The organism is Pontibacter pamirensis, assembly GCF_010015475.1.
In the GTDB taxonomy this organism is placed as follows: Bacteria; Bacteroidota; Bacteroidia; order Cytophagales; family Hymenobacteraceae; genus Pontibacter; species Pontibacter pamirensis.
Genome location: NZ_SSNI01000047.1, coordinates 1 through 44,319, shown reverse-complemented (window position 1 = coordinate 44,319; position 44,319 = coordinate 1). Strand labels below are relative to the sequence as shown.

29 protein-coding genes are annotated in these 44,319 nt (G+C 43.5%); 8 read left to right on the top strand and 21 right to left on the bottom strand.

The window, feature by feature from the left end; all coding sequences use genetic code 11:
- Positions 1–101: 101 nt before the first annotated feature.
- The 14 genes from E1919_RS27725 to E1919_RS23670 form a co-directional block, all read right to left on the bottom strand.
- Complete coding sequence (locus tag E1919_RS27725) at positions 102–227, bottom strand: type I restriction-modification system subunit M N-terminal domain-containing protein (protein WP_237144827.1); 126 nt, start codon at positions 225–227, stop codon at positions 102–104.
- 5 nt (positions 228–232) lie between these two features.
- Positions 233–3,478 (bottom strand): type I restriction-modification system endonuclease, encoded by a 3,246-nt coding sequence (hsdR, locus tag E1919_RS23725; RefSeq protein WP_162055898.1) that lies wholly within the window; start codon positions 3,476–3,478, stop codon positions 233–235.
- Positions 3,479–3,651: 173 nt separating this feature from the next.
- Positions 3,652–4,569 (bottom strand): hypothetical protein, encoded by a 918-nt coding sequence (locus E1919_RS23720; RefSeq protein ID WP_162055897.1) that lies wholly within the window; start codon positions 4,567–4,569, stop codon positions 3,652–3,654.
- Positions 4,570–4,687: 118 nt separating this feature from the next.
- Entirely contained in the window at positions 4,688–7,717 is a 3,030-nt protein-coding gene (locus E1919_RS23715) for a helicase-related protein (RefSeq protein WP_162055896.1), read from the bottom strand.
- A gap of 4 nt (positions 7,718–7,721) precedes the next feature.
- Positions 7,722–9,704: a phospholipase D-like domain-containing protein gene (locus tag E1919_RS23710; RefSeq protein ID WP_162055895.1), complete on the bottom strand. Its 1,983-nt coding sequence runs from the start codon at positions 9,702–9,704 to the stop codon at positions 7,722–7,724.
- On the bottom strand, positions 9,704–10,909 hold the full coding sequence (locus E1919_RS23705) for a hypothetical protein (RefSeq protein WP_162055894.1): 1,206 nt from the start codon (positions 10,907–10,909) through the stop codon (positions 9,704–9,706). Before E1919_RS23705 ends, E1919_RS23710 begins: the two co-directional genes overlap by 1 nt.
- A gap of 346 nt (positions 10,910–11,255) precedes the next feature.
- A complete protein-coding gene (locus E1919_RS28195) occupies positions 11,256–11,465 on the bottom strand; it encodes an SH3 domain-containing protein (RefSeq protein ID WP_394351820.1) in 210 nt (69 codons plus the stop codon).
- The gene (locus tag E1919_RS27720) at positions 11,453–11,683 is read right to left on the bottom strand and encodes a hypothetical protein (RefSeq protein WP_237144826.1); all 231 of its coding nucleotides are present in this window, start codon (positions 11,681–11,683) and stop codon (positions 11,453–11,455) included. The genes E1919_RS28195 and E1919_RS27720 overlap by 13 nt, the downstream gene beginning before the upstream one ends.
- 121 nt (positions 11,684–11,804) lie before the next feature.
- On the bottom strand, positions 11,805–12,308 hold the full coding sequence (locus tag E1919_RS23695; RefSeq protein WP_162055892.1) for a hypothetical protein: 504 nt from the start codon (positions 12,306–12,308) through the stop codon (positions 11,805–11,807).
- Position 12,309: 1 nt separating this feature from the next.
- A complete protein-coding gene (locus E1919_RS23690) occupies positions 12,310–13,950 on the bottom strand; it encodes a hypothetical protein (protein WP_162055891.1) in 1,641 nt (546 codons plus the stop codon).
- Entirely contained in the window at positions 13,943–14,923 is a 981-nt protein-coding gene (locus E1919_RS23685) for a DUF4407 domain-containing protein (RefSeq protein WP_162055890.1), read from the bottom strand. Before E1919_RS23685 ends, E1919_RS23690 begins: the two co-directional genes overlap by 8 nt.
- Positions 14,924–14,929: 6 nt before the next feature.
- Positions 14,930–16,243, bottom strand: a complete 1,314-nt coding sequence (locus E1919_RS23680; RefSeq protein WP_162055889.1) for a DUF4407 domain-containing protein — start codon at positions 16,241–16,243, stop codon at positions 14,930–14,932.
- An 8-nt stretch (positions 16,244–16,251) separates the two neighbouring features.
- Positions 16,252–16,809 (bottom strand): hypothetical protein, encoded by a 558-nt coding sequence (locus E1919_RS23675; protein ID WP_162055888.1) that lies wholly within the window; start codon positions 16,807–16,809, stop codon positions 16,252–16,254.
- Positions 16,810–17,228: 419 nt separating this feature from the next.
- Positions 17,229–22,064, bottom strand: coding sequence for a RecQ family ATP-dependent DNA helicase (locus E1919_RS23670; RefSeq protein WP_162055887.1), 4,836 nt, complete (start codon positions 22,062–22,064; stop codon positions 17,229–17,231).
- 212 nt (positions 22,065–22,276) lie between these two features.
- On the opposite strand from E1919_RS23670, the gene E1919_RS23665 reads away from it, so the two are divergent.
- From E1919_RS23665 to E1919_RS23655, 3 genes are all read left to right on the top strand, one after another.
- Positions 22,277–22,894 carry a hypothetical protein gene (locus tag E1919_RS23665; protein WP_162055886.1) on the top strand — a complete coding sequence of 206 codons (618 nt, stop codon included), beginning with the start codon at positions 22,277–22,279 and terminating at the stop codon, positions 22,892–22,894.
- A gap of 455 nt (positions 22,895–23,349) precedes the next feature.
- Positions 23,350–23,856 carry an SMP-30/gluconolactonase/LRE family protein gene (locus tag E1919_RS23660; protein ID WP_162055885.1) on the top strand — a complete coding sequence of 169 codons (507 nt, stop codon included), beginning with the start codon at positions 23,350–23,352 and terminating at the stop codon, positions 23,854–23,856.
- A gap of 48 nt (positions 23,857–23,904) precedes the next feature.
- The gene (locus tag E1919_RS23655; RefSeq protein ID WP_237144828.1) at positions 23,905–24,402 is read left to right on the top strand and encodes an SMP-30/gluconolactonase/LRE family protein; all 498 of its coding nucleotides are present in this window, start codon (positions 23,905–23,907) and stop codon (positions 24,400–24,402) included.
- 49 nt (positions 24,403–24,451) lie between these two features.
- On the opposite strand, the gene E1919_RS27715 is transcribed toward E1919_RS23655, so the two are convergent.
- From E1919_RS27715 to E1919_RS23625, 6 genes are all read right to left on the bottom strand, one after another.
- On the bottom strand, positions 24,452–26,410 hold the full coding sequence (locus E1919_RS27715) for an ATP-binding protein (protein WP_237144825.1): 1,959 nt from the start codon (positions 26,408–26,410) through the stop codon (positions 24,452–24,454).
- Between the two features lie 42 nt (positions 26,411–26,452).
- Complete coding sequence (locus E1919_RS23645) at positions 26,453–26,686, bottom strand: hypothetical protein (RefSeq protein ID WP_162055883.1); 234 nt, start codon at positions 26,684–26,686, stop codon at positions 26,453–26,455.
- A 681-nt stretch (positions 26,687–27,367) separates the two neighbouring features.
- Positions 27,368–29,620, bottom strand: coding sequence for an ATP-binding protein (locus E1919_RS23640; protein ID WP_237144824.1), 2,253 nt, complete (start codon positions 29,618–29,620; stop codon positions 27,368–27,370).
- A 441-nt stretch (positions 29,621–30,061) separates the two neighbouring features.
- A complete protein-coding gene (locus E1919_RS23635; RefSeq protein ID WP_162055882.1) occupies positions 30,062–31,159 on the bottom strand; it encodes an alpha/beta hydrolase in 1,098 nt (365 codons plus the stop codon).
- A gap of 181 nt (positions 31,160–31,340) precedes the next feature.
- Positions 31,341–31,718 (bottom strand): cupin domain-containing protein, encoded by a 378-nt coding sequence (locus E1919_RS23630; RefSeq protein ID WP_162055881.1) that lies wholly within the window; start codon positions 31,716–31,718, stop codon positions 31,341–31,343.
- Between the two features lie 770 nt (positions 31,719–32,488).
- Entirely contained in the window at positions 32,489–34,954 is a 2,466-nt protein-coding gene (locus E1919_RS23625; RefSeq protein ID WP_237144823.1) for an ATP-binding protein, read from the bottom strand.
- A 1,293-nt stretch (positions 34,955–36,247) separates the two neighbouring features.
- On the opposite strand from E1919_RS23625, the gene E1919_RS23620 reads away from it, so the two are divergent.
- From E1919_RS23620 to E1919_RS23600, 5 genes are all read left to right on the top strand, one after another.
- Complete coding sequence (locus tag E1919_RS23620; protein ID WP_162055880.1) at positions 36,248–37,513, top strand: L-lactate MFS transporter; 1,266 nt, start codon at positions 36,248–36,250, stop codon at positions 37,511–37,513.
- A gap of 463 nt (positions 37,514–37,976) precedes the next feature.
- Positions 37,977–38,120 carry a hypothetical protein gene (locus E1919_RS23615; RefSeq protein WP_162055879.1) on the top strand — a complete coding sequence of 48 codons (144 nt, stop codon included), beginning with the start codon at positions 37,977–37,979 and terminating at the stop codon, positions 38,118–38,120.
- Between the two features lie 473 nt (positions 38,121–38,593).
- A complete protein-coding gene (locus E1919_RS23610) occupies positions 38,594–41,122 on the top strand; it encodes a glycoside hydrolase family 9 protein (protein WP_162055878.1) in 2,529 nt (842 codons plus the stop codon).
- A 592-nt stretch (positions 41,123–41,714) separates the two neighbouring features.
- Positions 41,715–42,617 carry an NAD-dependent epimerase/dehydratase family protein gene (locus E1919_RS23605; RefSeq protein ID WP_162055877.1) on the top strand — a complete coding sequence of 301 codons (903 nt, stop codon included), beginning with the start codon at positions 41,715–41,717 and terminating at the stop codon, positions 42,615–42,617.
- 187 nt (positions 42,618–42,804) lie between these two features.
- Positions 42,805–43,581 carry an SDR family NAD(P)-dependent oxidoreductase gene (locus E1919_RS23600; protein WP_162055876.1) on the top strand — a complete coding sequence of 259 codons (777 nt, stop codon included), beginning with the start codon at positions 42,805–42,807 and terminating at the stop codon, positions 43,579–43,581.
- Positions 43,582–43,920: 339 nt separating this feature from the next.
- Here the strand turns inward: E1919_RS23600 and E1919_RS23595 are convergent.
- The coding region (locus tag E1919_RS23595) for a transposase (RefSeq protein WP_162055875.1) at positions 43,921–44,319 on the bottom strand (399 nt) is incomplete at its 5' end.

Here is a 44,319-nt window from a genome sequence, read left to right as displayed (position 1 = left end):
GGATTACCTGACCACGGACAACCTGTTTTATGCCACTAAAAGGGCGCTGGCCGCCGTGGGGAAGAATTTGTTTATTAGCTTCTCTGACTATAGGATGTAGTTTAATGTAATTTTGTCTCAGTACTTATATAAGTCAGTTCGTTCAGGTACTGGTGGTACGTAACTCCGTCGTCGCGCAATACATTACACAGGTTCCAGAGTTTGTTTGCTATTTCTTCTGCACTCATCTCGCTTAAGCAGTTTGTATGTATAAATTATCGTTGATCGTGTTTATCACTTCTGTTAAATGGTGCTCGAATATCTTGTCGAGCTTCTGAAATCCCCCGGAGTCTTTGAAAGGTTCTTTATTCAGGTCTTCTACCTGCAACACCGTTTCGGCTAATAGCTGGCTCTCGAAGCGGATTATCCAGTTCAGCTGCGTTTTATTCCATTGGCGCATAGCGCGCACCTTGCTTACGGCACGCTTAATACGTTCTTCGCGGCTTTCCAGTGTGCTGCCAATTGCCAGCGTCCGGATAAAGGCGATGATGTCTGCGGCTATATCCTGGTTCTTCACTTCCTTCCACGCTTCTTTTAAAGACTTATCATCAAAGCCTTTCAGCCCCAGCTCCAGGTAGAGGTTCTTCAGCGACTCTCTGTTCAGCTCTTTCGGGTTGGTACAGATGATGTTAAGGGCAGCTATCTCATTCTGCTTTTCTTTGATAAACTGGGAAAAGCTCTCCAGGTAATCGGCAGGCTTCTGGCCTTTGCCGTAACCCTTTTCTATTTTGATAAAGGCGTCTACATGCTCTGAAACATATTGCACTGGAAGCGGAGGCTTCAGCTCATCCAGGAACTTCCATAAACCAGACAGCTGAATGACGTCTTGCACACTTTTCTGCACCGACTGCTCCAGTAGCTGTACAATCATCTCATCTATATCAGCACCTCCGGACTTATATTTAAACTGTGACTCCTGGTGGTCATCCATTTTGTGCTTCTTGCGCTGCAGCTTGGCAATAATTTGTTCCAGCTGCTTCTTTGCCCGCTCATTTGTGTCAATCTCGTGCAGCTCATCAGCCAGCTGCTCAAATGTCACCTTGGGGTCTACTACCACTGGTTTCATCTGGGTGTAGTCCTGCAGCGTCTCGTACAGTCGTACAGCGTCAAAAATACGGAAAGTTTCCTTCTGAATTTCATCGCAGCGGCGGGTAGCACGGCCCAGCATCTGCTCATACAGAATGCGAGACTTCACCTTCCTCAGAAACACGATGTTACAGATGGAAGGCACGTCTATACCTGTGGTAAGTAAGTCCACGGTCACAGCAATGTTCGGATATTTCTCGTTTTTATACCTTTTCACCTGCTCCGCCGGGTCGTAAGATTTGCCTGTTATTTTCTGTATGGCATCATCCGGTGTTTCTATCTCCAGCTTTCGGAATTCCTCTTTCAGCAGGGCTACCACCAGATCAGCATGTTCGTCAGTTGCAGCGAAAATCAATGTTTTTTCTTCACTGTTAGGGTCTAGCTCCTTTACCAGCTGCTGTACAACAGTGCGGTTAAAGCTTTCTGTCACCACCAGCTTATTAAAGCCAGCAACATCAATCTTCAGCTCGTCTTCCAGCTCTTCTAGTTCAATGATGGAGTTGCTTTCTTTGTCATATGCTTTTGGTTTCTCGCCTTTCTTCCAGGTAATGCCTTCCTCACCCAGCTTTGTCTTGATGAGGTAAGGCGGGTCATGGTCGATAAGGAACCCATCTATCACCGCCTCACGGTAGGAGTAGGTGTATACCGCCGTGCCGAAAATTGCTTTAGTATGCAGGGCAGGGGTAGCGGTAAGCCCCACAGCATAAGCATCAAAGTAATCAAGCACCATCCTGTACTTACTGATGTAATCCTGCTGGTCCTTAAAGTTCAGGTCTTCCTCATCCAGCTGCTTGTCCAGCAGGTATCCCCGGTGCGCCTCGTCGATGATGATGCAGTCATACTGGTCTACCGAAGGCAGGTTCTCATCAGAATCATTATAGAACAGGCGCTTTACCATACCTTGCACAGTGGCAAAGTGCAGGCGCGTGTCTGTGCCCGGCATCAGGTGCTTCATCTCCATTACCTCATACACCTCTGCAAAGGTATTCAAGTCCACTACTTTATTATCTTTAAAAGAATTAAGTGCCTGCGTTCCCAGTAAGCTACGGTCTACCAGAAACAGAATTCGTTTAAAGCGGTTGGTTTGTATTAAATGATAGCACAAACCAATAACGGTTCTTGTTTTACCTGTTCCGGTAGCCATAGCAATCAAAGCCCTTCGCTCGTCCGGTTGATTGATTAACTTTTGCTCAACGGCTTTGATGGCTTTTATCTGATACTCGCGCAAAGCAAGCCCGCTTTTGCTCATCAGGAAGTCCAGCGATGTAGTGTTCAGCTTTTCGTTCGCAGCGGCTATGTCTCTTTCCCATAGGTTTACCAGACCCTCCGGAGAATACCAGCCCTGCAAAGGCTTCGCGTTGTTGTGCTCCTTGCGCACGTCCAGAAACCATACGCCGCTCTTCGTCTTGATTTGCTCCAGGTATGGTCGGCCATTAGTCGAAAAGAGGAAGGGCACTTTATAGTTACCCCATTGCCCCATCAGCATAGCTTCATGGTCTTCCTCTACCAGCTCTGCATAAAATTTTGACTGACCAAGGTTGGTGGAGATATCCTGCGCATACTTCTTAGCTTCTACAATGCCATATAGCTCCAGCCCAACAAAGAGAGCATAATCAGCCCATTTGGGTCCGGCAGGCCATTCCGCTATGGCTATGTTCCTGCCGCGGTGTGGCAGGGTTTTGTGCTTTTTAAAATTGAGTGTAGATGTATCTACTTCCCAGCCTGCTTTTCGCAGCTGTTCATCTATCAGTTCGCGCGTCTCCGCTTCTGACATCTCTATCTTGCTGGCAGCTTTTACCGAGCGCTGCTGAATTTCCTTCTGCTTTTCTTCCGGTAAGCCTTGGGTGTTGCGCTCTTGTAAAAGTTTATTAAACCGCGCCTCCAGTTCTTTGTAGTTGCTTTCTAATTTGTTTAGAGCATGCCTTGTATCCAGGTTGGCAGGCACTTGAAACTTTACACCTGAGATATCCTGATTTAGACTGGAGTAGGTTTCATAGAACCACTTGCTTAGCTTAAAAGCAAGGAACAAGCTGTGCTTTGCATCCTCTACAGTAGCTTTGTTCTGATGAACCGCAACATTACCCTTGTTTTTAATGTGGAAGAAAAGGTCTTTAATGTTGGAAGGCAGCACGTTTTCAAACTCCAGAACTTTCAGCCTGTAGTGCTGCGAGTCTTCGAGAGGAAACTCTAAAGCATGTTCCTTGAAGAGTTTTTCTGTTAGACGCTCTGCAAATAACCTAATCTTGAACAGACTAGCCACCGGGTCCTGGTGCAAGTAAAACTCTGCGGACTGCCCGATGTTAAACAGAATCGGGAATTCTTCTTCTAAGAAAGAGAAGTTGGATGGCGTCATATAAAGTTTGTTTCAGGCAAAGTAGTCTTGTAAGAGCAAAATTAATAAAGATACTGATTTTTGTTATAATAGGAAATGTAGTATATAAAATAACCCGGGTTATAACATAAAAGTCCTCATAAATAGATTTTATGAGGACTTTTATGTTATGGGTAATGACACCTAAGTTGAATTTAGGAATAATAGACTTTTTTTACTTCTTTGAATTCAATGTAAGTTTCGTTGATTCTGTTCAAAATTAGCCTACACTGTTCCTCCGAAAGAATTTTAAAATTATGGGCAAAATCGTTCCTTATAAATTTAAAAATCGTTCTTAATTCACCCCTATAGCACTTTATTGCTGCGGAAAAAAAGCCGTGATTTTGCTTGATCAAGTCTTTTATGTGAAAATCGATTAGCTGCTGACCAAAAAGTGTTTCATTATGAAAACCTTTGATTGTTGTTTCAAGTAACAAAGATGCCTCTCTAACTGCTGTGTCATACCGCCTTATCTTAATGAAGGGCTCGACTAAATCCTTAAATTCATCACAATAGATAAAATCATTTGCTAATTCAGAAAGTTTTGTAAGCCCTTTTGAAGTGAGAGTAATAGTATTTGATATAATTGCAAATTCATTGAATTCCCATTCATCATCGTCACTGGGTCGCAAGGGTTTGTAATATATAAGTTCCTTTGATTTACCTTTTTCATCCATGGAGTGTAGAATTATGTTGCCTTCTTCATCTTCCTGCAAGTTCCTACCTAATTCACTTTTAAATCTTTCGAACTTAATCATATCAAACTCAAATTCTGAGACAGCGTCAACCCCAACAATATATCCCTTATTTTTTAGTTCAATCAAGTCTTCATGCCAAACTGCAGAATGATAATGCTTGTAGTCAAAGCAGTCGGTAAGTTGTTCTGGGTTTTGATTAAGTAACAACTTACATTTATCAATATCATCTATCTGATAGAATTCAGTTCCAAAGGGAAAGTTGCCAATAGTTTTTAAAGCTACTTTCCACCCAGCCCCAGTTGGATAAATTGGCCAATCAGCATGAATGCCAATTATTCCGCTATACCCTAATAATCCAGGAAAATTATCGAACATATGTTATTTGGAGTTTAAAATTCTGCGAGAAAAAAAATTTATGTTCCCTTTCAAATAGTAAGTACTGATTTTATTATATCAAACTTGTATAAGATGACAGTATAAATTACAGTCATAATTAGAAGCTACCTACATCATATTTAGATGTTAATCTTTCTGTGATGGCTTCTGGTATATCCAAACTGGTGAAAATGTCATCAATTTTCACATTGCTTTCATGATATACATCAGCTTCAATATCATTAAATGTCCTGATAAACTTATTAATATTCTCAAGTAGTTTTATTACTTGGTTTACCTCCACAGATTGGCTTAGGTAAGGGTAGAAAACATGAATCTTGTTTTCAAAATTAACCTTCTTCTGCTCATTCAGCTTTCGATAACTGAGTGAATTAATTCTGTCTATTCTTCCGGTTCTTTGTTCCATATCGCTGGGGTTCCATGCAATCCCGTAATGGTAAACATTTTGGCAGTAGGTGTGTAGGTCTTCTCCTTCTTTAAATATGTCAGTGGTCACGAGCACATAAGGATAACCCGGGGTTCTGAATTGAGTGGCAACTATGCTTCTGTCTCTTTTTGCTTGTCCGCTAATACCTAACACAGGTGTTAAACCTCTCAATGTACTGGATACCTTTTTATCATCCCTTTCCTGAAAGCTTGTACCTATGAGCAGGTCATAATCCTGAAGGACTGTTTTAATTTCCTTCAACACAAAGTGAAAAGGTGCGTCTTCCTCCGTTATGAGCTCTCGCAATGCTTTATGGAAATCTCCTCCAGCTGCATCTGCAACAAAAGCGGGTAGTAAACCAGAGCCATTTCTAAAAATGCTTTTCAGAATGCTACCAAGCACTTCAAGGTCATTTATCAGCGAACTCACATCATGTTGCTTTACTCTTTTGCGCATCCAGTCGTTAAATTCTACTTTACATTCCTGTAAAAGTAAACTTGTCAAAAAAGTGTCTTTAGAAAGCTCTTCAAGTCCTCTCTTATCTACCTGAATAGGGGAGGGTGCCAAAATCCCATTCGTAATAATAAAGTTTTTATAAGCCTCCTGGAAGCGCTCAAAAGTTTGACTTTTCTTGCTCTCCTCCTTTACATGAACTCCCTGCAATACAATGGAGAGTTCATTAGGGTCATATGCTATTAGTTTGTAATAGTTAATCAGTAGGAGCAGATTCAGTTCGAACCAATTTTCACGGTAAAGTTTCTGGCGAAAGTTAAATCCAGATCGCCCTTTTCTAAAGTAGCTGTTGAAGAAATTACCCGCCGTTTCAGCCTCATCATTGAACTCCTCGTCGTCTTCACCCTCCACTGCACTCGCTTCATATCCTTTTTGCCAGTTTGTATAGCTACCTTCAAGAGCATTCACAAAGAGGTGTACCAGCTTTTTGGGTATGGCTGAGCTTCCTTTGTCAATAAACCAGATGATTGTTTTTTTTAAGGAGCTGTCAAAATCTAAGTTGTCAAAAGTAAAGTTTAGCCATTCCAGACTTTGTTGTTCCGTCGTTTTCTTTGTTAGGAGTAGGTGCTTGATTTTCTTGTTCTTTTGAAGAACTGAAAAGAAGTCAGGTAATTTTTCGCTTATGTACCTTTCACTGTACCTGTCTTTAAGTTTCCTAACTTCAGATGTGTTGTACTTTGAGAATCTGCCATCCAGTTTAAGGTAACAGTCCAGGACTACTTCTTTTTCAAAACGCAGGGTCAGTCTTTTTTCCAGTTCATGCGCAGTAGCAACTCTTCTTACAAAAATCAAAGATTTTTCCTGTCGCTTAAGCTGTCTGATTACTTCATCTTCCAGTTTGCTTTGTTTTGGATGGGGCGGAATATCCTTGAAAGTAGTATTATAAGACTCAAGCAGCTGTTTGATGATATTGAAATCTTGGCTTATTTTTTCACTTCTTTTGGATGTGTACTCATACTCTTTACCTACGATAATATCTTCCCCGTTTTCATCCAACCTTTCAGGCTTTATTGATTTATCTAAATCAAGCCTGTAGCTCTCGAAGCCCGCCAACATGCCAATTTCGAAAGAAGCGTTATGCTTTTGGTTCAGATGTTTTATCGACTTGTATTGTAACAGTTGCCAGAACACGCTGTTAAAGTCATCTTCAATACTAAGGGGTTCGGCAACTTCAGACTTGTTTACATTTCCCTGTCTGTGTTCATAGCGGCACTGATTTCGGGAAATGGTAGCATCTGAGATACTGTATTCCATATTCCCACGTATCAGAAAGGACTTTAGCTTCTGCTCTACATCCTTCGGGGTATAAGCATTTCCTAAAACATGCTGGCATGTGAAGCAGGAGAACTGGTTCTTGATTTCCAGCAGGCTACGATCCTTAGGCGTTGCGGATAGGCACACTACTTTTTCTGCCAACGGAAACTTGATTTTGGTCTTTAACGAAGGAAACTGGTTCAGTAACTTCTCATCCTTTACCGCACCAAGAAACCTTGCTGTTACTTCGTTTCTGATAGCGTTATCGTGCTCTTCAGTTCCTAATCCGTGCTTGTAGTTATGTGCTTCATCAATAATCAAACAGTTGATTTTTTCTGATTTAATATTTAGTAAGTAGGCAATAAGTTTTCTCAGGTCTGATTCATGTTCTTTTTTATTAAAGAAGCCAAATGATTTCGCATCTGAGAGCACCTTCGCACAAAAGGCATCGCCATTGAATAAACCATTACATAAGTACCTGAAAAATTCATACTTCCTGGTGGATGATAAGCTGCTAAATGACGTCATTCTAAAAATAGAAATAGCATCATGGCTACTTATACAGCAGAGCCTGTCTTTAACTAGTTCTGCTTCTGTAAGGTAATGTTTCAGGAAAGAGTTTTCTGGTAAATAATTGCTGTTGAAGAAGTTCTTTGCTTCTTTCTGCCACTTCTGCTGCAGGTTTTTTTTGGGTACAATAATTAAGTCTCTGTGCTTCTCAGGATCCTTGGTGAAGTGTCTGAAAAGCGAAGCAATTCCCAGGGCAATATATGTTTTTCCTAAACCTACTTCATCAGCTATGTAGATGATGTTATTGTTCTCTTGAGAGAGGTAGTCGTAAGCCTTTTCAATAACATTTAACTGCCTGAAGGCGATTTCATCTGCAATGGATTCGTTTGTCTTTAGCTGAAGAATCTCTGCATATTTGCTCATTTGATTAATCATAATTCTTCACAAGTTGATCCACCACCCACTTCTGTTTTGCATCTAAACCTGGTATCTTTTCTGCTGCTTTTTTGGCCTGCTGTTGTAAGGTTTTGCTTTGTCGAAGGACTGCCTGCTTAAAAGGCTCCCACTCATTCTTGAGGTCACTCTTGTACTGCCACTTAGAAGCTTTTTGGTAGAAGTTATGGATGAGGATTTGTAACACCATCCAATAAAAGCTCTTGTACTTTTTGCCCTCCTCCACCTGAGTTTTAAGTTCTTCATAGTAGTAGGGGAGGGTATCAATATTTTCACTGAGCAGGTAATACTTTAGCCTATCAAATTGAAGTTTTCTTTCTGCCTGCTTTAGGAAATGAGAAAGAAACAGGTGCCGCTCCAGTTTAACCAGCGCATTGAAATTAGCAGCCATTTCATTTAATAAGGAGATTTGTTCCAGCCGTTCTTCATCAACCACACCAGATTCATCGGTTGACTTTTCTGCTAGCTGTCTAGTAAGGCCTTCAGTCTTCATGTCATCAGACAAGTAGCTCCAATATTTGATAATGGTGGCAGCATCAAGCTTAAAGTCCAAAGGCTTGCTTTCGATGTTAAGCTGGTGTGGGTAGTAGTAGTGTGTGACTTCTTTTGTATCGGTAATCTGAAGAACTTCTATCAGTGAGTTTTTTGTGAGTAGCCTCACATCTGCCTCACTTAATGTATAGGAATGCTTCCTATTCTGTACGGCTTCCTGGTTTAGTATTGATTTAAAGAAGCATGTTTGTTTAATGCTTTTAGGAGCATTAACAATCATTGTTCTGTCTCTCCAGTTGATAGTAAACTCAATTTCTGGAGCTTGTCTATCTAGCTCACAATCCACCTGATTCTCCAGCTCATTTTTTACAATGAATCTAAAATTATCAGGGTCAAGATTAATGTATTCTTTCAGCAGCTTTGGTTCCTCTTTCTTTGACTCATACAGTATGGCTGCTTCTATGTTGGCTTCGTTATTATCAGCATGATATTGATTCCAGGCAGGCTTTGTGAAGTTAACTGAGCCGATAACTGTGTACACTCTTTTGCTGCCATAGAAGCGGTAGATCTTGGAGTGGTTGTTTCTGACCTCTTTGTTCAATTCATTGTCACTCCAGCTACTCCACAGGTAGTTCTTCTCCAAATAAGAAACAAAAACCTCTCTCTCAATGCTGATTTCGCTGTCCTTGAGCATCGGGAGCAAGCCCTTTATTTTAGAAACGCCTTTGCTGACCATGTAATCGAACAGATTGGTATTCGGACTGTAAAAAGGAGATATTACTTCTACTTCAGAGATTGTATCCTGAGAGAATATATTACTTTCAATAAAGTCTTTAAAAGAGCTATTTAAGCTATGGAAATAGGTTTCGGTTACAGTAACATACCTGAGGAACTCATGGATTTCCTTTTCAGCATCTGAAAATGTTTTGCTATCAGATAGCTTCGCGGTATTATGGATGATTTCCTGAATAATGTTTTTCGTTGTTTTATTAGGAAACTGCTTGTTTGCCGGAATCTCCATAATAGAGAAGCACTCGTGATTGTCACACCATCCTGAAGGAGTTAAATTACCTGAACCTGTCAGTAATATAAGCTTCCTTGCTTTCTTCTGGTCTTCAACTAAAATGAAGATTTGCTTTGGATGGAAATTGGTGATTTTACCTCTTTTACAAGGTGTTTTGATACAGTTTATGGTATAGCCAAGAGATGGAGCCTCCGTGTTGTTCTTTGCAAAGTAATCACAGTAGACAGTAACAGGAGGGACTATATTTTCTTTCAAGCATGTGCGCCACATGATTTTATTAAAAATAGCCTCGTCCCCAAAGTTCTTGCCCGGCACAAATAGAGGCATGACATAATTCTCAAAAAACTTAGGGTCAAAGTTGAAGGTGTAGAACAAGGCCGCTACTACTTTTCTATCACCAATTTGTTCCTTTATCTTTTCCTTTAAAACATGATGATTCATCAGTTATTCAGTTGCTTATAAAGTGAAACATAGGTGTTTAGGAAATAATGATTATCATTTTGCAGAGCAGGGTTGTAGTTCCTGGAGAAGGAGGCACCTTCAAAATGATTGACCTCAATGCCTGCGGCTGTTTGTTGTAGCCAGGGAGCAGAGCTTCTTCTTAGTGAAACCTCCTCATTGCGTCTGGTTAAACCTTCCGCTAGCTCCCAGTTAGAATCATTCTGCAGAAGAGAAGCAAGTTGTTTGGTAGTATCATCAAATAAAGCGGTGTCTACTTCTGTTCGGCAGGAATGAATAAACGCGTCCTTTTCTATTTCTTCCTTCTTCCAGAATGACTGTGTTTGTAAATACCTGAAAACTCTGTTGAGTGGACTTAATACTTTTTCTGTATTGTATATCAGTTGTAAAGCATATTGGAGCTTATCGCTGCTGGTGTGACTACGAAGAGCCTGCAGTAAATCATAAAACGAAAGATTCAGCAGTTCTTTGTTAGAGGAGAATATCTGAAAGAGCTCTTTATTGCACGTGTCATCCAGCAGTTTCGTGGTAAAAAGTTCTTTTTCTGTTTGCTCAGGTTTCTCTAGTAGATCATAATAGAAGTGAAGCTTCTCTTTTGAAATAACGGAAGCCTGCTCTTTCTCTTTCTTTTTTAGTAAAGTAGCTTGATTGATAAAATCTTTATTCCCCTCGATTTTTGCTTCGAAGATTTCTTTAAAAGAGCTGTCTAAGGTAAAATGCATGTCACTGAATGGGCGTGTATACTTACCCCAGATTCCATAGGCTTTTTGATTGGATAGAATTTGATCAGAAGGATTGTTTGATACCCTTAGCTCTTTGTTTGCGTTTTCATAAACCCTTCTTACTTTATCTATTCCATTGAAGCCTTCTTCTTTGTTACGTTCATATCGAGTGTAGGCCATCAATTGCTCTAACCGGATAAAGAACAAGTCAAAGGATGCATCCTCCATAGCAAACTTTTCCTTGAGGTAATGCGCAATGCATAGAATTTGAAAATCCTTCACACTGCTCGACACCGTGGATATATGCGGTATCATTGTTCTGCCAGCAGCTTGCCATAACACCTGAAATCCCAGAGGATCTCTTGAGCCTTTGACAGTATAATTTGGATCTTGTTCTGTAAGAAAGTACATAAAGTAAAATGAAATGGTAAACTGAATTAACTCAATCCTCCACGTAATCGTCACCGTTTCCGTCACATCAAAAGCATCCGCTCAAAGTCATGTGCGGCATCGATATTCGTCATAATTGGACCTCACGTACCGGCTAGTCGTAACGTTTTAAGCGGTTGATCAGATCAAGGAACGAAAAGTCAATGTCAGGAATCTTCAAAAAATCTAAGCCTGTTGCCAATGTGACAAGAAGTAAATTTTCTTTGGCTTTTGTGATGGCTTGAAGCGAGTAGCTGTTGGAGCCAAGTAGTTGTAGTGTGTCAGTAACAGAATAGATAGTTGCTTGCGAAGCACCCTCTAAATATATGGTCTCTCAAGTTTATTTAATGTGAAGACCTAAACCTTTTATCGTCACAATAATCTACTGCAAAATAGAAAGGTATTTTCTGCTAACATACCCGGTTTTATTATTAACAGAACCATTCTCAAGTGCGGTATAACTTATTTTTACCCATGATGAAGACTGTTGGATACCTGTCAATATTTCCCCTCTGGTAACTTTTCCTACGATTATATAATTAGACCCGGGGCCACTTCTGACGTTTAACAGGTCAGCTTTTACAGCATACATTCTCTCTTCCGCGGTAAAGCTACCAGAGGAAGAAGAGGAGCCATTTGAGTAAATGTAATTTCTTGTGGTGCTGGAATAAGAGCTATTCCTGGAAGAACTCCCGCCACCACACACGCCACAGGAGCCACCACTATTACAGTGTTTACAATATTCGCAGGTTTTACAGGCTCTGCAATTAGCTGAACCCGTACATCGGCCACCATGTTTTTCCTTTTCATGAGAGCTTGCGAAGTTAAAGTTGATGCTTGTAAATAGTACAAGCGTTAGAGATAAAATCCGAATGTAGCTAAGCATATAAAAATTTGATCGAGCCGAAGTTTGTTCTAAAATTCAGAAAACTTACCTAAACATTGGTATCGTAGGGTAAGGGATGAAAAAGTCTAAAAGGAAGGGGACTGATGCTTTGATACCCAATGACAACAGCAGCATTAGTCCAGAGAAGAAGACAGCCTTCTCAATATTGTTATTTGCTACTTCAAGCCTAATCCTAGACTTATCTGTTATCATGTGGAAAAGACCAGAAGACAAAAAATAAACAATGAACAGGATGAGCAGGATGATTCCTAAAAAGAGGCTCATGTACAGAAAGGCATTCTGATAAAACGCTGGTCCTGCATATTGTTTAGTCAGCACTGCAAACAAGGCATTAGCAGCTACCGGTAGTTCAGCCAGTATAAAGCCTGCTGCAACAAAATAACTTGTTTTAATGATGCTGAGCGAAACGGGTGAAGTTCCTACAGGTATGTGCTTTTTGTACTGCAGGTTTATGAAACCGTTTAAAAGATAGGCTGCCAGAAAGCAATAAAGAATCGCGATCCCTACAATGGTAAAAGGTGTTATCATCTTATCTAGAAATTAAGTTTGCTGACCAATACCGCATATCAGAAATTTCCCTCGGAAGTTCTCCAGGTCTTGCATTGGGTGCGGTTGTTTCCCAAACAATATAGCGTTTGCCGTTAATTATTTTGCTCTGTCCTTTGTATGGCAGGTTTATACCTATAATGGAATGGCTGTACATTTCACTGCCTAGCATGGCCACGTCGTAGTTATAGTGCTGAAGAACAGTAAATATCATCAAGGTTCTTGTGTCGCAGTCTCCTTTTAGAGTGGCCATAAATTCAACAGGGTTGCGGATTCCGTACTTGATATACCCATCACACTCCCCCCCGTTGTTTAAATAATTCTGTGTAAAGCCATCGTTGTATTGCCTTACGTCACAACCCTTGTCTAAAAGCAGGACATAGGGAATATCCTGTATGCAGCTTACCACCATTTCAGCAAATTCATACTCGTCCAGCTGACGGGCTGCTCTCAATGAGTCGAAAGCAGTATAAATCATATTCAACTTACCCTTATCGAACTGGTGAAAATCCTGTACCAGTTGGTCATAAGCTGAGGTTGAGACAAAGCTGGATGAGTAGTTGTTTCTGTAGGCAGTGGAGGCCCTGAAGTCCCTGACCAACACACTGAGTTTAGCAGCGTAATTGTTGTTCCTGTAGTCCACCCATTTTCTATTATGTGAAATAACGGTATCTAAAGGACTCTGTGGAGCCGGCTCTAAGGTGGTTTGTTCATCAGAAGTATCGGCAACAGTATCCACAACGGGTGCCGGGTTGGGGCTGCCACCATTATTGAAAGCAGTAAACAGTCCATAAAGGAGCAGGAACAAAAAGCCCAGTGCTATAAACCCCTGCAACAACTTGGCTAAGAAACGAAAAGTAGCGCGTATTACAGATAGAATAACAGCGAAGAGGTACAGGCCTCCCAGGATGAGTATAAGCTTCCAGCTGTACCATAAAATTGGTAAAAGAAAAACAATGGCAAAAGCTAGTAATAACAATCCCAGGATCAGGTTCCAGAAAGAGAAATGACTTCCTGAAGTTGAAGGTGTCTTGGACCAATCACCCCAGTATGTGCTGTGGTCAGTGTTATAATACTCATACCGAGCATAGTCTGCTTTCTCCTCTTTTCTACCCGTAGGCTTACTCGTTTTGGTAACAGCCGGTGTGATAAGAGGGTTAGCAGCAAGTGCATCTGCCACTATGGTGTCAGGCACTTTAACTTCAATCTCATCATAATGCACAATATAACCGGATATAATACCCTCTATTGTGCCGAAGTCCTGGTCATTGTCATGCTGCTTATTATAGAGCCTGTAATTTATAAGTTTCGCTTCATGTACAGCAGCCTTAAACTTACGGCAGGAGCCATCTCCATCTGTTACATGGAGCATCAGCTCATCAGGAACAGCTGGGTCAAAAACTTCTACATTCTGAAAGCCAGCTATGCTACTTCCCTTATGCCACTTCTTGAAGCTATTTAGGTGCGTATGCACCTCACCCTCGTAAATGTTTATTTTGTAGAAGTTTTCACGAGTGCCATCAGAATATTCAGTTTCAGCGTCTGCCCAATACTTGCCAATAAACCTACCTTTAAAATAGGTCCTTCGCTCAACCAGTTCCTTTATTGTTTCTGTACTAACCATGGTAAATCAGGTCGGTGAGGTTAGTAACAGATTCAGCTGGCTTGTCTTCTTTTCTAATTGTGTTGAAAGGGGCATCTTCGTGATTTTCATGGTAAGACAAGGAGGAACCAGACTGAACAGGTGCTCCAATCTGCCTTAGTGCTGCCGCATACTCTTCTTTGAAAGATGCATAGTGCTTTTCGACAAGTGTTACCTGCACGTCTTTCTTTTTTAAATTAAACTCATTTTCTTCTGATATAAGCTTCTTTAAGTAATATGGCAATAGAAAGATTAATATACAGGCAACAGTTATACACCAACTGCTGGGGTATTTTTCAGCGAGAAGGAGCACCCTCTGTATGTAGAAGTTTGACTTTAATACCTTGCTTCTCATTTCAATGATTAACTGACCTTTCTTCTGTTGTTTTTCCTCAATTCGCTTTTCATAAAGTGCTGCATGTTCACTTGAGGATATGGAGGCACCTGATGTCTTCTTGAGCCAGGCTTGCAGTTCTCGTGTCTCAGCTTCTACATAGGCTTCTGTTAGCTTGGTGTACTCGGCTATTTTAGAAGCTTTATATGCCTTGATATCTGCAGAAAGGGAATCAGAGTACAGATGTACTTCAATGGGCTTGGAAACTACGATGGCTATAAAAACAACGAAGCCTATTCTTACTCCCTTGGAAAACAAATGCCCCCCAGTGCTTGCTACATGAGGGAGCACATCTTTAGACAAAGTGTAGAGGATCAGAAGGTAAATATTACTGATCATCCACGCAAAGAATAAGCTGACAGGTAAGCCAATCAGAACACTCCCAAAAACGTTTGTAAATGTAAAATAAGAGCCGACAAGGCACAGAAGGGTAATAATGGCCACAATTCCTCCGATAGCAGCAAAAGTAATTTTAGTTCTTTCACTACATCTTCGAATAATGCGGTAGTCATCTCCGGAAAGGATCCAGAGAAACTCAACAAGTCCAAAATTGCTGCGCATAGAAGCTTATACTCTTTCTTCTTCTAAGACTTCAGCGTTAGTAGTTTCTGTAGTGGTAATGCTTGCCTCAGGCACCTCCTCTAGAATCGGGCTTACATCCGGTGCCTCCAGCCTTATAAAGCTTTCAGGTGATATGTCTATTTTTCGTTTAATCTGCTCTTCATACTTGCTGATAGCATAATCTGTGAGACGCTTTTGCGCTTCCAGCAGTTTCTCTTGTTGTAGAATTTCCTTCTCAACGTTGAGGAAACGAACCAAATCCCTCTCAAGCCCTTGTTTATCCTTATAATAGTTGTACTGTATATAAATCCCCTGCTTTGCTTTCATAAGTTCTTTCGTGTTCTCCTCCAGGTAATCGTAAGGGCTTTTGGTCAACATCAGCTTGAAAAAGATAGGAGTAAGCTCTATCGCCATGAATAGCAATGTGATAAACAGTGAAATCCATGTACCAGCTATTTCATGGGCAAGCTTAATTCGCATCAAAAGTCCATCTAATCCAGCTGCCACTTTTTCGCCATTATCTATATCTGCCAACTTTTGTTGCTCAAACAACTTAAGATTATTATAACCTTCTGTTATGAGCGGGGCATTCTTAGCTTTTAAAATCTTAATTTCTCCATCAAGCCGTTGTAATTGTTGCTCGAGCTTTTGAGCTTCAGGACCATAACCGCGTGCTCCTCTATTGCCCCCCATTTCATCTGCCAGCAAGTTTTCAAGTTCAACATACCTGTTCTCTTTAGCCTGTATTTCAGTTTCCCATTTTACTATCTTCTCCCTTTCTGTAGCTATTCTACCTTCAAATGTTGCTTCAATGTTGCTAAGGTACTCCTGCTGTTTTTGCATCTGCGACTTGTGCAGTTCAACGTCAATCTCCGACTTGAACATTCTAATCTCTACAGGCTTTGAAATGGTTAAAGCAATGATGGCACCCATGATGATACGGGGTAATGCGCTTTTAAGCTCTCCCCAGGTTATAGCTTCTGTGCCATCGCCTTTACCAGTACTTGTTACAATAAAGCGGTCAATATTAAAAATTATAAGGCCCCAGATAAGACCGAAAATGGTAGAGAGGACTATTGTTAAGAAATCATAATCAGATTCGAGTGCTGATCCTCTTGGCTCGAATATAGTATAAAAAGCATACCCCCCAGCAATGGCAGCCATGACACCTGTTGCTACTACGATACCGCCCAGACACATATATTTTATCTGATCCGAGTAAGTAGCTCTGTCCAGAATGTAGCGATCGCCTCCGGCTGCTTGCCAGAACATTCGCATCAAAGGTTTTGATTTTGGAGTTGCGTAGAAGTCTGCTTTCATATGTATGATTAGTTTTGGTAGTTACTCAGCTTGAACTCTGGGAGTATGACATTGAAGTCTGTGACTTCTAATTCTACTCCGAGGTCATGAATTTTTGTCTGCCTTTTAAGAGTATCTTTTATTACATCTGTTTTTAGCACATCGGCAGGTAATTTTGGAAGTAATGCGTTATGGTACCTGGCATCACTGTTCAAAACTTCACAGGTTACCGCCTGGTCCTTTAACCATATTGCAGAGGTGTCTAGTTGAAGAGTGCGGTGAATAACAGTGTCCATGCCATAAAAAATCAATTTTACAGAGCCTGTAGTTGATGTCAGGGGTAGAAAGTGTTTTCTTGCACTTCCTGGAATAATCCCCCAACCCACTATTTCAATTTTATAGATTCCAGAGCATTTCCAGATAATAAAGGAGTATCCGCCTTGGAACAGAACAGCATCCAGTGGCTTTAAATAGTCGAGAATAGCTCTGTTCCTATAAGCCTTGTGTTTCAGGTACAGGATAGCTATAGCTATTTTACTTTTTGCCTTACTTATAACAGAAACAGCGCGTTGTGTTAGTCTCCTCAACTTTAATGTATCAGTTTAAATGAACCAGTTATTCCTGCAGTTTCTGCATATATCATAAAAGGGTTCACCGAAGTGCTATTTGGTAAACCTGCATCTGATGGATAATTTTTCCTAAGTAAAGTAAAATATATATGTATTGCAATACTCTATTTAAAATTTTCTTTGAAATTTTATGATTGTGTTTAGGAGCAATAAACTTAAAAGAGTTTTTTGAATAAGTTTTGGTATTTGTCGTGTGAGTTTGTTAATAATTGAAACTGCAGGTTATAATCTAATCCTCAATATGCTTATGAGGAACTTTTTTTTAAGTTAAATGACAGTATTATCAAAATTTATTTCTAATCTGTCCTTTCGTGACAAGCTATAAAACATCTTCATTATGTGATTTCAGTTTCAAACAACACCCTCACAACTGCGGTTCATAGCTTCTGTAGATATAACCTTGGCAAAATCACCCGATATTCTTTTCCATCATCCTCGCAATACCAGACTACAACATGCGCTACTGCAGCACTTTGGAAAGCGTAGCCTTGTTTCATCAGGTGCGTTAGCTTTTCCTTAAACTTCAGAGAAAAGGCTACGACAGGAGAGCCTGAAATGAAAAGACCATCCTGAGGGTCTTCTTTTACTTGTAAAGTAATGCCTGCTTGAAGGCGCTTTATAGCCTTTACATTATCAGGTTTTTTAAAGAAGCCAAGCCAGACATCGTTCATGCCAAGTTCCAGCTGCAATGCCTCCGGTGCCGGATAAATGTTTTGATCTACTGCTTTCTCTAATTGGGGAACCTCGATATGATTGAAGTAAGGCTGATCGGTGTGAATATGCAGGGATTTCTTTGCCCGGGTAACAGCCACATACACCACGCGTTTGTTTGACTCCTTCACTAAGGGGTAGTTTCGGAGGAGCAAAAATACATGGTCAAATTCTTTTCCTTTGGCCTTGTGCATGGTAGAAACCAGCACTTTGCTCGTTTCCGGGTATATAAAATCTTCGGTGCGTGCTTCCTGTAAGAAAGCCAGCCAATCAGACCAGAACTTCCGTTCGCCATGCGTCTTCTCAAACTCATGAATTACATCCTGCACCAGTTGCAGGTTTGAGGAGGAGGCGAAGTCCTGATCAATCCGGGTGCGGCTTTGCTCCCATCCTTCACTTGAAATGAAGCCAAGCTCGCCGCTGATTTTGTCGCGGATATACCAGCTGAAACACTTTAGCTCCAAAAGCTGCCGCAAAGAAAAGCCCTCCTGCGCCATAATCAGGTGGGTAGGTATGCCGCCGTGTTGGAGCAACAGGTTCTGCACCAGCAGGGCTTCCTCGTTCGTGTGTGTTAGTACAGCAATAGTGCCTGTCAGCTGCTTTTGTACTACATCCTGCACCAACGGGATGACCAGGTCGGAAGAAGGCGTGTAGCGTGTCAGGCAAATGCCGCCGTAGGTCTGGTTATGCGCTATCAACGGTAAACCTGCTTTCAGCCTGTCAGACCGGAAAAGCTTCAGAAACTGGTTCGAGAAATCCACAAGGTTAAAGCAAGCACGGTAGTTTGTGCTGAACAGGTACTTCGTTGCCTGCCTGTCCCGCTCAAAGTCCCGCATAAAGGACACAGAAGAGCCCCTGAACTCATAGATGTTCTGGTCATCATCACCGACCACAATCACCCGTACATCCTCGGCCAGCTCAATAATGGTGCTTAGGAAATCATATTCCTGCTGGCTGATGTCCTGGTACTCATCCACTACAATAACGCTCTTGCATTTCAGACGGTCACTGGGGACATCATCATTCACCAGGCCCTCGGTAGCTTGCTTAATGACATTGTCAGACTTCTTGAGGTCGCCTACGCGGCCCAGAAGCTGGAAAGCAAAGCCGTGGTAGGTGTAGATATCAATATGGTAAGCAGACTTTCCAATCAGCTTTTGCAGTCTTTCTTTAAACTCTGTCGCGGCAGGACGGGAGAAGGTCAGCATCAGGAACTGATCTGGTTTGATATCTTCCATCATCAGCAGGGCCGCCACCTTGTGCACAAGCACCCGTGTTTTTCCGCTGCCAGGACCGGCACCCACTAAAATATTAGGGCTCTTGTTGTCCTTGATAACCTGCATCTGGTCCGGTGAAAGGGCCGCAAATATTTCCCGATACTTCTTATCCGTGATGGGCTGTTTCAGCTTGCCTTTTTCGTTCCGGAAATGACGTTGCACAAAAGCCTCGTAGCCTAAGCGGAAGTAATCATCTACAAAGCTGATTGCCTCCACATGGTTTCGGAGTTGCTTTTTGGCATACTCACCCATGATATGAATCTGCTCAACCTTTTTATCATAATGCCGCTGCAGCTTGCCATAATCTTCAAGCGTGTACTGCTTCCTGTTATCATCTATTAGGCGTATGATGGTCATGGGGTTGTAGAGGACGAACAGGCCGCCTTCCAGCTTAATGGCCCCGATGATGTGCAGGTACAGCAGCACTGCCTCATAGTCCGTCAGCGAAGCTTTGGATAGCATGATGTTGCTGAGCTCCACCTGCTTTTTCATTTCCACCATGGAAAATTCCAGGGCAGCATCCTCCTGCTTCTGCTTGTTTGCTACCTCAAGGGCATTTTGTCTGCAGAGCCATTGCACCACGTCTGCAGCCCTGGTGAGACGGCTTATGATCTTCTCTTCTATTTCCTGCTTTTCTTTCCGGAACGCGATGCGGTAGAGCAGGGTATGGGCATCTATCCGTTCTTTCTTGATGTAATGCTCATGCTCCCAGTATTGCAGCAGGTTCCGGATAGCCTCTATGGAGCTACTCTCAGAGCCCTGATCTATTAGTTTTTCGTTGATGTCGCGCAAGTGCGTCTGGAAAACAACTGGTGATTCATCAAATGGCAATAAGATGTGCAGCAGCGCCTTTTCAAGTTTGGCGTAGCGCTGGAAGCAATGCTCCGAGTTCTTTTCACTTCTGGTAGGGTTAATCAGCGCCGTCAGGTCTTTGGTGTCGCCAAGCAGGCCGAGTTCCTTGAAGTGAAGCAGAATTCTGACTACAACTTCCTTTTGTATGCCTAAGTGGTCAGACAGGGCGTCGACCATGGTGTCTTCCCGGGAAATTAGGTATTGAAATATCCGGATGGCCTGTTGTAGCTGGTCGCCCGGAAATTTGTCCGCGTTTGCATGAATCACCTTGTTGGCGGCCTCTACATTCCGCACCAGAATACTTTGGGCAAATATCCGTGGGGAATTCATTTCCCGCTTCAGGTACCCTACATCTTCCAGAGCGGCTATAGCGGCCTTTACCTGCGTCTCCAGTTGTATCATGTCTGTATCCCAGCCAGCCTGCTTGGCCAGCTCTAAAGCCGACTTGGTAAACTTCAGCCTTTTGAAATCTTTTACCGCCTTCCATATCTGGCCTACTTCCTTTTTAGAGAGCTTCGTCTGGTTTAGCAAGGCAAAATGCTCGTTCAGGTCATTCTCGTCAAAGAGCAGATGGCAGTTGGCCTCCATTTCCGGCTTTCTTCCCGCACGCCCTGCTTCCTGGATGTAGTTCTCCAGTGAGTCAGATATATCAAAGTGCACCACCAGCTTCACGTTCTCCTTGTCAACTCCCATCCCGAAAGCGGAAGTTGCCACGATTACATTGATTTCGCCTTTCATAAAGCTGTCCTGGATGCGGATTTTCAGGTCAGCATTCATTTTGCCGTGGAAAGCCGCCGCTTTAATGCCTGCCTTTTTAAGTTCTTCGGCTACGTATTCCGTGGTTTTCGTTCTGCTCACATAAACTATCGCCGGTTCTGTAATGTCCTGAAACAGGTCCTTTAGCTGCTGTAGTTTTGCCTCCTTACCCTCTGCCTTCGAAGCATGGTAGGCCAGGTTCTTCCGTGAAGCAGTTGTCTGATACAGTTTCAGGTCCAGGTTCGCCTGCTCTTTAAAGTAAGAGATGATGTCCTGCACTACCTCGGGCTTAGCCGTAGCGGTAAAGCAGGAAACAGGTATTGGATGTTGCAGGTTTTTAGCTTCGGCAAGTTCCTTTAAAAAGCGACCAATATACAGGTAGTCTACCCGGAAATCCTGTCCCCAGGAAGAAAAGCAGTGGGCCTCATCAATGACAAACCGTTCAATCTGACGCCCTTTTAACAGCCGGTAAATGGTGTTGGAGCGCAGGGATTCAGGAGAGATGTACAAAAGGGTAGCGCCTCCATCATGAACCGTTTGAATGGCATCAGCTCGCTCCAGCGGGGAAAGCAGCCCGTTAATGGCCACGGCCGTGGTGATGTCGAAACGGTTTCGCAGCACATCCACCTGGTCTTTCATAAGTGCCTGCAGGGGTGAAATGACAACGGTTAAACCCCGGTTTGCCTCGCCTTTCATGAGGGCAGGCAACTGGAACGTAAGAGACTTGCCACCTCCGGTCGGGAAGATAGCCACCAGCGATTCTCCCTTCAAGCCTGCTTCCACTACCTGTTGCTGCAAGGGTGTCTGCTCGGTAGAGGTAAACTTCCGGAACCCGGCATAGCCAAAGTACTTTTTAAGCCCTGCTACCGGCGAAAGATATGTTTCGCAGTAGTGGCAGGAGGGCTGCTGGCACCCAGTGCCCCGAAGCAGCTGCAATACAGTCACCACTTCCGGGAAACGGTGCAGCAGCCAGGGTGGGATAATGGAACCCTGATCAGGGGCATTTATCAGGACCAGTGCATAGGCTAAGGGTACCCTTAGCTGGAGTATGAGTGTGTAAAGGATAACGTTAGAACAAATCCTGTTTTGGAAGAAGGACCTAATCTGTTCTTCAAGCGGCCCATCTACTTCGCTTGAACTGTTATCATCTAAAAGCTCAAAAAACGAACGAAAGGATGTATCGGTGCAAAGAAGTTGGTTGATTATCCGTCTTAGCCCAATAGGCATACTGTAGTAGGCACTGATACAGTCCGCCAGAAGGTCTGCCGCTATTTTAGAGTCTTCAACAGGATTATTGTAGTGTTCACTCATTAACCGGTAGTCTTTCACAAGCCGGTGGTAAGGCCGGTTAGGAAAGAATAGTGGGGAGAGGTAAAGCGTGTCAATAAACCTTTTGCGAAAGAAGCCCTCAGAGACCCCTCCGGCAGCTTTGAGGAAGGGGAGGTCGTGCGCCAGAATGTTATGGCCGCAGAGAAAATGAGAATCCAGCTGAAACTGCTCAAAGTCATAAACTGATGTGGAATGCCAGATACGACCATTGAACCAGGCTCCAATGCTCTGCACCCTTGCTTTAGGCTGAAGGCTTACTTCCAGGTCAAAAAAGGCAACGTGCTCCATCTACTTTAGGCCAGGTTCTCAGACTACTGTCTTTTTGCAATGTAATTAATAATATTCAAAAATTCCTATTATCAAAAAATCCTCTTAAGTTAACTAGAATAATGCACTAGTTAGAGTTCTTGTTTAAGATTAATACTCAGCCAAGTTAGCTTATTATTCTAACTACATCTGGATGATTGGTTACATCGTTCACCTATGTAAATATTTTAAAAATGGAAGAGAAAAGTCTATCTACTAAAACCATCCTTCTAAATATTGGAGCCATGCGAAAATCGGCTCTTGAATTGTCCCAAAAGGATAAAAAATATTCAGTGCTTCTAAGGCAAATCGTAAAAGATGATTTCTTTTATGGAGAAGGGAAGCTCCCTTCGCTTAAAGAAATAGCAGCTAGAAGCGGTGTAAGTGTTAGTAAGGCAAGAAAACTTATAGAGGACATTTATAATGATTTAATTCTGGACCACGAAACACGTTCTGCTTTTTCATTTCCTAAAGTTCGTTATGAGTTTTTGATTAGGGGTTCGGAGCAAGGAAAGTTCTTAGGGATAGATGTCGATAAATTGCCTGTGATGCCGAGGGTAGGCGAAGAAGTCTCTTTACCTTTCTTTTCAGCCTATCTGGGAACCACTTCATTTTATGTTGAGGAGATAATGCATGAGTTTGAAGAAGATTGCCAGGTAGTTAATATTTGGATGAGAGCAGGTTCTTATAACTCTTACTGGCACTATAGAAAGGATAAAGCAAAAGAGGAGGAGGAGCTGCCCTTCTTTGATTGGCTGAATATGGAAGAACGAGAATTAAAGAAAAAACTCAACGTTGGAAGGTGGAAATAGGTGCAGATTGCGACGGGATACCAATATTAGTGTCCGAATAGTGTCCGAAGTAAATAGAAAAAGGCCTCCAGTGTTAACTGGAGGCCTTTCATGTAGACCTTAGTATCGAATTATCGAACCATATCCACAAAGATTTTAAGGCTGTGGAAAAGTATCTGCAGGTGGGAGAGGGGTGATAAATACCCTCTTCTACAATAGCAATTGATTGCTTGTTTATCTTAACAACTGTTATCGGGAAAACCTCATAGACGTCGGAGTGGTAGAAGAAGGTTCTGGTATTATCTACAGCTCAGCTGCACTCTTTGATAGTTTCCTTTAACCTATCTTCATGGACTTGAACATGCTTTTTTAGCTGTTTATGTAGATGAGCCCAATCAAGCTAATTGCGTATATACTACAGTAGTTGAGGCACTCAGCAGGCTGCAGCATATCATAAGGATTAAATGAGCAGGTAGATGAATATGAAACTCTATTGGCGCATTTTGAAAACTTACTCCTTCCTTGCCTTCGTGCTGATACACCTTGTATTGTTGCTTCAGTCTCATGCATTCGCTCAGCAGACGAAAGGGACAGAGATAGTGGCGGCAGATGCCACCGTGAAAGAAATCTTCTCTGGAGGGGAAACCCAGCTGGAGGGCCCTGCCATGTCCCCCGACGGGATGCTGTACTTCTGTGATCTGCCCTTGACCAACGGAGTCCCCGGCAAAGCAGGCATCATCTGGAGGCTCAACCCCTTAACAGGAGAGAGCAGCGTGTTCAGGTCGCCGAGCGGCATGGCAAACAGGCTCACCTTCGACGCGGAGGGTAACCTTATCGTCTGTGAGGGAGCGGACTTCGGCGGGCGCAGGGTCACCAGAACAGACATGAAGACGGGCAAGAGCGTGATCATCGCCGGCCTCTACCAGGGAAGGCCATTCAATGCCCCTAACGATGTTGCCGTGGATGAGCAGGGTAGGGTGTAATTCACCGATCCCCGCTACATCGGGCAGGAACCGCTGGAGCAGCATGTGATGGGGGTCTACCGGATCGACAAAGACGGCTCCGTGCATTTAGTGGCCGCCAATGTGGCTAAGCCGAATGGTATTGCCATTTCGCCTGACCAGAAGACGCTTTATGTCGCGAACTGTGACCAACCAGGCGACGGTAATTCGAGGTTCCTGTCCGATGATATAAAAGCAGTCAGACCCACCGGTGAGGGTTACATCCTTGCCTATAACTTACTGCCGGACGGCAGTCTACAGTTCAGGGGGAAACTCATTGACTACGGAACGAGCTGCCCCGACGGCCTCGCCGTTGACAGAGAGGGTAATCTGTACATCGGAGTATGGGAAAGGCTGGAGGTTTACTCACCAAAAGGAAAGAAGATAGCCGAGATCAAGGTGCCGGAGGCAGTGAACATGTGTTTCGGGAGAGGCCGGTTCAGTAAAACACTGTTCATAGCCGGAGGCAAGAGCATCTATGCCATTGATGTTAAGAAGGAGGGATACAACGTACCCTACAAGAAATAAGACCTCTTTTTCAGGACCAATTCTTATGGGCCTATAACGCTACATATGTTTAGTGAGGGGCTGTATGTAGAGTGGGTTTACTGGGTACAGGAACATAAGGAAGCGTGATGGTAAACTCCGCCCACTCTCCCTGCTCAGTGGCTACAGCCAGCTCCCCGCCGTGCATCTTGGTGATAATGTCATAACCGAGCGAAAGGCCTAAACCAGTTCCCTGGCCGGTAGGCTTGGTGGTGAAAAAGGGCTGGAAGATTTTATGCTTCACACTTTCCGGTATTCCCGTGCCATTGTCCCACACCCGTATCTCCGCTTTTCCGTTTTGGGTTGCTGTGCTGATTGCCACCTTCGGCTCGTACCCCACCTGCCCCAATTTCTGTTTCTGCTGTACAGCGTAGAAGGCGTTGTTGAAGAGGTTGAGCAGCGCCCGCCCCAGCTCCTGCGGCACCACCTCTATCTTTTCAAGGCGTTGGTCATAGGCAGTTTCGAGGGTGCAGGAAAAACCTTTGTGCTTGGCCCGGATGCCGGAGTAGGAGAAGCGTAGGTACTCATTAACCAAGGCATTGATGTTCGTCAGCTGCTTCTCCCCCGCACTGGAGCGGGAGTGCTCCAGCATCCCTTTGACGATGGCATCGGCCCTTTGCCCGTGGAGATGGACCTTCCTTTGGTTCTGTGACAGATTTGAGATCAGCTCCTGCAGGTTCTTCTTCTCTCCAGGTGGGACGCTCAGCTGTCTCACCTCCTCCTGCACTTCCTGGCACAGCTCCTGACCCAGCTCCGAGAAGTTGTTGATGAAGTTGAGCGGGTTCTGTATTTCGTGGGCAATGCCGGCGGTGAGCTCTCCTAAACTAGCCATCTTCTCCTTGTGCACAAGCTGGTTTTGCGTGGCTTTCAGGTGCTCAAGTGTGGCCTGTAGCTTTTCTTTTTGCTTGACAACCTCAGCTGTTCTTTCGACCACCTGGCGCTCCAGCGTCTCGTTTTGGGCGGCAAGGAGTTGCTGTTTTTCCTGCTCCTGAGCAAGTGTCTTCTCTGAGAGGTGCTGAACCTCTTCCAGCTTCGCTTCCAGTGTGCGGCTGGTGAAGGCAAACTCCAGTGCCAGTAAGATGGAGATGGATACCGGAAAGCTTAAGTAGCTGATGTTCCACATTAAGTTTCCTATAACCCAATTGGGGCCAGCCGGTAAATATCCCATTGCCATGGCTTCAAAGAGGCTATAAAAAATAAAATAACTGATAGCTCCTCCGGCTACTATCCATGCTCCCCGCTGCTTTCTTTTTATACCCAGCAATGCAACCCTCAAAGTCTCCAAAGGAATAATCAAAACAATCAGAATAAAAACCAGCCACCTATAAGGGTTTAACCAGAATCCATCCAGGAAAAAGAGAAATAAGCCCACTGTCAATGCCCAGAAAACTATCCCCTTTGGCTGGTTAAACAGGCGGTAAAGGGCTCTTAAATAAAAGAAATAATTCAAAGAGCCTATAAAACATCCTCCCATGATGAGCAGGTACATTTTTGCTTCCACTGAATGGACTTTGTAGGCTGAGTTAATTAAAATGGCTGCCAAAGCAGAAAAAAGAGCATAAAGGAAGAAGTACAGGTTGGCCCGCTGTGTAGGATAGAAAAAAAAGAAAGCAAGGTGAAGAATGGCGAGTATGCAAAAGAAACCTGCCCGGAAGAACTCAAAAGGCGACGCATATTCTGCCGCGGAATAGACAGCTGCTGCATTCATCTCGTTGAGCCTTATCTGCAGGGTAAAGTTTGACCTATTCCCCACATTAAAAATTGGCAGATCCTTCTGCAGGGCATACCGCACAGCTAAGACCTGCTTAGTTCCGCCTGCCAGTGGCAAATGAATCATGTGCCCTTGTGGTAGCGTACGGGCCTGCACTTCTTCCGGGTTTTGGCTCACCACACCCAATTGTTTAATAAGACGGCCGTTCAGGTAAATTTCTGATGCGCCTGTCTGCTGCACATGCAGCACCAGAGGCTGCCGCCACAGTGCGCTGTCCACACAAAGCTCCAGCCGAAGCCATACTACATCATTTTGCCAGAGTTAAGGCATGGCTTTTATATCCTTGGTTGGGTCAACAGCTTGCCATCCGCTGTCATCAATGTTCGGAGAGGCCCATTCTGGATTGTCACCTGCCTGAAGTTTCCAGCCCCTGTCCAGTAGAATTCCATCCTCTGGTAAGTGGTTTAGATGGACAGCGCAGGCGTTTTTTTCCTGTGCCCGCAGCTGCACATGTGCAAAAGAGAAGAGGAAGATAATAATGATTCCCAATTTCATAGCGCTGCCTTCTTTATCCAGCAAGCACAATTGTGGTAAGTGGTAAATAACAACCAGTGACCTCCTCTCCCTTGCTTCGATAATATCTTTATACGTGGTTTATTTGGATAATATAAAGTAATAATTTGACTTGCTGTTACTTGTACAAACATCTTCTGTTTTGTATGTTAATACAGGAGATGACAAACTAGTTGGTTAGTAAACACAAATAATATGATTTTAGCTCTAGTTGCTGCAAAGCGGTGATTGGTATAGAGCTTTTACTTTGTTTCCCAGAAAATGTGGGGATTTTGACATCGTAAAACCTGCAGCGGTATTTGCCCCTGCAGCCTGTATGGCGTCTCATTTTGCCGTCTCAAAAATCAAACTTGTAAATTATTTTAAGAGATGATTTGGTGAGACCATTCATGATATCATGAACAGTGTGTTCATAGGCTAACTGATAGGTTCACCTAAGGGCAAATAGTAGGGGAGGGCAATAAAAGGAATTAGGCAAACAACAGAAGCTTAACCTCCTCCAAAAAAGTAATTATTTGTCTAATCGAGATGTGTTAAATTGATAGGTGGCGGTTTTAGTGTCCGAATAGTGTCCGAAGCAAATGAAAAAACGCCTCCAGATGGCTCTGGAGGCGTTTAGTGTAGACCGAAGGATTGAATTATCGAACCATATCCACAAAGATTTTATGGCTGTGGTAAAGTATCTGCAGGTGGGAGAGGAGCAATAGAGGCAGCATGTTGTTCCTCACCTACAGGTACATACGGAATCGAAACGGTAAACTCTGTCCACTCACCTTCCTTAGATGTTACCCTCATTTCTCCACCGTGACCCTTCGTGATAATATCATAGGAGAGGGAGAGACCTAATCCTGTTCCTTGTCCTGTAGGCTTGGTGGTGAAAAAGGGCTGAAAGATTTTGCCCTTAACGCTCTCAGAAATTCCTGTACCATTGTCCCACACCCTTATCTCTACTTTTCCGTTTTGGGTTGCTGTGCTTACCGCCACCTTCGGCTCGTATCCCACCAGCCCCCACTTCTGTTTCTGCCGCACGGCATAGAAGGCGTTGTTGAAGAGGTTCAAAAGCACCCGCCCCAGCTCCTGCGGCACCACCTCCATCTTTTTAAGGCTTTGGTCATAGCAAGTGTCAAGGGTGCAGGTGAAGTCCTTGTCACTTGCTCTCACTCCAGCATATGCCAGGCGCAGGTACTCTTCAACCAAGGCATTGAGGTCAGTCAGCCGCTTCTCCCCCGTACTGGCGCGGGAGTGCTCCAGCATCCCTTTGACGATAGCATCGGCCCTTTGCCCGTGGAGATGGACCTTCCTTTGGTTCTGTGACAGATTTGAGATCAGCTCCTGCAGATTCGCCTTCTCTGTTGGGGATACGCTCAGCTGCCTCACCTCCTCCTGCACTTCTTGGAACAGCTCCTGGTTCAGTTCCGAGAAGTTGTTGACGAAGTTCAAAGGGTTCTGGATCTCGTGGGCGATGCCGGCGGTGAGCTCCCCAAGGGAGGCCATTTTCTCCCGTTGGATTAGTTGTTCCTGCGTGGATTTCAGCTCATCAAGCGACAGCTTGAGTTCTGCTGTACGCTCGGTTACCTGTTGCTCCAAAGTTTCGTTTTGGCTGGCCAGTAATTGCTGTTTTTCGCGTTCCTGAGTAAGGCTCTTTTCGGAGAGGTCCTTTACTTCTTTAAGTTTTTGCTGTAGGAAATCATTGACAAAAGCAAATTCAAGACCTAGATAAATTGAAGCTGCCATTGGAATGCTCAACTGGTTTATATTAAAAAGGACGGTAGGTAAAGTCGATATAGTTAGAAAAAAGTCAACATTAACAAGTTTACCTTGTGCTATAAACATCAAAAAGCCTATAGAATAAAGGATAGCGCCCGCAACAATAATCAAAGACCCTCTTTTCTTTCTTCGCAAAGCCAGAAGAGAGATGCGAAGTATATTAAAATTTATCAGATTCTGCGCCAGAACGCCGCCAGCCAGCCAGCCCCACCGATAGGACCCCGAGTTCAAAAAAAAGCTGATAATTACATAGAAAACCAGGCCCCAATAGAATATATCTTTTTTTTGTTCAAGCAGGTAATGAATAGCGGTGAGTAAAAACAGGTTACCGACCAGGAAAAAGACAAATGAAAAATTACCTAGGAAAAACTTATATTTTACCTCGTGTGCCTCTAAATAAAATATATGTTGTAGAACGATTGCCGTAACCAAAAAGAGAGCAAAAACAGCAAAGTAGAAGTTGGCTTTTTGGGAAGGATAGAAGAGGTAAAAGGCAAAGTGGAGTACGCAAAACAAAAAACAAACACCAATTATAATAATATGAAGCCACTTGAAAAGTGAAGCTTGTTGATGATAGAAACTGACCGCCGATTCAACGTCTTTTATTTGCATCCATAAAGCGTGGTTAGTCGTTGCAAAGATAGTAGTATACCGGATATTGGGTTGGGTAGCGAACCGAACTGCCAAAACCTGTATGGTATCTTTCTTTATAGGAAAAGATACTGGTTTCCACAATGGATCATAGGCTTTTACATTTGCCGGATTTGAACTTACAACTCCAAAGCGATGAATCAATTGCCCATCCAAATAAATCTCTGAGGCACCGGATTGCTGAATTATTAACGCCAACTGTCTTTCCAGTGAAGTATTTATTATAAGGCGTAACCGAAACCAGACAATTCCAGATTTTGGAATCTGTTGACAGTCATAGATATCTAACGTAGGATTGATGGTTTTCCAGGCTTCGTCATTATAATCTGGATTTGCATAGGCGGGGTTATCACCGGAAAGATATTTCCAGCCTTTGTCCAGCACAACACCATCAGCAGGCAGGGTATGGAGGTACACGACGGAGTCAGCCATGGGCTGCGCCTGTACCTGCACAAAGGCAAGGAAGAGAGAACAGAGAAGCAGAAGGCTTGACTTCATGATACAGCGATGAAGCTACTTTAGGGGGACGGGCTGGAGGAGGAAGGTTGTAGGTGAAGATTCTAAGGTTCACGATACATAACCTGCAGTTCTGCGGCATCACCCTTTGGGCAATAGTTGTCGCCAGCTGAGAGTCTAAATCTATTATAAAAGGTACTAAAAATATCTAATGTAATTTGTAACTAGTCACTTAATTCCAGTATTACAGTCCGTGTTACCTGCACTATGCCTAAGCCTCTTTTTGATGCAGGTTCAATTTAAAATGATTCATTTCAGACACATCGCTAGCTGTCTGGAGTATAGCTAACGTCTGCCGCTTGCCGAAGTACGGGCATGGAGGCACCTCAGCCTGGTATGTGTTCTGTTGCTAAATAAAAACCTGGTGCTTAAAACTGTTCATCAGCCCCTATTTTGGCCTGCCGCTGTTGCGGGACGTGCTGCTTATTTCTTTTTCGATTTTTTTGAACTCCGTGTCGTTTTAGATTTCATTTCCTCAAATCTCAAATACGTATCAAAGAAGGGCAACATGTCGTTCAATGCTCTTCCATCTTCTGTCCAGAGCTTGTTGCCGTGTGTACCAATGTATTCTTCCGCATAATGATTAATGCCTAAACTCTCCAGCTTTTCACTGAACATCTTGCAGGTCAATGGAATGAAAGCAAATTCTTCGTTTCGTCCCCAGTCGAGTTTCAGTGCTTTCAATTTTCGGATGTTATGGGCATACTGGTCCACCATATACAAAGGCGAATTATTGTTCCATACTTCCAAAACTTCCTCGTTTACTATCAAACTGTCTCCCTTGTAGGTAAAGGGGAAGTCGCAATAGAATGGCGGTTTAGAGGCGTTGGGAGTATAGGCCTGTCCCATTGCCACAACAGCGTTGGCTAATATCTCATTGTATCCTGTTATCAATTCTTCTTTGGACTTGATGCTTTGCGCCCGCCTGAAGGCCGTGCCATTTGCTCCGAATTCTTCAAACAGAGCTAAGGCGCCAGGGCTCAATGCATAAACGCTTGTAAATACTTCAGGAAAAAGCATTCCTAATTTGATGGCACCATAACCACCCATAGAATGACCTGTAATGCCACGGCTCTCTTTATCAGGAATAGTTCGATAGTGCCCGTCTATGTAGTTGACCAAATCTTTAGCGGTAAAATCGGCCCAGTATCCGGTTAAGGGGGAGTTGGTATAGAAACTCCCTCGGTATAGGGTATACTGATCCGGCATCACGACAATTACTGGTCTTATTTTTCCATCCCTTATGGCTTTGTCTAATAATTGGTCGAAATGAACTTCGGCAATTTGAAGACTATCGTTCCAGGTGAAGCCGTGCAAATAGTAAATGACAGGATACCGGTTGGTTGTTTGGTCGTAGTTAGGCGGCAGATAAATCGTTACCCTTCTCACTGGGTTTTCCCCTCCGGTATTTTGTAAGGCAAGGGAGTTGATTCGCTCCACAATCACTTTTCCTTTGAGTTCTTGTGCTTGCCCGAGACAGATGCCTGAAATAAAGGCTAGTAGAAAGAAGAGTTTTTTCATTGACCATGTATTTAAGGTTATAAAGAAATCAACCCTGGCATGTCCCGCAACGGATTAGTACGTATAGCGGGCAAGGCGTAGCCGAAGCATAGCAGCTATGCTTTGGTATCTGGAATTATTCTTTCTGTGCGGCAACCAGGTCACCTGACCAGCCCTTGGCTCCCGCCAGACCCGTGCGGGGTCATTTACCCGCGTCGTCCATTTTCCTGCCGATATGCTCCATCACCTCTCTGAACTCCCGCTCCGGGCTGAACTCCACCAGTTTCAAATCCTCTTCCACGACGGCGGTGTGCCCGGCCGGCCAGTAAAACAAGTCACCTTCGCGGGCGACCTCCTCTGATTTGTCGTCATAGAGGATGCGGATGGCCCCCTGCAGGATATAGCCCCAGTGCGGGCAGTGGCAGCTGTCATTGCTTAACCCCTGAAGCAAGGGCCTCAGGTCCGTTCCCTTGGGAGCTTGGTTGAAAGCAACGGCCATGCCCCCGAATCCGGCTGCGTTGCGCATCACGGTGCCGGGAGCCTCCATGGCGATGGGCAGGTCCTCTTTGTTGATTTTCATAGCTGTATCTTTTTGACAGTGAATAGGTTTGCTTGCTGCTTGCCTCTATTGTGTATACGTCACACGCACCGTTTTAGCTTGCCGCAAGGAGGCGTAGCTTCCATGCAGGAGCCTTCGGGCAAGCCTCCGATTAAGCGACAATAAGCCACAGGTAATATGTGTTTATGTCCTGCTTGCTGAAGCAGGGTTCTCATCGTGGCTTTTTGGCTCTTTGCAGTTCACACGTTGAGTGTTCGTTTCTGTCTTGTCCTGGAAAACGGCTGAATTATGATATGAGCGGGTGTGGTCATCCTCAACGGAAATCAACGCGACTTCTAAGCTTTTTGCGGGTTACGGCAGGAGCTTCGTTTCTTTCCCGTTGTCCCTTAAAACTTGGGAATATTTGGATTGTGGAACCTGCAGCGGTACCTGTCCCTGCAGCCTGTGTGGCGTCTCATTTTGCCGTCTCACAAATCAAACTGATGATTTGTTTTAAGAGATGAGTAGCTGAGACCTTTTATGATATAATGAACAGTGTGTCAAAGGATAATTAGGTAGATTTACCTAAAAGCAAATAATAGGGGAGGGCACCAAAGAGAACAAGGTAAGCAACAGAAGCTTTAGCCTCCAAAGAAGTAATATTTGGCTTAATCGAGAGGTGTTAAATTGACAGGTGGCGGTTTTAGTGTCCGAATAGTGTCCGAAGCAAATGAAAAAAGCCCTCCAGCGTTAACTGGAGGGCTTTTGTGTAGACCGAAGGAGTGAATTATCGAACCATGTCCACAAAGATTTTATGGCTGTGGATAAGTATCTGCAGTTGGGGGAGCAGCAGTAGAAGCAGCGAACTGTTCCTCTGCTACAGGCACATGCGGAAGCGATACGACAAACTCCGTCCATTTCCCTTCATCAGAAGTTACCATCATTTCTCCGCCGTGCCCTTTCGTGATGATATCATAAGAGAGGGAGAGACCTAATCCCGTGCCTTGCCCTGAAGGTTTTGTTGTGAAGAAAGGATGAAACACCTTGCTCTCCACGCTCTTCGGCATACCTGTTCCATTATCACACACCCGTATTTCCACCCGATCTTCCTGCTGACTGGTGCTTACGTTCACAATTGGTTTATAGACTACTTCATCAAATCTGACTTGCACCTGCCTCTGCTTTTGTTTCTGCTGCACCGCGTAGAAGGCGTTGTTAAAGAGGTTTAGCAGCACCCGTCCCAGCTCCTGCGGCACAACCTCCACCTTCTCCAGGTTCTGGTCATAGGTAGTTATGAGGGTGCAGGTAAAATCTTTGTCTTGGGCTTTTATGCCGTGGTATGCCAGTCGCAGGTATTCCTCAGCTAAGGCATTTATATTTGTCAGTTGCTTTTCTCCTGTAGAAGTTCTGGCATGCTGCAGCATGCCTTTCACAATAGCATCTGCACGTTTGCCATGTAAGTTTATCTTCTGCTCATTATCCTGAATATAACCAGCAATAGAAATAGCCTCCACTTTATTACCTTTAGACAACGCTTCTTTCAACTCAATAACCAATTCTGTGTTGACATCAGAAAAGTTATTGACGAAGTTGAGGGGGTTCTGGATTTCATGGGCAATACCGGCAGTGAGTTCTCCCAAAGAGGCCATTTTTTCTTTTTGCACCAGTTGGGCCTGTGTGACTTTGAGCTCATACAGGGCCTGCTCAGTCTTTTCCTTTTGCTGCTTCAGCAGTGTGTTTGTTCTCTTCTTCTGGCGGTTGTTTCGGTACAAAATGCCTGAAATCAACAGCAGTACCCCCAGCCCCGATAGAAGGCTGTATGTTCGGATGCGGTAACGGTACTCCCTTTGAGCCTGTCTCTCCAGTTGTGCCTGATCCAGCTTCTTTTGCTCATTTTGCACCTCTAGCAGTGCCACTTCTTTATCCTTGCTGAGTTGTTGCAGGCTGTCGTTGAGGCGGTGGTACAGCTTTTTGTGCTGGTATGCTTTCCAGATATTTCCGGAACTTAAGTAAGCGGAGTCCAATGCTTTGTAAGATGTCACAAGATCATGTAGGTTATGGAACTCCATGCTTTTTGACTTGGCTGTTTCGAGTTGGGCAATGGCCTCCGGTAATCTTTGTTCTTGCAATAGAAAATAACCGTACCACAAATGCTTTCCTGGAGTCCAGAAGGGGACAGATTTCCCGACAGTGGCGATAGATAATCGGTAGTACTTATCTGCAGAATCAACCTGACCTGCTTTATTAAAAAGATCGGCTTTTATACTATAAAAGGTATGCTCATAATCATGGCTTAAAAAGAAAGAGAAGAGGTGTGGGTTGGCATCCAGAAGCGCTTGTGCTTCCTTTAGCTTACCGAAGGCAACATTTAAACTAAGGAGCTGGCTGAGAGGCGCATGCTGATAAGAGGTAGGTAAATTGTACGCTCTCGCTATGTCTTTGACTTTATAGGCAGAGGCAAAGGAGTTCTTCATGTCACCTTTCCCCAGATAGGCCCAGGTCATATTCCACTGGGTCATGTACAGCCAGGGTAAATGGCGGTAGTCAAGGTGTTTCATCTTGCTCAGGCTTTCTATTGCGCTTGAGAAATAAGCCAGTGCTTTGTCTGGGTCACCCAATGTGTCATAAAATCGTGCAAAAATGCGGTAACTGTAGGCAAGCAGGTAGGGGTCCTGTAGTTTTTCCGCTAGTTCTACGGCTTGGGTAAAGAGATGAAATGCAGCAAGGTTGTCTTTCTTAAGCGTATTGCCGTTGGCTGCTGCTATCAAGGCCATGGTTCGAAGGGAATCATGGCCAATAGCAGTAGAAACTGAAAGAGCCTCCTTTCCCCATTCCATTGCCTCATCAGCATCCATCACCACGGTGTGAAAGGGTATCCGCGACAAACCTATGTTGGCGCAGGCCTCATAAAAAGGCAAATCGTTTTCTTTTGCAATGCGAATAGCCTTGGAGTAGTACCCTCTTAATTCCTTTTCTCTCTCAGTGGAAAACATACCTTCTACCATGCGGTTGCCGTTGAGAACATAGGCCAGCGCCTCCAACTCTTTCTGCTTGCTATTCTCTGCCAATCTAATCATTTTCCGGCCATAGGCTCTTGCAGTAGCATGACCGCCATCGGTCCACGTGTAATAGGTTGCGAGAGCATCCAAGGCGTATATTTTTTCCTTCGTTGTTTTGGCCGTATTTACTTTCTGCTGCAGCACCTGCAGGTCGATAGAAAAGGCAGTGTATGCCATTAGCATCCACGCGACGGTAAAGAGGAGGATTTTTTGTTTCATCTCTAATGAGCGAGTGTTAATTAACTACAAACACCTTACATCATCTTAAATGGCTTTACTAGCTGTACTTCCAAAACCTTGTACACTCCTAATTTTCTGAGAAGGTGAAGCAGTAGGCAAGCGCAGCGAGTCAGTAACTGTAGTAAGCTTCTCCTCCTCCCTTTGCCTAATTTTAGATGTCAAAGTCTTCATAGTTTCTCCAGTTTACTTACCCCACAAAAAGTAGTGAACCCCTTACAGGTACTCTCCTTGTATAGGGACTTGTTATAACCCTATTGTTTTCCTTATACGTATTGAATATAAAACTGTAAAACTATAACTATTTTATATACCGTGCGGTTTCTCTACTCCAATGGGACATAGGAAGAGTGGGTACAATATAAAATAGAAGATGAATTCGACTCTGAAAGCAAAAGTATTGTGAAGTAAAGGTGTACGGTCTGGGAATACTGAAGCTCAACAAACTGCAGCAGGTGGAAACAAAAAATTGGCAGATCAAAAAGCAGTTGACCAATCACTGCCTGTACTAGCAAATTCTGGAGGAAAGGGTAGGGGCAACAGTCGATAAAGAATAAACAACAGCTGCTGTAGCTCCTTCTGATGGGCACCTAAGAGGAGATTGAAGGAGCGGTAAGTATAGGAGGAGAAAGATTAGTGTCCGAATAGTGTCCGAAGCAAATAAAAAAAGGCCTCCAGCGTGAACTGGAGGCCTTTCGTGTAGACCGAAGGATTGAATTATCGAACCATATCCACAAAGATTTTGAGGCTGTGGATAAGTTTCTGCAGGTGGGAGAGGAGGGTTAGTAAGATTATTACTTAAGGTGAATTTTCTTCAAACTACAATATTCTTAAGTTTGGGAGGAACTCACTGTTATATGCCATTTTCTACATTACCGCTGTCCCATTTATGGAGGAGGTCATTATTTGAAATCTGCTACACTAGGGAAGTTGAACAACAAGAGGAGCTGACATACATAGTTCGTCTCAAAATTAGAGTGCTCCCAAGTATAAAAAAATATTGTTAACTTTCCTGGTGCACAGCTATACTGCAGGTAAGCTGTCAATTAACTTTGGGTTTAAAAAATAGTCATTGAACAAAAGGATACAGGTATTATTTGAAATCTTTATGTTCTATGATAATGTCAATCAAAGAACTAGAAATTAAAAAAGAGAAAAAAAGCAGAAGACGGTTTCTTTTGTGGCTATGATTCATCCTTTAGTTGATATCCACTTCTGGTGGAACTCGAACAGTGCAGCATAAAATAAATAGTAAAAAAATAAGAAGGGAATCCTATGAGCACTGGTAAAAATAGATGGCTAATAGCTTTATCCGCAATTTGTATTCACCTTTCCATTGGTGCCGCTTATGCCTACAGTGTTTACACGAACCCACTAGTCAATTCACTCGGTTGGTCGGTTTCATCTGTAACCATAGCTTTTACAGTAATGATGGTTTTGGGAGGGGCTTCAGCTGCCATATTCGGGAGATTTGTTGAAAGAAGCGGGCCAAGAAAATCTGCAATGATTGCTGCGCTTTTATTTGGTCTGGGACAAGCAGGATCTGGCTTTGCCGTTTCCATCGATTCACTTATTTTATTCATACTTACCTATGGACTTTTAAGTGGTGTGGGGCTGGGTATTGGTTACATCGCGCCAGTGTCTACCTTGGTAAAATGGTTTCCGGATCGACGGGGATTAGCTACAGGTATGGCGGTTTTGGGTTTTGGTACCGGAGCCCTTATTACAGCTCCGCTTGCGGCTGCCTTTATGGAAACCATGGGTATCTCCACAACTTTCTACATTTTAGGAACAAGTTACTTTGTCCTAATGATTCTTGGCGCTTTATATATTGCACCACCTCCAAAAGGGTGGCTGCCCCGCGGTATGACACGCAGTGAGACTGCGCCTACAGAAAATAAGGTCAACGATCTGTCCTCTCTCACTGCAAAAAAAGCGGTAAAAACAAAGCATTTTTGGATGTTGTGGACGATCATGCTAATTAATACAAGTGCGGGAATTATGATGATATCAGTCGCTTCCCCAATGGCTCAAAAGATAGGAGGGCTATCAATCGCAAGTGCAGCTGTGATGGTAGGACTCATGGGTATCTTTAATGGTGCTGGCCGAATAGGGTGGGCAGCAGCCTCCGATTATCTTTCCCGGCCCGTAGTGTTCATCATCTTCTTTGTTATACAACTCGTCGCGTTCCTTACTCTTCCCAATATTTCAAGTGCTTTAGTTTTTCAGGCACTGATTTTCCTGGTGGTCAGCTGTTATGGTGGTGGATTTTCAAACCTTCCTGCGTTTATAGCCGATCTTTTCGGAACAAAGGAGCTTGGTGCCATTCATGGTTATCTTTTAACAACTTGGTCTTTAGGTGGGTTATTAGGACCAACTTTAGTATCTCAAATTTACGCAGCAACTGAAAGCTATATTCCTGTTTTCTATGTATTTACCTTTTTGATTATAATAGCTCTAGTCATTGCTGTGCTTTTGAAAGCAGATATTCGGCGCATTCAGAAACAACAGAGAACGTCTACAGCTGCAGGTTTGCAGTAAAGACGTTGTAATGATCAACTTAAATTATTGCTTATAAAACTATTAATAAGTAGAGTGCCAGCACCATATAAAGTGCAGCAAATGTGAGGCATTCACAAAGAGGGGCAACTTATGAGTCTGGTAATAGGGACTCTGCCGTTTTACTGAAGAGATCAGATATCAACGAGAAGCATATTTTTGGCGATATAGTAGGCATTGAAGGAGGGACACGAGTAAGGCCCTCCCTCTGCAGATTACTTCATGGTTGTTACCATGAGCCTGTCAAGGTTATCGGTAATGTTTCTATTGGCGATTACATCGTACGTCTGGTAACAATGACGGCTAAGGGGTCGCCATCAAACCCTCTGAAATGACTTTAGAGAATTACCCTCCACCTGAAGCACACTTAGGCTTGCTTTAGCAAAACAGTTAGTGAAGCAGGAAGTGTAAAAGAAAGCCCAGGAGATAACGAGTAGCTGTCGCGGTGTCAGAAGAGCAGAAAAAAGCCGCTCCATTTGATGTGGAGCGGCTTTTTTCTGTAGTAGACTTAAGTATTGAATTATCAAACCTTATAAACAAAGACTTTGAGGCTGAGGATAAGTATCTGCAGATGGGAGAGGGGCAATAAATATCCTCTTCTACAACAACAAATGATTGCATGTTTATCATAAAAGCTGTTATGGTAGAAACTTCCTTTCAAGCCTCTTGGAGTGGGTGCCGGTTTGGGTTCTTTCGTGGGAAGCAGAAACTTTCAGCAGGTTACTTGATATTGCTTTGTATATATAGTATATCTGTTGGACCGATTCCAGTTATCTGTAGATTTCGACATATAAGCCTAAAGGACTTCCGCTTATACTATGTTTAGTAAAAATTGCGCGCTGCTCACCAGACACTTTCACCATTAAAAAATTATATTTTAATGGTGGCTTGCAGAAAGATGAAGGTGCAGATAAAAAAAGGCCACTGCACCAAAGTGACGGTTTGCATAAGTGGAAAATTTGTAACCTCTACTATTTTTTTTCTTTTTCTATAATGTTAATGACTGTTTATTATATCTTTATAGGATTGCAATCGGTTTCATAAAGGATTTTTATAACAAAAATGAAAAGACGAATATTCTTATCAGTTGTAGTGCTGCTACTGGCGGCATTCAACTATGCTTCGAGCCAGGCTTTGAAACTCAATGATATTGAGTATTTCGAGACGCAAGGTGTCAATGTCCTGGTGTATAATAACCTTTTTACCGGAGGTTTTAACGATGAGAAGAACGCCGGTATAGAATTGATACACCATGGCGTCAGAACAGCGCAAGGCGGTGCTGTGAGACTCTCCAACACTCCAGAGCAGTGGGATCTTGTTCCTGAAATACTAAACCGAAAGGTAGACCCTGCCTCGAAATCCATTGAGGCAACATTAAGGTACAAAGATTACAATTTTGATTCGCGGGTGGTTGTTACGGCGAAGGGTAAAGGTGTGGAGATAGCTGTTTACCTTGATAAACCCCTTCCCAAGGCCCTTGAAGGGGCCGCTGGATTTAATCTTGAGTTTCTACCCTCACAATATTGGGCAAAGGCTTATTTAATGGATGGGCGTTATAGTCGATTTCCACGCTATGTGGTAGGTGAAACTACTACGAGGCCTAACAGTGAAAAACCAAAGCAGTTTAAGGGGTATGTTACTTCTGACGACAGAGGGACCGGCAAATATATCGACCCACTTCCTCTTGAAACCGGACGTACCTTACTTCTTGCACCCGATGAACCCTCACGTTTGGTAAGAATCACCTCGCCGGATGCCGACCTTCAGCTTTACGACGGCCGTGTGCTGGCACAAAATGGCTGGTATGTAGTTCGTAGTGTACTCCCGGCAGGAAAAACAGGCAAGGTGTTGACCTGGACAGTTGAACCGAATGCCATCAAAGGTTGGATAAGAGAGCCCAATGTCGGATTCTCTCAAGTGGGCTACCTCCCTTCTCAACCAAAAGTCGCTGTCATTGAACTAGACATGAAAGACAAACCACTTGCAAAAGCCTCGTTGTATAAAGTAGGCAACGACGGCAGTGCTACCCAAGTATTCAGCGGCAAAATCGTACCCTGGGGTAACTATTTTAAATACAACTATGTAAAGTTCGATTTTACTTCAGTAAAAACCCCTGGTATATACTATATCCAGTACGGCAATCTTAAAACAAACAACTTCTTAATAGAAACTGACGTTTACGATAAGATCACTGATGCCACCAGCGATATATGGATTCCAATCCATATGAATCACATGTTCGTAAACGAGTCTTACAGGGTTTGGCATGGCGAGCCCTTTAAAGAAGGTTATCTACAGGCTCCACCAAACACCGACCACTTCGACCTTCATGATCAGGGACCATCAACCGATACCAAGTATAAAGCACTCGAAGTGATTCCTGGATTAAACGTCGGTGGTTTTTTCGACGCTGGAGATTTTGATATCGAGACAGGATCAAATATTAACGTGGTGCAGAACTTCGTACATACATGGGAATATTTCAAACCATTACGTGATCAGACTTTTGTTAGCCAGGAGCAGCGTTATGTTGATCTTCATAGACCCGATGGAACACCAGATATGTTGCAGTTTATCGAGCACGGAACCCTAAATCTGGTAGCTCAGGCAGAGATTATCGGTCACATGTCTCAAACGCTCTCCAACGCTGTTCTTGATAACTACCATCATCTCGGTGACGCAGCCTCCTCAACAGATGGTCTTCCTTATAATCCTAACCTGGGCCCTTACGAAGTAGCTCCTGATGGTCGTTCGAGTGGCGTTAAGGATGATTTGTGGGCATTTACAAGCCGCAATCCCAGCCTTGATCTCCGAGGAGCAACCATGTTAGCCGCAGCAAGCAGAGCGTTGAAGGGTTATAACGACGATCTTTCGGCAAGAGCGTTGCAGCAATCAAAAAGATTGCTGAAAGAGGCAACGGATTTACTCGCTAATCAGCCGGAGGATACCTCAATACGGAACAGATCAGCAAATGTTGGGACTAATCTTCAACTGTATATCGCAACCGGGGAACAACAGTACAAGGATAAGTTTCAGGAACTTCTTTGGCCTGCACTTGATCGTGGCGTTACCTTCCACCTTTTAACGGCATTAAATGCCATACCGCACATGGACGCATCCTTCAAAGATAATCTCCGCCCATATGTGACAAAGTACAATGATTACATCAAAGGGCTTGAAAAAAACAATCCTTACGGAGTACCTATCGAGCTTGGTAATTGGGCAGGTAGCGGAGCTGTTACAAATTTTGGTACCACCGTTTGTATTGCCAACAAATATTTCCCTGACGTTGTCGACGCAAGCCATGCTTTCAAAGCCACCAATTATCTGTTTGGTGCCCATCCGTATCACAACTATTCATTAGTGGCAACGGTGGGTGCCACTCGTCCCAAAGAAGTCTTTTATGGTAATAACAGGGCTGATTTCTCCTTTATTCCGGGCAATGTTGCTCCGGGTGTATTATTCAGAAAACCCGACCACTTTGAAAACTACGACGACTGGCCGTTTCTGTGGGGACAAAACGAGGGCACGATTGCCGGAAATACCAGTTATTTAATTTTTGGATCAGCTTTTAAAAATTTAATAAAATAAAAAATTGTACTGAACATTTTTAGGTCAGCTACTGAACAAAATTGTTCAATTTTATCGCAAGTAATAAGTCCATTGATTGGATGCTTGTTACTTGCGCTTTTTTTTGCTGTGCAATAAGCTGAAAACGATTCAATGAACAATACAACCAGGGGTATATTTAACGCTTTACACAATGTGTCCGAACACTAAATTTGCTAACATGCGGTATAAAAAAATGCCGGATAGAAGGTAAGTCAAGGCTTGTAGCCACTTCAACTTATTTGTAACATGACAGGATATCGCCTGCAAACGGCAACTTTTATACCGCCAACGGTTACCTTTTATCTAACTGTCTTGTCTCGGTATAGGTTGACAATGAAGTCAACGAAAATGAAAGACAAAAGCTCGAAAGAACGTATTGTAGCAAGGCATCTCACCTCTTGTATGAGCTATCCGGAAGTGGCTGGATTTTCTTGTCCTAAAATAAGCTGTCCCAAAAATCAACCTTTGTAATCACTAATGGTTAAACTGACATGGAGTATGCAGCGCCCACCTTCATAACTGGTGAAAAATTAAATCATTATTAAACAGTCATTATTAAACAGTAGAATACATGAGTAAAAAGCGAATATTTTTTACGGGGGGATCGGGAAAAGCAGGAAAGCACGTGATACCTTACCTTCTCGACCAAGGACATAGAGTGATGAATGTAGATCAGGTGCCTTTGGATTACCCAGGGGTGGATAATCTGATAGCTGATATTACAGATTCCGGACAAATGTTTAATGCCATGAGTTCGTATGCCGGGTTAGACGAGTTGGAACCCGGTAACGGTGTACCACAATTTGATGCTGTTGTGCATTTTGCTGCTGTGCCGAGGATCCTGATAAAACCCGATAATGAAACGTTTCGGGTTAACACCATAGGCACCTACAATGTGATTGAAGCAGCTGTTAAGCTTGGAATTAAAAAGATTATTATTGCTTCGTCAGAGACCACCTACGGTATTTGTTTTTCAGACGGCAAAACCAACCCAAATGTGCTGCCTTTGGAGGAGGATTATGATATTGATCCCATGGATAGCTATGGACTATCAAAGGTTGTGAATGAGAAAACGGCACGCAGCTTCCAGCGACGGTCAGGCTTTGATATTTATGCTCTTCGCATCGGAAATGTGATTGAGCCCCACGAATATGCTGAACTCTTTCCGCATTATTTCAAAAACCCTGAAGTGCGTCGCAGGAATGCGTTCTGTTATATTGATGCACGAGACCTAGGACAGATTGTGGATTTATGTTTGAAAACAAATGATCTTGGCTATCAGATTTTCAATGCTGGAAATGATCACAACGGTGCGATTATCCCCAGCAAAGAACTGGCTGAACAGTTTTTTCCTGGTGTGCCAATTACCCGTGAATTGGAGGAACATGAAGCGTTGTTTTCAAATCGCAAAATCCGTGAAGTATTGGGGTTCAGAGAACAACATAACTGGCAGAAATATTTGAAAATGGACTGATCGCTAATGGAGCAAGTTTAATAAAATATTGATTTAATTTCTACCGATGAACTTGACTTTGGCAGTCTGATAACAAATATTTCAACAGAAAATCATAAAGAAAATACGGACGATGAACTGAAAAGGGAATCTAAAGTAGTATAATGAAAGGATAATAAGTCTTTTACATATTTTAATCATATATATAGTGGAAAAAAGTATTCTTGATTTATTTAAATTAAACGGGCAGACGGCATTGGTAGTGGGTGGTAACAGGGGACTTGGTTTAGCCATGGTAAAAGCATTGGCAGAAGCCGGCGCTAATATCTCTATTGCAGCCCGCGATGAGAAGGAGAATGACCATGCAGTAGAGCTAGTAAGATCTACTTATGGCGTAGAATGTATGAGTTCACGCTGCGATGTGACGGAGGAGGCAACTGTAATAGAAACTGTTAAAAGAACTGTCGACAGATTTGGCAAAATAGACATCTTAATCAACTCTGCGGGGATTAATATCAGAGGAGCTATAGAAGATTTATCTTTGGATGACTTTAATAAAGTACAGCAAGTTAATGTCACCGGTACCTGGCTTGCTTGCCGGGAAGTAGTTCCTATCATGAAAAGAAATGGATACGGCCGGATTATAAACATGGGTTCTATGCTTTCTTTAACGGCTATACCAGAACGCACACCTTATGCTACAAGCAAGGGCGCTATACTACAACTGACCCGATCCTTGGCGATGGAGTTAGCTAAGCAGCAGATTACGGTTAACGCTATTTTACCTGGGCCATTTGCTACTGAGTTGAACCTACCACTTACGAACGATCCCGAAAAATATAAGGCTTTCATTGCCATGATTCCGGTGGGGCGCTGGGGTGAATTACATGAGATTGGCGGCATGGCTCTTTACCTCGCCAGTCCGGCCTCCAGTTATGTGACAGGCGCAGGTTTCTCAGTAGATGGTGGTTGGGTAACAGTATAAATTATATTACCTAATTCAGATTGCGATTGTAAACGATGAAGCCATTCCTTTTTGTTAAGGAAGAAAAGTGACCATACTTTACCCTTAGAGTAGCTGAAGGAGGAGAATTGGCAGTTTGATAAGTTGGTGGTGGTTCTGAGTTTAACCAAGGGATTACAGCAGGGCAGAGGCAACAGTAGATTGGGGGCAGTCAAGAGATGCTTTGGCCTCTTCTGACAGGCACCTAAGTCATAACAAGCAAGGTGTTAAGAGTTTGGATATCGATATTAGTGTCCGAAGGTTATGAAAAAAGGTACTGTTTTAAAATCCAACACATTTTAGTAAATTCTTCCGTATATTCTATTGACGAAGGAGAGCTTCACTCGATAGATCGGACGGAAGCTCATCCAGTGTAGGCAGGTCCGCGGATCTGCCTACTTTGTTTTCAAAGACTTCGTCTTTGTGACGAAGGAGAGGCTTTCTCTCCTGACCTCCGGAAGCTATGGTTCTGTCTTGGAATATCGTGTCGTTTTTCCACATCGAGTAGATGAGCAGCAGCAGTTTGCGCTGCAGGCTCACTACCCCCACCATCTTGCTCTCTTTCCCGGCGTTGATGCGCTGGTAAACAGCCCGCAGGGCAGCATTGTGCCGGCTGGCCACCAGAGCCGGGAAGTAGAGGGCCGCCCTTATTCTGCCGTTGCCTTTCTTGGATATCCTGGTCTTGCCCCTGACACTGGTGCCCGACTCTCTTTCCACCAC

Bases quoted from the DNA above. Each gene is read 5' to 3' on its own strand.
- E1919_RS27720 (WP_237144826.1), bottom strand. From the start codon at position 11,683: ATGAAAAGGAAAAACATGGTGGCCGATGTACGGGTTCAGCTAATTGCA.
- E1919_RS23620 (WP_162055880.1), top strand. From the start codon at position 36,248: ATGAGCACTGGTAAAAATAGATGGCTAATAGCTTTATCCGCAATTTGT.
- E1919_RS23605 (WP_162055877.1), top strand. From the start codon at position 41,715: ATGAGTAAAAAGCGAATATTTTTTACGGGGGGATCGGGAAAAGCAGGA.
- E1919_RS23655 (WP_237144828.1), top strand. From the start codon at position 23,905: ATGGGGGTCTACCGGATCGACAAAGACGGCTCCGTGCATTTAGTGGCC.
- hsdR (WP_162055898.1), bottom strand. From the start codon at position 3,478: ATGACGCCATCCAACTTCTCTTTCTTAGAAGAAGAATTCCCGATTCTG.
- E1919_RS23660 (WP_162055885.1), top strand. From the start codon at position 23,350: ATGAATATGAAACTCTATTGGCGCATTTTGAAAACTTACTCCTTCCTT.
- E1919_RS23670 (WP_162055887.1), bottom strand. From the start codon at position 22,064: ATGGAGCACGTTGCCTTTTTTGACCTGGAAGTAAGCCTTCAGCCTAAA.
- E1919_RS23625 (WP_237144823.1), bottom strand. From the start codon at position 34,954: ATGAAACAAAAAATCCTCCTCTTTACCGTCGCGTGGATGCTAATGGCA.
- E1919_RS27725 (WP_237144827.1), bottom strand. From the start codon at position 227: ATGAGTGCAGAAGAAATAGCAAACAAACTCTGGAACCTGTGTAATGTA.
- E1919_RS23640 (WP_237144824.1), bottom strand. From the start codon at position 29,620: ATGAAGTCAAGCCTTCTGCTTCTCTGTTCTCTCTTCCTTGCCTTTGTG.
- E1919_RS23635 (WP_162055882.1), bottom strand. From the start codon at position 31,159: ATGAAAAAACTCTTCTTTCTACTAGCCTTTATTTCAGGCATCTGTCTC.
- E1919_RS23720 (WP_162055897.1), bottom strand. From the start codon at position 4,569: ATGTTCGATAATTTTCCTGGATTATTAGGGTATAGCGGAATAATTGGC.
- E1919_RS23665 (WP_162055886.1), top strand. From the start codon at position 22,277: ATGGAAGAGAAAAGTCTATCTACTAAAACCATCCTTCTAAATATTGGA.
- E1919_RS23710 (WP_162055895.1), bottom strand. From the start codon at position 9,704: ATGAATCATCATGTTTTAAAGGAAAAGATAAAGGAACAAATTGGTGAT.
- E1919_RS23690 (WP_162055891.1), bottom strand. From the start codon at position 13,950: ATGGTTAGTACAGAAACAATAAAGGAACTGGTTGAGCGAAGGACCTAT.
- E1919_RS23715 (WP_162055896.1), bottom strand. From the start codon at position 7,717: ATGAGCAAATATGCAGAGATTCTTCAGCTAAAGACAAACGAATCCATT.
- E1919_RS23680 (WP_162055889.1), bottom strand. From the start codon at position 16,243: ATGAAAGCAGACTTCTACGCAACTCCAAAATCAAAACCTTTGATGCGA.
- E1919_RS23645 (WP_162055883.1), bottom strand. From the start codon at position 26,686: ATGAAATTGGGAATCATTATTATCTTCCTCTTCTCTTTTGCACATGTG.
- E1919_RS23610 (WP_162055878.1), top strand. From the start codon at position 38,594: ATGAAAAGACGAATATTCTTATCAGTTGTAGTGCTGCTACTGGCGGCA.
- E1919_RS23685 (WP_162055890.1), bottom strand. From the start codon at position 14,923: ATGCGCAGCAATTTTGGACTTGTTGAGTTTCTCTGGATCCTTTCCGGA.
- E1919_RS23695 (WP_162055892.1), bottom strand. From the start codon at position 12,308: ATGATAACACCTTTTACCATTGTAGGGATCGCGATTCTTTATTGCTTT.
- E1919_RS28195 (WP_394351820.1), bottom strand. From the start codon at position 11,465: ATGTATGCTGTAAAAGCTGACCTGTTAAACGTCAGAAGTGGCCCCGGG.
- E1919_RS23630 (WP_162055881.1), bottom strand. From the start codon at position 31,718: ATGAAAATCAACAAAGAGGACCTGCCCATCGCCATGGAGGCTCCCGGC.